Source organism: Frankia umida, from assembly GCF_023242945.1.
Classification (GTDB): Bacteria; Actinomycetota; Actinomycetes; order Frankiales; family Frankiaceae; genus Frankia; species Frankia umida.
This window is the reverse complement of record NZ_JALKFT010000012.1, coordinates 49347-94681: the sequence shown is the minus strand read 5'-3', so window position 1 is coordinate 94681 and position 45335 is coordinate 49347. Positions and strand designations below refer to the sequence as shown.

At 70.2% G+C, this 45335-nt stretch carries 40 protein-coding genes; 19 read left to right on the top strand and 21 right to left on the bottom strand.

From position 1 onward, the window contains the following. Positions 1-118: 118 nt before the first annotated feature. The 6 genes from MXD59_RS13895 to MXD59_RS13870 form a co-directional block, all read right to left on the bottom strand. Entirely contained in the window at positions 119-1483 is a 1365-nt protein-coding gene (locus MXD59_RS13895) for an MFS transporter (RefSeq protein ID WP_248825171.1), read from the bottom strand. Between the two features lie 180 nt (positions 1484-1663). Beyond that, a complete protein-coding gene (locus tag MXD59_RS13890; RefSeq protein WP_248825169.1) occupies positions 1664-1918 on the bottom strand; it encodes a Txe/YoeB family addiction module toxin in 255 nt (84 codons plus the stop codon). Continuing rightward, positions 1915-2157 carry a type II toxin-antitoxin system Phd/YefM family antitoxin gene (locus MXD59_RS13885; RefSeq protein ID WP_248816088.1) on the bottom strand — a complete coding sequence of 81 codons (243 nt, stop codon included), beginning with the start codon at positions 2155-2157 and terminating at the stop codon, positions 1915-1917. Before MXD59_RS13885 ends, MXD59_RS13890 begins: the two co-directional genes overlap by 4 nt. Before the next feature lie 322 nt (positions 2158-2479). After that, on the bottom strand, positions 2480-2938 hold the full coding sequence (locus MXD59_RS13880; RefSeq protein WP_248825167.1) for a hypothetical protein: 459 nt from the start codon (positions 2936-2938) through the stop codon (positions 2480-2482). A 10-nt stretch (positions 2939-2948) separates the two neighbouring features. Continuing rightward, entirely contained in the window at positions 2949-3584 is a 636-nt protein-coding gene (locus MXD59_RS13875) for a hypothetical protein (RefSeq protein ID WP_248825165.1), read from the bottom strand. Between the two features lie 239 nt (positions 3585-3823). Then, positions 3824-6139: a hypothetical protein gene (locus MXD59_RS13870; RefSeq protein ID WP_248825163.1), complete on the bottom strand. Its 2316-nt coding sequence runs from the start codon at positions 6137-6139 to the stop codon at positions 3824-3826. A 418-nt stretch (positions 6140-6557) separates the two neighbouring features. On the opposite strand from MXD59_RS13870, the gene MXD59_RS13865 reads away from it, so the two are divergent. Next, the gene (locus MXD59_RS13865) at positions 6558-6887 is read left to right on the top strand and encodes a hypothetical protein (protein ID WP_248825161.1); all 330 of its coding nucleotides are present in this window, start codon (positions 6558-6560) and stop codon (positions 6885-6887) included. Positions 6888-6953: 66 nt separating this feature from the next. Here MXD59_RS13865 and MXD59_RS13860 read toward each other — a convergent pair whose 3' ends face one another. From MXD59_RS13860 to MXD59_RS13820, 10 genes are all read right to left on the bottom strand, one after another. Further along, a complete protein-coding gene (locus MXD59_RS13860) occupies positions 6954-7835 on the bottom strand; it encodes a hypothetical protein (RefSeq protein WP_248825159.1) in 882 nt (293 codons plus the stop codon). A gap of 413 nt (positions 7836-8248) precedes the next feature. After that, positions 8249-8971: a helix-turn-helix domain-containing protein gene (locus MXD59_RS27775; protein WP_283096882.1), complete on the bottom strand. Its 723-nt coding sequence runs from the start codon at positions 8969-8971 to the stop codon at positions 8249-8251. Positions 8972-9235: 264 nt separating this feature from the next. Next, a complete protein-coding gene (locus MXD59_RS13850; protein WP_248825155.1) occupies positions 9236-9505 on the bottom strand; it encodes a toll/interleukin-1 receptor domain-containing protein in 270 nt (89 codons plus the stop codon). Between the two features lie 91 nt (positions 9506-9596). Beyond that, positions 9597-9839, bottom strand: coding sequence for a toxin-antitoxin system HicB family antitoxin (locus MXD59_RS13845; protein WP_248814436.1), 243 nt, complete (start codon positions 9837-9839; stop codon positions 9597-9599). 10 nt (positions 9840-9849) lie between these two features. After that, positions 9850-10179 (bottom strand): helix-turn-helix domain-containing protein, encoded by a 330-nt coding sequence (locus tag MXD59_RS27335; RefSeq protein WP_248814440.1) that lies wholly within the window; start codon positions 10177-10179, stop codon positions 9850-9852. An 81-nt stretch (positions 10180-10260) separates the two neighbouring features. Further along, complete coding sequence (locus tag MXD59_RS13840) at positions 10261-10572, bottom strand: type II toxin-antitoxin system PemK/MazF family toxin (protein ID WP_248814442.1); 312 nt, start codon at positions 10570-10572, stop codon at positions 10261-10263. Further along, on the bottom strand, positions 10569-10829 hold the full coding sequence (locus tag MXD59_RS13835; protein WP_248814444.1) for a toxin-antitoxin system HicB family antitoxin: 261 nt from the start codon (positions 10827-10829) through the stop codon (positions 10569-10571). The genes MXD59_RS13840 and MXD59_RS13835 overlap by 4 nt, the downstream gene beginning before the upstream one ends. 55 nt (positions 10830-10884) lie before the next feature. Further along, positions 10885-12069, bottom strand: a complete 1185-nt coding sequence (locus MXD59_RS13830; protein ID WP_248814446.1) for a hypothetical protein — start codon at positions 12067-12069, stop codon at positions 10885-10887. After that, positions 12069-15080, bottom strand: a complete 3012-nt coding sequence (locus MXD59_RS13825; protein WP_248825228.1) for an AAA domain-containing protein — start codon at positions 15078-15080, stop codon at positions 12069-12071. Before MXD59_RS13825 ends, MXD59_RS13830 begins: the two co-directional genes overlap by 1 nt. Positions 15081-15085: 5 nt before the next feature. Continuing rightward, a complete protein-coding gene (locus tag MXD59_RS13820) occupies positions 15086-16504 on the bottom strand; it encodes a hypothetical protein (RefSeq protein WP_248825154.1) in 1419 nt (472 codons plus the stop codon). A 404-nt stretch (positions 16505-16908) separates the two neighbouring features. On the opposite strand from MXD59_RS13820, the gene MXD59_RS13815 reads away from it, so the two are divergent. Together MXD59_RS13815 and MXD59_RS13810 are read left to right on the top strand one after the other, a co-directional pair. Beyond that, positions 16909-17649, top strand: coding sequence for a M50 family metallopeptidase (locus MXD59_RS13815; RefSeq protein WP_248825152.1), 741 nt, complete (start codon positions 16909-16911; stop codon positions 17647-17649). A 116-nt stretch (positions 17650-17765) separates the two neighbouring features. Further along, the gene (locus MXD59_RS13810; protein WP_372512072.1) at positions 17766-18641 is read left to right on the top strand and encodes an SAM-dependent methyltransferase; all 876 of its coding nucleotides are present in this window, start codon (positions 17766-17768) and stop codon (positions 18639-18641) included. Here MXD59_RS13810 and MXD59_RS13805 read toward each other — a convergent pair. Then, a complete protein-coding gene (locus tag MXD59_RS13805; protein WP_248825150.1) occupies positions 18607-19677 on the bottom strand; it encodes an alpha/beta fold hydrolase in 1071 nt (356 codons plus the stop codon). The genes MXD59_RS13810 and MXD59_RS13805 overlap by 35 nt on opposite strands. 395 nt (positions 19678-20072) lie before the next feature. Next, positions 20073-20984, bottom strand: coding sequence for a 5'/3'-nucleotidase SurE (locus MXD59_RS13800; protein ID WP_248825148.1), 912 nt, complete (start codon positions 20982-20984; stop codon positions 20073-20075). Positions 20985-21341: 357 nt separating this feature from the next. On the opposite strand from MXD59_RS13800, the gene MXD59_RS13795 reads away from it, so the two are divergent. The 3 genes from MXD59_RS13795 (at position 21342) to MXD59_RS13785 (ending at position 24153) form a co-directional block, all read left to right on the top strand. Then, entirely contained in the window at positions 21342-22238 is an 897-nt protein-coding gene (locus MXD59_RS13795) for an HpcH/HpaI aldolase/citrate lyase family protein (RefSeq protein WP_248825146.1), read from the top strand. A gap of 102 nt (positions 22239-22340) precedes the next feature. Then, positions 22341-22613, top strand: a complete 273-nt coding sequence (locus MXD59_RS13790; protein ID WP_248825144.1) for a hypothetical protein — start codon at positions 22341-22343, stop codon at positions 22611-22613. 235 nt (positions 22614-22848) lie between these two features. Next, positions 22849-24153 carry a sensor histidine kinase gene (locus MXD59_RS13785; RefSeq protein WP_248825141.1) on the top strand — a complete coding sequence of 435 codons (1305 nt, stop codon included), beginning with the start codon at positions 22849-22851 and terminating at the stop codon, positions 24151-24153. 224 nt (positions 24154-24377) lie between these two features. Here MXD59_RS13785 and MXD59_RS13780 read toward each other — a convergent pair whose 3' ends face one another. The 3 genes from MXD59_RS13780 to MXD59_RS13770 all read right to left on the bottom strand — a co-directional run bounded on the left by MXD59_RS13780 (position 24378) and on the right by MXD59_RS13770 (position 27829). Continuing rightward, on the bottom strand, positions 24378-24932 hold the full coding sequence (locus MXD59_RS13780; RefSeq protein ID WP_248825139.1) for a flavoprotein: 555 nt from the start codon (positions 24930-24932) through the stop codon (positions 24378-24380). Between the two features lie 399 nt (positions 24933-25331). After that, positions 25332-26741, bottom strand: a complete 1410-nt coding sequence (locus MXD59_RS13775) for an ATP-binding protein (protein ID WP_248825137.1) — start codon at positions 26739-26741, stop codon at positions 25332-25334. 635 nt (positions 26742-27376) lie between these two features. Beyond that, positions 27377-27829, bottom strand: coding sequence for a PaaI family thioesterase (locus tag MXD59_RS13770; protein WP_248814488.1), 453 nt, complete (start codon positions 27827-27829; stop codon positions 27377-27379). A gap of 508 nt (positions 27830-28337) precedes the next feature. Between MXD59_RS13770 and MXD59_RS13765 the strand changes: the two genes are divergently transcribed. From MXD59_RS13765 to MXD59_RS13705, 13 genes are all read left to right on the top strand, one after another. Continuing rightward, positions 28338-29303: a 4'-phosphopantetheinyl transferase family protein gene (locus tag MXD59_RS13765; RefSeq protein ID WP_248825136.1), complete on the top strand. Its 966-nt coding sequence runs from the start codon at positions 28338-28340 to the stop codon at positions 29301-29303. Beyond that, complete coding sequence (locus MXD59_RS13760) at positions 29303-31063, top strand: AMP-binding protein (protein ID WP_248825134.1); 1761 nt, start codon at positions 29303-29305, stop codon at positions 31061-31063. The genes MXD59_RS13765 and MXD59_RS13760 overlap by 1 nt, the downstream gene beginning before the upstream one ends. Before the next feature lie 79 nt (positions 31064-31142). Next, the gene (locus MXD59_RS13755; RefSeq protein ID WP_248825132.1) at positions 31143-31928 is read left to right on the top strand and encodes a ferritin-like domain-containing protein; all 786 of its coding nucleotides are present in this window, start codon (positions 31143-31145) and stop codon (positions 31926-31928) included. After that, positions 31925-32536: a PaaI family thioesterase gene (locus tag MXD59_RS13750; protein ID WP_248825129.1), complete on the top strand. Its 612-nt coding sequence runs from the start codon at positions 31925-31927 to the stop codon at positions 32534-32536. The genes MXD59_RS13755 and MXD59_RS13750 overlap by 4 nt, the downstream gene beginning before the upstream one ends. Further along, entirely contained in the window at positions 32533-32793 is a 261-nt protein-coding gene (locus MXD59_RS13745; protein WP_248814495.1) for an acyl carrier protein, read from the top strand. The genes MXD59_RS13750 and MXD59_RS13745 overlap by 4 nt, the downstream gene beginning before the upstream one ends. Next, positions 32790-33659, top strand: a complete 870-nt coding sequence (locus MXD59_RS13740; protein ID WP_248814498.1) for an SAM-dependent methyltransferase — start codon at positions 32790-32792, stop codon at positions 33657-33659. Before MXD59_RS13745 ends, MXD59_RS13740 begins: the two co-directional genes overlap by 4 nt. Next, positions 33649-34545, top strand: a complete 897-nt coding sequence (locus MXD59_RS13735) for an acyl-ACP desaturase (protein ID WP_372512070.1) — start codon at positions 33649-33651, stop codon at positions 34543-34545. The genes MXD59_RS13740 and MXD59_RS13735 overlap by 11 nt, the downstream gene beginning before the upstream one ends. A gap of 25 nt (positions 34546-34570) precedes the next feature. Next, complete coding sequence (locus MXD59_RS26980; RefSeq protein ID WP_248825128.1) at positions 34571-35845, top strand: cytochrome P450; 1275 nt, start codon at positions 34571-34573, stop codon at positions 35843-35845. Between the two features lie 157 nt (positions 35846-36002). Further along, a complete protein-coding gene (locus MXD59_RS13725) occupies positions 36003-36944 on the top strand; it encodes a LysR family transcriptional regulator (protein WP_248814502.1) in 942 nt (313 codons plus the stop codon). A 144-nt stretch (positions 36945-37088) separates the two neighbouring features. Next, on the top strand, positions 37089-38849 hold the full coding sequence (locus MXD59_RS13720) for an AMP-dependent synthetase/ligase (protein ID WP_248825125.1): 1761 nt from the start codon (positions 37089-37091) through the stop codon (positions 38847-38849). Positions 38850-39059: 210 nt separating this feature from the next. Beyond that, positions 39060-40295, top strand: coding sequence for an NAD(P)/FAD-dependent oxidoreductase (locus MXD59_RS13715; protein ID WP_248825225.1), 1236 nt, complete (start codon positions 39060-39062; stop codon positions 40293-40295). A 63-nt stretch (positions 40296-40358) separates the two neighbouring features. Then, positions 40359-40961, top strand: coding sequence for an SGNH/GDSL hydrolase family protein (locus MXD59_RS13710; protein WP_248825123.1), 603 nt, complete (start codon positions 40359-40361; stop codon positions 40959-40961). A gap of 142 nt (positions 40962-41103) precedes the next feature. Beyond that, positions 41104-45335 (top strand): type I polyketide synthase (locus tag MXD59_RS13705; RefSeq protein ID WP_248825224.1); only part of this gene is annotated, 4232 nt, incomplete at its 3' end.

Below are 45335 nucleotides of genomic sequence, written 5' to 3'. Positions count from 1 at the left end.
GGCGGGTCACCAAGCCCGTCCGCGGCCTGGGGGGGGGGGCCGGGGCCCGCGGCGCCCGGCCAAGGCCCATGCGTCCATGCGTCCATGCGTCCATGGGTCTATGGGTCTATGCGGGGCCTCACCCGGTCTGATCCCGGACGACTCCTGCACCGCCTTCGGCCCGGTCGGTGGAGGTGACCGATCCGCGCAGGCGCCGTTCGGGGGCGGTCAGGGCGCTGTAGACGAAGGCGACGGCGCCGAGCAGCGCGGCGGCGGCCGGGATGGTGGAGGCGCCGGAGAGGTCGACGGTCAGGCCGCCCAGGGCCGCGCCGACGGCGGCACCGGCGTAGATCGCCGAGCCGTTGAGACCGAGGGCGACGGCGGAGACGTCCGGGGCGACGACGAACAGCCGGTGTTGCTGCGGGGTGATGGACAGCCCCTGGAAGGCACCGACGGCGAACATCGTGACCATCGCCGCGCCGTACCAGGCCTGCGTGCCGATCAGCACGGTGAACGCGCAGGTCATCCCGCCGGCGCCGAGCAGCAGGACGGGTAGCGCACCGCGGCTGTCGACCAGCCGGCCCACCAGCCGGTTACCGACCAGGCTGCCGACGCCGAACGCCAGCAGGACCAGCACCAGACTGGTGTCGTCGCTGTCCATACCGAGGACGACCGGCAGGTAGGAGATCAGCAGGATCGGCGCGCCGACGAGGCCGACCGTGGTGAGCAGCACCAGCAGCACGGGCGGGCGTGTCAGCACGCCGAGCCGGGTGCGCATCGACGTCTGCGGCACCTGCGCCGCCGGCAGCCGCGGCACGCACAGCGCCGTGATCGCCGCCAGCCCCGTGATGATCCACAGCACGGCCCGCCAGCCGAACCACTGCCCGATCAGCACCCCGAACGGCACCCCGAGCACCGTCGACAGGGACGTCCCCGCCGTGACCGCGGCCAACGCCCGTCCGCGCCGTTCCTCCCCGGCGAGCACCCCGGCCATGATGTACGCGTTCGACTGGAACGCCGCCGCCCCGACCGCCGCGAACGCCCGCCCGACCGCCATCACCGCGTACGACGGCGCGAGCGCCTGGCCGACCATCCCGAGCAGGAACAGGATGAGCCCGCCGCCGAGCAGCACCCGCCGGTCGTAGCGCCCGGTGAGCGTCGCGACGACCGGGGACGCGACCGCGTAGGTGATCGAGAAGATCGTCGTGAGCTGCCCCGCCGTGGACACCCCGACCGACAGGTCCTTCGAGATCGACGGCAGCAGTCCGCTGAGCACGAACCCGTCCACCCCGAGTGTGAACGTCCCCGCCGCCAGCACTCCGAGCTGCCATCCCCGCAGCCCTCCCTCGCCGGTTCCCCGCGGACGGACCATCGGCGCAGCGGCGCTGGTCGGCGGATCCGCGCTGGTCGGGGGAGCGGGGCCGGTCGGGAGATCGGCGCCGAGGGCGGTCGCGGCGGACGGGGCACCGGCAGCGGTATCGTTCGATGACTGTCGAATCGTCACGGGCGTGAGGCTAAGGCTCGATTCGATGGATGTCAAAGTGTTGGAATCGTCGTGGGGTCCTTCGTAATCGCAGGGGTGGCCGCCGGCGCACCTGATCCACGCGCACGACGGCCCGGTCGACTGTGCCGCTGTCGCTGTGATCTGGAGGGCGACCGTGTCCCACGCGCCAGGCAAAAATGATCAGTAGTGATACCGGCACTGGGCGATTCGGATCTCGTCTCCGCTTGTCTTGTAGACAAGTCGATGCTCGTCGTTGATTCGACGGGACCAGTACCCTTGAAATCCATGTTTCAAGGGTTCCGGTTTGCCAATTCCATCGTTGCCGTTGCGGGCGATGTCCTGGATGAGGGCGTTGATGCGCTTGAGAATTTTACGATCCTGGGCCTGCCACCACAGGTAGTCCTCCCAGGAGTTCTCATCCCAGATGAGCTTCACTCGATCATGTCCCGAACGATGCCGTCGCCGTTTTCGAGTCTGTCGATGGACGTCACCAGCCTGCGCGCGTTTTCTGGGCTGCGGAGCAGGTAGGCGGTCTCTTTGAGGGACTGGTAGTCGTCCAGGGACACGATGACGACCGGCTCGTGACCGGCACGCGTGATGACGATCTCCTCGCGGTCATCCGCCACCGCGGACAGAACCTCCGCGTATCGCGCGCGCGACTCGGTGTAGGTCATGGTCTTCACGGCGCCCTCCATCTCGTACAGGAATCTGTACGTACAGAAAAGTGTACGCTTGATCGCGGTCCCTCGGGCGCCCGGTGGGAGCCGCACCGCTGTGACAGCCGGCTGGGTCGGCTCGTCCGCCCGCGCCTGGGCCGCCCGCGACGTCAGGGCGACCGCGCACCGGGCCGCTGTCAGCCGGCCGCCGCCGCATCAGACGCCTGAGCCGCGGCGTACTCAGCCGGCTCGGCCGTCCGGCGTCAACAGCGGACGGTTCAGGCAGTCGGTCGCGGTCGGCGGGGTGCCGCCAAGGACGAACTTGCAGGTGGAGCGGGGATCAGCCTCCAGCCTGGTGACGGGTGGCGCAGGCCAGGCGGCGTCGGGAAGCTCGTTGTCGCTGACGTCGACGCGCACCACCGCGAGTTGCCTCCCGTCGGCGGCCCGGTCGCTGCCGTAGGAGAAGGTCCCGGTCGCTCCGATCACCACCCGATCGCGAATCCCAGGCGCGTAGCTGCGCGATGTCCAGGGTGTCCGTGCCTCCGGGCCGGCAGCCGGCATTGAGATCGTCGGCTGGTTTCTCCTCGTCGGCGTACCGGTTGGCGAGTGTCAGGATGTCGGCCGTGCGGCAGACGGCGTTGAGGGTCAGTTTCGCGGCGTCGTAGGCGAGAGCGGTACGTTCGTCGACCCACTGGGTCACCGGCCGGCGCAGCACCGGTGACGCCGAGACATCCGCGTCCGCGCGCGCACCCGCGGTGCCGGTGGTGAAGGAGAACATGGCGTTCAGCCGGGTGCACATCTGCGGGAGATCAGCGGCCAGCTGAAACGGGAAACGTCCGGATTCCATGATCCTGGCGAGTTGGCCGTTCGCGCAGGACGCACCGGCGAGCATCGGCGCCGGACCCTTGGAGATGACGCGAAAGACGATGTTCCCGGACGAGGTTCGCCTGAAGATCACCATCGGACGGGTGACAGGACGCCGGCGTCCATCCGTGCGCGGAGGTCTGGAGCGGCTGTCCGTGGACGCTGATGACATCCGCCTCCGTCTGGACATCGGACACGAGGTCGTGGACGTAGTCGTCGTTGTCGGGCGCGATGTTGCTGCCGGAGCAGTCCCGGTTCGGGAAGTAGACGTCCAGCTGGGAGCGGCCGGTCCAGGCGGCGTAGCGGACGGCGATGAGTGCCTCGCGGGTGTCCTGCGGCACCAGCTGGAAATAGGAGTCGGAGAGTTCGGTGAGCTTGTCCCCGCTGAGCGTGGTGGCGATCGTGACGATTCCGGCGTCGCCGAAGGCCCGGATGGCTTCCCTGGTCGACGTGAGCGTCCGATCCAGGCCGATGATGCTCGCGACATGCTGCTCGCGGTCCTGGGCGAAGGGGATCAGCAGCCCGGCGACCTTCGCCGCGGATCGCATCTGCGATCCGCCGTTGGCCACGGTGACCCGCACGATCGGGCCGCTCTGCTCGGTGCTCTCACCCAGATAGTCACTCGAGTCCGGGGCGCTGGCGTCGGCGGGCGCCGGCCGGCAGGACGGGTCCGGCGCTGGTGACCATCCGGCCTGCTCTCGCGACGCTGTGAATCTCTTTCCGGGCGCCCGCTGACAGCCCTCCAGCTTGGCTGCTGACGCAGCCCGGAGAGTTGTTCGTCCAGAGCGGGCAGGGATCGGATCGGCGGCCATGGGGTGGCTCATCGGCTGGCTGGGATCAGGGCGTTGCCGAGGCAGTCGGTGGCCTCCGGCGGGATGCCACGAAGGACGAACTTGCAGGTCGACTGGGGGTCGTCCTCGAGCTCGGTGACCGAAGGCGGGGGCCAGCGGGCATCGGGAAGAGCCTGACGACCAAGATCGACGCGCAGGATGGCGAGCTGCTTGCCGTCGGCGGCGTGGTTGGTGGCGAAATTGACCGTGCCGGTCGTCCCGCTCTGTGGCGCGTGCTGGATCCAGTTCTGGACGGCGCGGGTGTCGATTCGGTCGGTGCCCTCGGGTTGGCAACTGGCGTTGAGGTCCATGCTGGTGCGGCAGACCGCGTTGAGGGTGAGCTTCGCCGCGTCATAGGCGAGAGCGAGGCGCTCGTCCACCCACCGCTGCGTGACCGGCCGCCTCAGCACCGGTGCGCTGGTCGATCCTGGTGCCGCCGGCTCGGCGGGAGAAGAAGCGGTGTCGGTGATGTAGGAGAACATGGCGTTCAGCCGTGTGCACATTTCGGGCAGGTCGGAGTCCAACTTGAACGGGAATTTTCCCGCAGCCATGATACCGGCCAGCTTGCCGTTGGCGCAGGACTCCCCGGCGAGCGTCGGTGCCGGCCCCTTGGAGATGAATCGGAAGATCACATGGCGGGTCCCGGACCCACCCAGCTGTGTGAAATTTCGGACGACCGCGTCGTCGCCCAGGACAAGAACGCCGTTGGAGCTCGGCCCGTCCACCGTGTCCAGGCAGCCGGCCATTCCGGTACTGAAGTCGCCGAAGTCGGCGTGCCGGCCCGCGTAGTACACAAGGTGGTCCCGCCCGCCGCCGTTGCTGCCGAGCCGGCTGCATTCAGCGGCGAAGTACCCTTGGAGATCGCCCTTGCCCTGGCAGGTGCGGGCCAGCCAGCCATGCGGCGACACCTCCAGCGGTTGGCCGCGGACATCGCTCGCTCGCGCGGCCGCCTGCGTGTCGAAGACCAGGCTCTGGATGTAGTCGTCTTTCGTCGGCGGAATGTTGCTGCCCGAACAGTCCTGGTTCGGAAAGTAGATGTCGATCTGGCGACGTTGTGTCCAGGCGGCGTAGCGGGTGACGACCTGGGCCTGGCGGGTGTTCTGTGGCACGAGCTGGAAATAGGACGGTGAGAGCGCGGTCAGGTCGTCCCCGCTCAGGGTCGTCGCGATGGTGAGGATTCGGGCCCGCCCCAGATCGCCGATCGCCTGTTTCGTCTGCGGGATCGTTCGGTCCAGACCGATGACCGCGCCGACATTTTCAACAGAGTTGCTCGCGAAGCGCACCAACAGGCGACCGACGACATCCGCCGATCGCATTTCTGACCCGCCATTGGCGACGATGACCCGCACGATCGGACCGCTCTGCTCAGTGTCTTCACCGAGATATGACGGTGAGCTCGCCTTGCTGGTGTCGGGGGGCGCTGGCCGACACGACGAGTCTGGGGGATTATGCGTGACGATGTTCTGGTGCCGCTGCCAGATCAGCAGGCCTTCGAGTTCGCTGACCTGTGCCGCAGCCCAGTTCCCGCCCTCGTTGCTCGATGAACTCAGCCCCGCGAAATAGATCAGAGTGACGAATGGTCGATTCGACTGTTGACTGTGCCGGCGGAGGGTCTCGGCGCAGGTGTTCTGCCTTCTGATCAGGTGCTGGACGGCCACCAGGTCGTCCACAGATCGGTCGGTGTGGTCATTGCCGTATTCGCCGAACACGTAGGCCCCGTCGCTGTACCCGATACATTCGCCGTCGCGCCGCTCGAGGTGCGACGCGCTGTGTTTCGGCGCGGTGCAGGACGACCCCTTCCCGTCCCGCAGGGCCAGGACGATCAGCAGGCCGCCGAACAGTGCCAGCACGAGGACCCCGGCGACCGCCGTTCTGCGCCAGCCGAGTCGGCCCCGCTCCCGGCCGCGGTTCGGTGTGGCTCCGGAACCTTCCTCCCGGGTCAACGTCTCCGTGGTGGGGGAAAGTACGCGGGGCTTGGGATACTTCTTGTTCAGGCGATGGACGATGTGATGGGCTCGATAGTCGTGCACGAGCTCGTCGAGTATCCGTCGGTATGCCTGATCATGATTCATGATGCCGGTTTCGAGCTCGTCGAAAACCAGATGCCAGAAGATCTTGATCGAGCCGGGGTCAGCCGGAAGCCTCGCGGCTGGGAAGTTGATTTCCCTCAGTGCGATCTTGGCGGTCGAGAGATCGTGCAGGCATTCGATGCATGCCGAACGAAGATCGCGAATGTCGTCCGGGTTGTCCAGGAAGGCGCTGCCGGCGATGTCGTGCTCGTCGTGGGCAGGATGAATATCAGCCACGGCCTCACCCCCCTGTCGGACCGTGCCACTTTTTCTCACCTGATGACGAAGAGCGTAGCTGTACGGATCGCCCGAGGGTGGGCCGGGCATGCCCTCATTGCGAGACAACCAAAGGTTGCCCCGTAGGGTGGCCTGGCGTCCGGGTGTTCGCCCAGCTCACCGTCCCAAACGTCCGCGCGGCTCCAGCGCCGGACGCTGGAGCCGCGAACCTGGGGTTGACCGTCACGTCGGCTTCGTCGAGCCAGCGGATCGCCGTCCCGTCACGGTGTGTCTCCCGCGCCGATGCGGGGAATCGGCAGCGGCGCGAATATGACGTACAGCGCAGATGCGCAGGACTTCTGAAGTGCAGGAGTTCTGAAGTTCCGCCGACCGCAAGCCCAGCAGCCCCGGAGGATGATCGTGTCCTACGCGCCGAGCGGTGCTTACCCGGAGCGCTCCGCTGACTCTGGCCGAGACGCTGCCACCCCAGCCGCCGAGCCCGCCGACGGTTCCGCAGAACCGTCGAACCCGAACCCGACCCGGCGGCGGGGCGGACCCAGCCGGCGAGGGCGAGACGACCGAAGCTCCTGGGGAACTGCTGCGCCCGGTCGACTGGGACGGCTCCTTCGCCCGCGCCCGCGCTTGGGCCGCCCGCGACGCGATCGCCGTGGCTGACCGTCCCGCCGATGAGTACGAGGCCGAGCCGGCGCAGCAGCAGGTGCCCCGGTCGTCACGGTGCCACCTGTCGGCGAGGCTGTATCGGGCATGAACGGTGTCGCCCTGATGAAATGCCCGCACCCCCTTCAGGCAGGCAGGGATGCCACGGTGGATGGGGTCAGCACCATTTTTTTCGGCAATGAAAACTTGGAACATGGCCAACGAAGCGATGGCTCTCGTCGCTGTTCGTATCTGAGGATCCGCCGCTGTAGGTTCCTGCTGCTGTTTCGGTGGGTTCCACATACGTGGGCTGCGGTTGCGGCTTCAGAACGACAGTGATCATGCGTCCGATTCGGATTTTCTCGCCCGCCCTGGGGAGACTGTCCACGACGGTGGCAGCGGAGTCATACGCCGCGGATGCGAGGGCCTCCCGCGATGCCCGCTCCGAAGCGAGCTCAACCGAAGGGTCGGAGGATGCTTCTGGCGGTTCCGAGGCTGGTTGCGAGTCAGATGCGCCGATCGGATGGGGTGGGGACGTTGTGGTGGGCGCACTTTCAGTCGCGTACCGGTAATCTATGAGCTCGCGGATTCCCGCAAGCTGCGGGATATTTTCTCTGGAGGTGCCGATCGGCAGATCTGGCATCTCTGGGTGCTGTCGAAACCAGGTGTACTCGTCGTTTCGTAGATAATAGAGGCGCGCACCTTCGGCGCTTGGAAGCGGAGACCCGGCAGTTGGCACCGTCGCCGCTACTGTCCAGTTGCTCGTGATCCAGACACCTCGACTGAGCGGAGAGAGATCGTGCACCGAATAGCCGTGAGGGGCGGAGGACTCTGCCTCTCTCAGGCCCATGCCGACGAGATTCGGCATGGTCGGCGAACGTGAGGCCTGCGCTCCGGAAGGCTGCGTGACCAGGCCTGCGGCTGTTGCGCTGGCCCCATCATCCTTGTCGTTCTGGCCGAAGATGACAACGGCGACGACGAGGACGGCGATGGCGGTGGACCACCGCGGGTGCCGAGATATCCACTGGAAGATCGATCGGGCCCGTGTCTGGCCGCTCATGAAAGTCGACTACATTCAATATTTTTCAAAGCTCCCCCGTAGCTTTGCACCTGTTCAAGGTGGTGCATGGTGAGCATAGCGGTCGAGATGTTCAGCCTGGAAGGCGGACTGTGTCTGGATCCGATGCTGCGGGTCGGCTCGAGGACGGGCATGGTTCACCTCTCGTGGCCCTCTCCGTCAACGTGGTGGTAGGCGACCGCTGGGCTCCGCGCCCGGTGAGGTCGTCCCCGTGCGGCTTGACCCGGATCTGCGGGCGGCGCTGGCCGCCCGCGCCGCCGCCGACCGCACCAACGTCGGCGACGTCATCCGCCAGGAACTGCATGCGTGGCTCGACGTCGCCTGAACGTCACCCCTCACCAGCCAGCCGCCAGCTCAGCCGGTATGCGGCGCACGCCCGTCTGCGCGTCGGTGCTCTACTGCGGCGAACGGGTAGCAGTGGGATCATTACCGGCAGTCCCTGTGATCTGGAGGATGACCGTGTCCCACGCGTCGAGCGGCGCTGACCCGGAGCGCGTCGCTGATTCTGGCCGAGATGCTGCCGCACCGGCCGCCGAGCCCACGGTCGGTTCCGCGGAACCATCGAACCCAGATCCGGCGACGAGGTCGGACCTGCCTGCCGAGGGTGGGACGCCCGAAGCCTCCGAGAACCGCTGCGCCCGGTCGACTGGGATGGCTCCTTCACCCACACCTGTGCCGCCCGCGACGCACAGGCGACCGCGCGCCGTCTCGCTTCCGAATACGAGGCGGAGCTGGATCAGAAGTTCGCGGACGAGCTGTCGCGGAAGTACCGCGACGAGGCGAAGGCGCGGGCGGATGCCCGGCGACGTGTCGAGCTTGACCGGCTGGTGGAGCAGGCCGTGGCTGAGAAGACACCGCCGAGTCTGTTCGATCGGTTGGGGAGCCTTGGTCGCGTCTGGGATGACGATGAGCCCGGTTCGCCCGGTAACCGCCTCGTCGACGATCGCGCGTCCGACGAGCCGAGTGCCACCCCGATCGCGGTGGTTGTCGGGCAGTGTCGGTACGGTGCCACCGGCTTCGAACCGGGCCACCGCCGACTGCGTCATGCCCGCCGCGCGGGCCAGTTCGGCCTGGCTCCAGGCTCGCTGCTGACGCAGCTCCCGCACCGACCGGCCCAGCTCGAAGGCCAGTCTGGTCGCCTGCTAGGCCTCACGTGCACCCGGCTCGCCCATTCGCCGTTCCCGCAGCCCTGTCCAGTCCGCCTGCTCAGCCATCGTTGCTGTCCTCCTCTTGCGCGCGTGTCGGGGTGGGTGGGGCCGAGGATTTCGCGGCGGGTCTCGTGGACGCGTTCGTGGCGGTCGAGAATCCGCTCCAGATGAGGGAGAGCCTCGCCTGGCGGGAACACCGGCGCCCCGCCCGCCCCTGGAAACCGCACCCGCCCGTCAGCTGTCCGGCCGATACCGCCGCTTTCGCTGCCACTGGACGTCTCGCCGGGGACGGCCGGTACCTCCCGTCCGAGCCGGGCCCGCACCGCGGTGACCAGGCCGCGCCCACTGGGCGACCGCCTTTGGCGAGGACAGATAGCCGTCGGAGACCACCGCGATCGTGCACCTGGCCTGGCTGATCACCCGGTCGAGCCAGCCCACCCGATGCGTGCCCGGGATCAGATCCCACGACTCGTTGACCACCCCGAGCCCGGCCTGTTCCAACATGTGGGACGCCCACTCCGCCCACGGTCGACCATCATCGGCATACGAGACAAAACGTATCGGTTCAGAAGACACCGATCCACGGCGTAGCGGTTCAGGGTGCCGCGTCCGGTCGAGCCCGTCGGATGACGCGGGCGCCGGCCTGGCGGATGGTCGGGGCGGAGACCGTGGCGGGGCTGGGGGCAGAGTCGGCGTCAGGGTTGGTGGCGCGATGGGAGATCTCGGCATCGATCAGCCGGATGAGCCAGGTGTTCATCGAGACGCCGTCAGTGGCCGCGTGACGCCTGGCGGAGTCGCGGATCTCCTCGGGCAGTCGGAGCGTGATGGTCCGGATCATGGCCTCGAGGTTAGCCGTGTTTGACGGTCAGCAAAAGCAGGCGGTCGCGTCCCGCTGTGGTCCGGTCGTACACGCCTCCGGTGGGCCCGACGCCGGTGCTGGGCACATCGGTACGTGAAGAAGAGTGATGGCGGACAAGCGCGCCACGCTCCAGATCGGAGACCGAAGGCTGTTTCACGTGCATGCGCTCTGCGAGTTCGACCTGGGTGAGGTCCTGCTCCTCGCGAATCTCGCGTAGTCGGTATGCGCGGACCTCGGCATCAAGCTGTGCGCGATGCCTGGCTACTTCACCCTCTCGAGGTGGTCTTCTGGCGCGAAATTCATCCCAGGTGGACACCATGGAAGTGCTTCCGGGTCGTAGTCGCCACGCAGCCATCCGTCGTCTGCTGCGTAAGGAGTAAGCCGGCCTGTCGGGTACCGATCAACGCTCTGGTGTGGCGAGAATCTTGAAGAGCACGGTGTTGACGTTGGTGAGTGTCTGCGTGTCGACCCGGCGGACGCGGGCCTCGAGGGATGCCTTCAGGACAAAGGTGACCAGGCCCATGACCGCCCACCTGCCATCGCCGAGATCGACACAGAATCCTTCGTCGGTGGCCTGCCTGACGACCAGCGCGGCCAACACTGTCGGTTCTTGGGGGATCTCGTTGTAGACCGTGGAACTGAGGACTAGAACCTCCCGGGGCGCCGCCCGGGTGCGGGTGCTCCAGATCTCGCCGCGGCGCGGTGGGCTCACGCGGCGGAGTTCGCCACGTTGGGCAGCCCGGCATCGGCGAGTGCCTGCTGGTTGGCCTCCCCGAAGGCCAGCGCCGCCTCGATGACGGCGGGATTCTCCGAGATCCAGGCGGCGTGCGCGGCACACCGGCGCCGCATGTCCTCGGTGTCGAGAAGCCTTTCGACCCAGGTGTTCATCGAGACACCGTCGGCCTGCGCGTACCGCTTGACCGCCTCGTAATCGTCATCGGAGAGCCGAAGTGTGAGCGTCCGTTGCATGCGAATCATGCTATCAAGATCTGAATTTGTTCATGGATCGGACGGTGATGGTGGGTCAGTCGGGGTCGGTGAGCAGGTCGAGGCGGCCGAGGGCCTGGGGGCCGGCGGCGTGGGCGTGGGTGCGCAGGTCGTGGTGGGTGGGCGCGGGGACCTCGAGGGTGTGGGCGAGGCGTTCGGCCTGGCGCAGCAGGTCGGTGCGGGTGATGCCGACCCGGCGGGTGAGGGCCAGGGCGCGGTCGAGGACGGCGGTGCGGCGGGTGGCGGTGTCCTCGCACCACAGCTGGGCGATGTGGTTCCTGGACAGTTCGTACGAGCCGAGCCGGTACAGGCCCAGCCGGCCCGCGCCGAAACTGGCCGGGGGCAGGACGATGCGCCACAGGCCCGCCGGGGTCTGGCGGGGCACGCCGATGCCACCTCCGTACCTGGCGAGCCAGGCCGTCCACAGGGTGTGCGGGTCGGCGGTGTCCTCGGCCTCGATGAGCTGGCGGGCATCGTCGACCTGGCGGACGACCTCGGCCAGGAACGGGTCGCGTTCATCGGCGCGGGCGGTGTAGGCGAGCACCCCGTGTTCCGCGGTCTCGATGAGATAACAGGGCAGGTAGGCCTCGCGGGTGCCCAGTTCCTGGATGGGGCCGAGGGCGGCGGGGACGTTGAACTCGGCGCGGTCGGGGCGTTCGGCGAGGGTGCGCACCGCGTCGGGGCGCAGCGGTGTGGGCGTGAACAGCTGGCGGAAACGGGTGAGGCCGGGGGCGCGATCGGAGGGCACGGCGGGTTCGGACAGGACAGCTATCTTGCCGTCGTAGTACGGGCGGGGAAACGGCCAGCCGGTGAACCGTTCGAACATCAGATGCTGGCGGCTTTCCCGGGCGACATAGCGGACGCCGGCCCGCCACGACCGCCGGCCGAGTTCGGTGAGTTCGAGGCGTCCACCGTCGTGCGCGGTGGGGGTCACGGTGACGTGGCCGATGGCGAGAAGCATTCCCAGGCAGCGGTGCAGCAGAGCGGCGGGCAGGGAGTAGAACGCGGCGATCTCGTCCACCGTGGTCAGGCGGGCCTCGGCGATGGCCCGGACCAGGAAATGGTCGAGGACCTCGAATGCCTGCGGATCGTGTACGGACGCGCTGATCTCGACCTGCCACAGCGGCCACAGCACGGGAAACAGGCGGGTGGGCCGCACCCCGGGTATGGCCGCGGCATCCTCCAGTGCCCGCCGCGCCGGATAGATCACCGGCTTCGCCATCAGTAGCCACCGTCGGCGAGCAGGCGGGCGATCTCGCGGGAGGGGCGCAGATCACCGTGGGCTCGCAGGTAGGTGACGAGTTCGCCGGCCATGGTCGCGAAACCGGTGTCGGTGGCGGCGCACAGCGTCGAGGTGTCGCCGACGAGGACGAGTTGCTGCTTCGCCCGGGTGATGGCGACGTTGAGGCGGCGTAGCTCGGAGAGGAAGCCGACGGCCCCGCGGTCGTTGCTGCGGGTGAAGCCGTAGACGATCAGGTCGCGTTCGCCGCCCTGGAACGAGTCGACGGTGCCGATGTTCTCGCTGATCCCGGCCGGATCGCCCAGCAGTCGAGCCAGTGCCGCCTCGATCCGCGCCGCCTGCGCCCGATAGGGGACGATCACCGCCCAGTCGGCGAAGTAGCGGGCGGCCCGGGCGATCTGCGCGGCGATCAGTTCGGCCTCCAGGTCGTTGACATAGCCGCGTTGCTGCCAGGCCTCGGTGGCGCGCAGTTCCTGCTCGGCCCGTTCACGGGCGGGACGATCCGAGGTGTCGATCATCCCGAACGGGCTGCGGAAGATCGGGTCGCCGCCACCGCCCTCGTGGGACGTCCGAAGTCGTCCCTGGTAGAAGGCGCCGGAGACGAACCGGGCGAGCACCTCGGGCATGCGGCGTTGCAGGGTGAGCTCGACGCGCTGCTCGTCGCCCAGACGAGGAAACAGCAGCTCGAAGCCGCTGGCACGCAGCAGTTCGCGGGTCTCGTGGGCGTCCTCGCCGGGCGGGAGGGCCTGCGCCCAGCGGCGGACGTCGTCGTCCTGGAACGGTGGCAGCTGGAAGTGGTCGCCGACGAGCACCGAACGGCGGGCTCGCACCATCGGGACCAGCATGTTCGGGGTGGAGATCTGCCCGGCCTCGTCGATGATCGCCACATCGAAGACGATGTCGGTGAGCAACCGGCTGCTGGCGGTGCCGACGCAGGTGGCGGCGACGACCTGGGCGTAGCGGACGAGTTCGTGGCGCAGCTCGTGCTCGGCATCGCCGATCCGCGACCGCCACTGCGCCAGCAGGGACGCCCGGGCCCGCACCGTCTCGATGACCTCGCTCGCCCAGGCGTGGAAGCCATCCCAACCGGCGAGGTCATCCGGTGCGGGCGGGCTGCCCGACGGGCCGGCAGAACCGGCACCGGGAGCGGCCTCGGCGGTGGCGGTGGCCGTGGCGGACAGCAGGGGGTGCACGGCGTCGAGGATGACCCGGCCGGCTTCGGCGAGGTCATAGTGCAGTTCGGCGATGGTGCTGTTCAGCGCGTCGCGGTCGGCGGTGAGGGCGGCGCAGCGTGGGTCGGCGGCGGCGAGCGCGGTGAACTGGGCCCGCAGCGCCGCCACGGCCGTCGCGGTGCGTGACCACTCGGACGCGGCGGCGGCCTCGGCGGTGGCGGCGCGCGTCAGGCGGGCGTTCAGCCGGGCCAGGCGCCAGCCGTGCCACCAGCGGGCGGGGCCGGTCGCGCCCGCGGCGGCGCGTTCGCGTACGGGAAGCTGACCACGCAGGGTGGTGAGCCGTCCGGTCAGTTCGGTGTGGTGGGTGCGGGCCCGCTCGTGGTCGACGTCGGCCTGGCGCCCGGCGGCGGCGAGCTCGGGGGAAAGCGCGCTGATGGCCTCGGCCAGACCCTGTTCGGTCGCGTGCAGCCGCGCCCCGGTCTGTTCGGTCCGGGTGCGGCGTTCGGCGAGGTGGTCGAGCCACTGGCGCAGCAGCGGTTCGGCCCGTCCGAAGGCGGCCATCAGGTCGGGCAGGCGGGTGTCGGCCAGGATGTCGCGGCGGAACGCCTCGAGCTGGCTGTCGACGGTGCGTAGTCGGGCGGCGGCCGTCATCGAACTCTCGCTGCCGATCCGGACGGCGTGCACCTGCGCGGGCAGACCCGCGAGCACGTTGTCGACGGCCCGGTTCGTGTGCGAGGTGACCAGCACCGTCTCACCGCGGGCGACGCATTCCAGGACGATCTCGGTGATGGTGCGCGTCTTGCCGGTGCCCGGCGGACCCAGGACCAGCAGCAGGTCGGGCACAGCCACCGCGCGCTGGAACGCCAGCACCTGACTGCCGTCGAGCGGTCCACGTGGACGGGCGTCGCCCGCCGGCCGATAGGGCGCGAAGGCGCCGTCGACGAGGTTCGCGAGCAGGTTCGGGTTCGCCGCCAGACCATCGGCGAGGGTCTCCAGCGTCTCGCCCTGGAGCTTGTACACCCGGTCGCTGGGCAGCACGCGCAGCTCCCCCTGGGCGGGCAGGGCCTGGAAGTCCACGGTCTGTTCGAACCGGACGACGACCTCCCGGCCGTCCACCCGGTCGACCCGTCCGCGCAGTTCCGGCTGGCCGCTGACCTGCACCTGCGCGCCCGCGGTGATCCCCTGCCCGCGGGCGAGCTGGAAGACGTACACGCCGCGGCCGGAGAAACGCTGCTCCCGGGCCGCCTCGAGGCGGGTGTACGGCACGGGTGGTGCCAGCTCCTGACGGGCGACCTCGATGTCCCGGCTCGCCTCGATGACCTTCGAGACCAGGTCAAGATAGCGCCGGTGGTGCGGCGGGAGCATCCCGCCCGGCTGGCCTGGGCGTGGGCTCGCGGCGGTCAGCTCCCGCCAGGCATCGCGCAGCCGCGCCCACTGGGACGACCACGGCTGGTCGAAGGCGCCGCGTCCGCGGGGCAGATCGGCGACCCGGTCGAAGGCCCGCCAGCCGGCCGGGCAGCTCAACATCAGCGCGGCGGTGACCAGCTGGTCCTCGTCGCGGAACGTCCGGCGGCGGGCGAAACCCAGGCTGTAACCGTCCTGGCGCCGGGTCGGGTACAGGACGGCCACGTGCCGGCTGGCGTAGACGACCAGGTGGCCGTCGCCCGGATTGTCCCGGTCCGGTTCGACTCGCGCCGGCAGCATCCCGCGGGCCGACAACGCGGTCAGCTCCTCGACGAACCGCGCCGGCTCACCACCGAGCGCGTCGATCGCCTTACGCGACGGGACGACCGCCAACGGCCCGTGCAGCGTGACAGACACGGTCGTCAACGACCCGGCCTCCTCGATCCAAGGTCAGGGCCCGAACCGGGGCTCGAGCCGGGAGTACCGAGGGACAGGGAGTGGCGGGCGTCGCGCAGAGCGGCGACCAGCTCGTCGGCGCGTGGCCGGTGGCGCGGATCGGCACTGACCGCGCGGGTGAGCAGATGGTCAAGGTCGTCCGGGCAGCCGGCTCTGGACGGGCGGCCGCCGAGGGCGTCGAGCACCAGCGTCGCGAGCTGCCGGACATCGACGGCGGCGCCCGGTTCGTGGGCCACGTCCACCTCGTTCATGCCGACCAGGCCAAGATCACGCGGTGTCGGTGTCGGTGCCGGCGTCGCTCGGGTGGCAGCGGCAGCGGCAGTGGCGGTGCTGGCAGTGGCGGGCATGACGATGGTGTCGGGGGAGAGCCGGCGGTGGGCCTGCCCGTGCCGGTGCAGCACCGCGATGGTCCGGCCCAGCGCCGCCGCGTCGGCCAGCACCCGGGCCGCGACGATCCGGTCCGGTCCGCCGGGTGTGGGCAGGCCGGATCGGACTGTGCCGTGGACCTCCCGCCAGGTCCGTCCCGCCACCGCGGACATGATCATGATCGTGTGGTCGGGCTGATGGTGCCGCGCGAGCAGCGCGGGCAGGCCGGCCGTGCCGCGCAGGGTCGCGAGCAGATCCGCCTGCGTGCGCAGCGCGCGCTGCCAGGCCAGTGCCTCCGGCGTGCCGCGGCGGACCCGGAGATGGCGCAGCCGCACCAGTCGTCCGCCGGAACCCAGCTCACGGGCCGTCGCGTCGCGCAGCACCCAGGATCCATCCGACGCGGCCTCGTGCACGACGGGATCATGCAGCAGATGGACGACCCCGCCGACGCTCAGCTCCTGCCCGCCCTGCCACGGCGCGGCCGTCGGACTCGCCGCGTCGATCACCGTGTCGTCGGCCCGAACACGCAGCACCGAGACCTGCCCGGACGCGCCGTCTGCTCCTGCCGGGGAACGGCCGTAGTAAAGCGTGCGGATGCCCGCGCATGCCGGCTGTGAAAGCAGGGTGCGTAGCCGGGTCTCATCCCACAGTCGGATGGGGATCGCGGTGCGCCGCTGCTCGTCGGCCCGCCACCGTTCGAAAGCCTGCCGCCGTGGGCCATCCATCGTCACCGGGATACAGAGCGTCCATTCATCGATCCGGTGGCCCTGCTCCGCGGCGGCCGCGCAGGCTCGATCGAAGGATTTCCGCACCTCGGTCAGCTGGCCGCTCCTCACACCGTTGATGAAGTACTTGACCTGCCAGATCCGTACGTGGCTGGTGAGATCGCCGGTGTACACGTCGATTCCCCAGTCGCCGGGCGCCGGTTCGATGCCGTACGCCGGGCCCTCCAGCAGATCGACCAGCGAGGTCACCATCTGCTCGAAGTCGTGCCGTCCGCCGGCGTCGTTGGAACGCATCCGATGAGTCTGGAAGTTGATGGGCGGTAACCCGACCGGAAGATCCACCCGTTCGCTCCGTCCCGCATCGTCCCTGTTCTCGATGATCCCACCGTGCTGCACCGTAGTCGTAACCGGTGTAACACTGTGAGAACTTGGCCACAACATGTCGCGATGGGGACCTCGCACCATGTGCGTAACCGGTCATCGATGACCGCCATCTCCGCTGGTCAACGCGGATGGGATCACTGTCCGGCGCGGTTGATGTAGGCCAGGTCGCGACCTGGACCGGCCGTCCTCGCCGCGCGTGATCGACGTCCTGGCGGGCCGCCCGTGGTGACAAAACCGGAAAAGTCCGTGGTGGTAGGGGTATCCGCGTCGCATGATCTGGGGGCGGTACGGCGTGGGCGGCGTGGCCGCGTGGGGTGACGGTCTCCGACGGTGGCCGGCGGACAGCGGACGGGGTGGCGCGGGTGTCGGGCGGGACGTACGCCGCGGTGCTGACGACGACGACCGCGCCGCGGTCGGTCGCGGTGGTGACGGGGCTGCTCGCCCTGCTGGTCGTGCTGGCCAGCAAATGGGGGGAGCGCCTCGACGCCGCCGTGCACGAGGGCGGCCACGCGCTGGCGGCCTACCTCACCGGGCGGCAGGTGCTGGCGGTGTGGGTCGAGTCCAACGGCGGCGGCGCCACCGCGACCCGCGGCCGTTCGCGCGGCGCCGGGCTGTTCCTGACGGTGGCCGCCGGCTACACCGGTCCGCCGCTGGTCGGCGTCTGCTCGGCGAAACTGCTCTCGACGGGACGGGTCACCGCCGTGCTCATCCTGGCGGCCTTCGGCCTGGTCGCCCTGTTGCTCGTCACCGTCAACCGGTTCGGTCAGGTGCTGCTGATCGGCATGCTCGCCTCCCTGATCGTGGCGGGACGGTACAGCCCCGACTGGGCGCAGCTGTGGTACGCCCATTTCCTGGCCTGGTTGATGCTGCTGTCCGGGCCACAGTCGGTGCTCATCCTGCATCGGGTCCGGCGGGGCAGCGGTGGCGGAAGCGGTTCGGATGCCGACCTGCTCGCCCTGCTCACCCGCATCCCCGGCGTGTTCTGGGTGCTCGCCTTCGCCGCGTTCAGCCTGTGGTGCGCTCTGCGCGGCGCAACCCTGCTCGTCCACGCCTGACGGCTGGTGTCGGAGTACTGCGCCTGTCCGTGGCCGGCACGGTCATAATACGAAACGTCGTATTAATACTAATAATGCCGGGGTGTGCGGGGGTGTCGGACTCGTCCGCGCCGGGCATGCGGAGGGGGCTGGCCATCGTGAGTGGCGGCGAGGCGGAAAGCCGGTTCGGCTGGGCTCGGTCGGCGCGGGCGGTGGCAGGCAGCGACCTGCGGACCGATCGACCGCACACCGCGCGGGTCTACGACTACTACCTGGGCGGCAAGGACCACTATCCGGCCGACCGGGAGGCGGCGGAGAAGACCCTCGCCGTCATGCCGAACGTGCGGACCATGGCGCGCCAGAACCGCGCGTTCATGCGCCGCGCCACCCGGTACCTGGCCGGCGAGGCGGGCATCCGCCAGTTCCTGGACATCGGAACAGGCATTCCGACCTCGCCGAACCTGCACGAGGTCGCGCAGAGCGTCGCGCCCGACTCCCGGATCGTCTACGCCGACAACGATCCGATCGTGCTGGCCTACGCGCGTGCGCTGCTGGGTGGCACCCCCGAGGGCCGCACCGCCTATCTGGACGCCGACCTGCACGATCCGGAGTCGATCCTCGGCGCGCCCGAGCTGCGCGAGACGCTCGACCTGACCGCGCCGGTCGCGCTGTCCCTTGTTGCGATCATGCACTTCGTCCAGGACAAGGACGATCCCTACGGCCTCGTCCGCCGTTATCTCGACGCCCTGCCCGCCGGCAGTTTCCTCACCCTCAGCCAGTTCTCCGACGAACTGACCCCGGAGGAGACCGTCGAGGCGATCAAGGTCTACAGCAGTCGCGGTCTGCTCGGTCAGGCGCGCACCCAGGTCGAGATCGGCCGCTTCTTCGACGGTCTCGACCTGGTCGACCCCGGTGTCACCCTGGTGCACCGCTGGCGCCCCGACGAGCCGTTGGACGAGAGCCTCACCGACGCCGCCGTCAGCATCTTCGGTGGCGTCGCGCGAAAGCCGTAGGGCTGACGGGGTCGGGGTTGTCCGCGATACGGGAGAAATGATCGTCGACGGCGGTCAGCCAGGCGAGCGGGCGGCTGGCATGCGGGCTGTGGTCGGCGCCGGCGATGACGCAGAGGCGGGCGCCGGGAATCGCATCCGCCATCGTCCGGGCGGACGCACGCAGGCTCGAGTCGTGCTCGCCGACGATGACCGTGGTCGGCACCGTGATCTCACCCAGACCGGGGACGAGGGACGGGTAGGTCCCGAGCTCCCGACCGAACGCGGACAGCGCCTCGGGATCGACCTTGCCCAGCCCGTCCGCCGCGCGCTGCTGCGGCGTCGGCCCGCTGCGCGTCATCTCGATCTCCGTGACCTCGATCCCGCCGCCACCATCCACCGCCGCCCCGACACCTCCTGTCGCGCCAGCGCCCTGCGCCGCAGCGAGATCGTCCACCGCATGAGGATCGCCTGGCGTGAGGTTGTCGTCCGCCGCCGACGGACCGTCGGGTTCGGTGTGCTGATGACCGGCGAAGGCGGACGCCATCCGCTCGAGGATCGGGGCGACGATCCGGCGGGCGAGGGGCCCGGGCACGTGGGCCGGTTCGGCGGCGGTGTCGACCAGGATGAGCGATCGCACCCGCCGCGGATGTTCCAGCGCGTACCGCAGCGCGATCACGCCACCCATCGAGTGCCCGAGCAGGTTCACCGGCGTGGGCCCCAGACTGTCGATGACGAGGGCGAGGTCGGCGAGCAGCAGATCGAACGTGTACTGCTCACGTCCCCCGGTGGCCCACCCGCTCGCGCCATGTCCCCGGTGGTCATAGGCAGCCACGTGTCGACGAGTAGCAAGATCGCCAGAGACCGTAGCCCAGTCCTGCGTGCTGCCTGCGATTCCGTGGACGAGCACCATCGGACCGCCCGCGGCGCCCGAAGTCCCGGCGATGGGGCTTACGGCGACAGCCGGGCCGTCAACGGCCACGCTGTCCGGCGTGAGCAGTTCGACGTGCAGGTCAAGACCACCATCAACCGGAACCCGCCACTGCCTCGCGTCGACCACCCACCCATTCTCCCGTGCCCAGCACCCGCTACCAGCACCATCGGCACCGCCGGCACCAGTGGCACCTGGTAGCGCACCACCGGCACCGGTACCACCAGGATCACCAGGACCACCGGCACCTGAACCTGAGCAGACAGCCGTCAGTCGCCCCCCACCCGCATCCACATCCCCGGTGATCTTCCCGTCGCATCCTCATGCCGAGGGATAATCGGATTATTCGGCCCGTATACCGGAACAGCCCTCGGCATGTACCCGCACAACCCTCGGCATGCCCGCTCGGCGCGGCCGGAGGGTATCCCGGTTCCCCCAAAAGGCGCATCGATGTATCCCGGACGACCACATCGCCAAGAAACCCCGTGGTGACGTGGTGGGTGAACGTCAGGTCGTCAGGTCGGTCAGGACGTGGGGCGGGCGGGGACGGTGGTGAGGGTGGCGAAGCCGGCGTTGAAGGCGGCGACCTCGTCCGTCGGCGTGGCGGTGGACGTGCAGGACTGGGCGGTCAGGATGGTCTGCGGGTCGGCGACCTTCGCCTCGCTGGATAGTTCGCGCAGGCCGCGGACGGCCCCGCCGGCGAAGCAGTTCGGCACGTTGAGGTTCGCGACGGTCAGCGTGCTCGACGATCCGCCGGCGGAACTGCCGGCCTGACCGCCCGCGGCCGGGGTGGCGAGCAGGGTGGTGCGATGCGCCGACAGCCAGGCCAGGACCTGGGCGACGGCGGGAGCGTAGTCGTAGGTGTCGCCGAGACCCTCGCTCACGGCGAGCGCGGGGATGCCGCGCTGGGCGGCGGCGCGGGCGGCGCCGACCGTGCCGGACAGGTCGACCACGGGGCCGAGGTTCTGGCCCTCGTTGATACCGGAGACAACCAGATCCGGCTTGAGGTCAAGGTCGTCGAGGGCGACGTTGACGGCGTCGGCCGGGTAGCCGCTGACCTCGGTGGCCTTCAGGCCACTGGTCGTGGTCGTCTCGTCGTGGCTGACCTGGCCGCCGCTGGTCTTCCCGCCGGTACCGCTCTGGTTCGCCGCCGGTGCGACGATCCGTACCGCGGTGGCGGGCAGCGCCGCGAGGGCGTGGGCGACGGCGTCGATGCCCGCGGAGCCGACTCCGTCGTCATTGGTGACGAGAACGTCGAGCGTGCCATCCGGTGTCCGCCCGGCACCCGCACCCGAAGTGGCACCCGCCGTGGTGCCCGCGGAAGCCGGCGAGGATGACCCGGACGCCGCGGAGCCACCGGAACTCGACCCGCAGGCGGCCACGGTGACAGCGACCAGGAGTGCCGCGGCGGGCAGACACATGCGAGCGGGCTTCATCGACACCGATCCTCCAGACCTACGCGAACGTTCTGATCTTCTGGGACTGCCACCTGCGGGGACTGTGATCTTCTGGGACTCCCACCCGTGGGTGGCTGACCCCACGGGTGGGGCTGTGGGTGGACCGCCCCGGCGCAGCGTGGCCACAACCTAGTGGCCGCGGCCCGCCGGCGTCCGTGGGACGTCAGGTACCGGACGTCCCACCTGCGGTGACGCTCACCCGTCCCGTCCCGAATGTGGCCTGGGTCGGCGATCAGGGCGCCGGGGATGGCCGGACAGTAGTGTGACCACGCGGGTCGCGGAGCATGACGCTGACCGGATGACGCGGGACGGATCGCACAGCGACGGAGGACAACGGTGACGGCCGAGGCGAAGCAGGCGGCGGACTTCCGGCCACGGCGCTCGGTGCTCTACATGCCGGGCGCGAACGAGCGGGCGCTGGAGAAGGCCAAGGGCATTCCGGCCGACGCGCTCATCCTTGACCTGGAGGACGCGGTCGCGCCGTCCGCCAAGGAGTCGGCGCGCGAGCGGGTCTGCGCCGCCGTCGTCGAAGGCGGCTACGGGCAGCGTGAGCTGATCATCCGGGTGAACGGGCGTGACACCGACTGGCACGCCGACGACCTGCGGGCCGCCGCGAAGGCCGGGCCGGACGCCATCCTGGTGCCGAAGGTCGGCTCGGCGGACGAGGTGCACGCCATCGAGCGTGATCTCGTCGCCGCGGGCGCGCCCGAGCACACGAAGATCTGGGCGATGGTCGAGACCCCGATCGCCATGCTGCACGCCCTCGACATCGCCAGCGCCTCCCCGCGCCTCGCGGTGCTGATCATGGGCACGAACGACCTGGCCAAGGAGCTGCGCGTCGAGCACGTCCCCGGCCGTGCGCCGCTGCTCACGGGTCTGGGCCTCAGCCTGCTCGCGGCCCGCGCCGCCGGCAAGGTGATCATCGATGGCGTCTACAACAACGTCAAGGACGCCGAAGGCTTCGCCGCCGAATGCCAGCAGGGCCGTGAGCTGGGCTTCGACGGTAAGACGCTGATCCACCCCGGTCAGGTCGAGCCGTGCAACACCGCCTTCTCCCCGACCGAGGCGCAGCTCACCGAGTCCGCCGAGATCGTCAAGGCCTGGGCGGAGGCGGAGGCGGAGGGCCGCGGTGTCGTCACCGTCAACGGTCGGATGATCGAGAACCTGCACGTCGACAACGCCCGCCGCCTGCTCGCCGTCGGCGAGGCCATCAAGGCCCGGTCCGCCAGCTAGCCGCTTCCTCGTGGGGCCCGGGAGCGTGCTCGGCGCCGGCGCCCCGCAGTGGCAAATTGGTCACGGTGTGTAATGCCGGTTGCCGGTGGCAGCCGGACGAGTATGGCGGGCGGGTCTGGGCGGGGTCGGGATAACCCGACCACGGCCGGACGGGCGTACCGGCTGGGATGGTGCCACCGGACGCGCCAGTGTGGACCATGTCCACGCCGCACCGCGACCCGAGGCATCGATGACCATGACCGTCCCACCACCGCCGGATCCCGACTCGTCGACCTCGTCGACCTCGCCGATCCCGCCTACCTCACCGATCCCAGCGACCTGGCCGTCGACCTCGCCGATCCCGTCGACCGCGACGACCGCGACAGCCGCGGGTGAGGGTGGCCGCCGGGTGGATCCCACCAACGTCGCGAACGTCGAAGTCGACGGTTTCGCGCCGGGGAGAGAACGTCGGGGAGCACATCAGACGGGGGAACAGCCGGCGGGGGACCGTCATGCTGGGGAGTGGCCGGTGGGGGACCGTCAGGCGGGGGAACGGCCGGCCGGGGGGCGTGGGTCGGTGGAACGTGGCTCTCGCACTGGCGCGTCCGGGGGGTGGTTGTACGGGCGTTTCGTGCGGGAGGTGGGGTACACGCTGGTGTGTTTTCCGCTGGCGATTGTCGGGTTTGTCTATGTGGTGGTGGCGCTGTCGACGGGTCCGGCGCTGGCGGTGACGTTCCTGGGGATTCCGCTGCTGGCGACGATGCTGGTGGGGGCACGGGGGTTCGGGACGGTGCAGCGTGCCCTGGCCGCGGAGATGCTCGGTGATCGGGTGGCTCCGCCGCGTCCGTTGCGTCCACGTAGCCGAGGGGTGATGCGCTGGGTCCGGGCGGGGCTCAGGGACGGGGCCGGCTGGCGGGCATGTGTCTATCTGCTGGTGAAGTTTCCGCTGGCGATCACGAACTTCGTGGTGACCGTCGCGTTCTGTTCGGCCGGACTGGGTGGGGTGACCTATCCGGTGTGGCAGCGGTATCTGCCCGTGCAGCATGACAGCGCGGGACGACCGCATCGCGGTGCCTCCTTCGGCACCGACTACTTCCTGGACACCTGGCCGCGGATGGCGATGGCGGTCGCGGCCGGCGCCGTGCTGCTCTACCTGGCCCGGCCACTGATTCACGGTCTGGTGGGGCTGGACCGGCTGCTCATCCGCGGCCTGCTCGGCCCGACGAACCGGCAGCTCGCCGCGGAACGGATGCACGAGCTGGAGCTCACCCGGGCGAGCGCGGTCGACGACTCGGCCGCGGCGCTACGCCGCATCGAACGGGACCTGCATGACGGCGCGCAGGCCAGGCTCGTGTCGATGGCGATGAACCTCGGCGCGGTCCGGGAACAGCTCGCCACCGCGGACGGCGACAGCCTCGACCTCGACCGGACCCGGTCGATGGTCGACGCCGCCCACCGCGACGTCAAGGAGGCCCTCGTCGAGCTGCGCGATCTTGCCCGCGGTATCCACCCGCCGATCCTCGACCATGGTCTCGAGGCGGCGCTGGAAAGCCTCGCCGCCCGAGGCACCGGCGCCAGCAGCAGCACCAGCACCACCACCAGCGGTGCTGGCGGGCAGCCGGTGGCGCTGCATGTCGACCTGCCCCAGCGGCCGTCGGCGGCGATCGAGACAATCGCCTACTTCTGCGCCGCGGAGCTGTTCACCAACGCGGTCAAACACGGCCGGGCCGACGAGATCCGGATCGGTGTCATCGGACGCGCCGGACGGCTCCGGCTCACCGTCGTCGACGACGGGACGGGCGGTGCCACCCTCGAACCCGGTGGCGGCCTGACCGGGCTCGTCGAGCGGGTCCGCACGGTGGACGGCTGGCTCGACGTCACCAGCCCACCCGGCGGACCCACCCGCATCACCATCGACCTCCCCCTGCACGCCTGACCCCTGGCGCCGACGGGTCAGTCACGGCGAAGGCGCCTGACCGCATTCCGGGACTCGAGGAACGCGGTTCTGTCCAGGGCTGCGGTCCGGGCCGCTGTCGGGCCCCGCGCCCTTCTGCTCCGCCAGCCGGCGATGGACAGGTGCGGTGTGCGGGGCGGACGGCGAGGGGCTCCCGTCCCAGGAGAGGAGAGGAGAGGAGCCCCGCGCCCGTGCTCGTGCTCCGGTCACGCGCCTCGGGAGGCCTCGAGGGCGTCGAAGGTCTTCTTCCAGGGGAACATCGCCTTCCAGGCGTCGATGTCCGGGACGTCCTCGAGGATGACGTCCTCGTAGTCGAAGATGACCTGGACACCCCAGGAACGCAGGGTGGCGATGTTGGCCAGGAACGCCGGGTGCTTGGCGTGGGTGGGGTTCGGCGGCAGGGCGATGATGATCGGGATGCCGGAGCCGATGGTCTCGTTGAGCAGGCTCAGCGCCAGGGTGTCGGAGATGCCGCCGGCGAACTTGTTCACGGTGTTGAAGGTGGCCGGGGCGACGACGACGGCGTCGGGGATCGGGCGTTCCTCCTCGTCGTCCTCGACCAGGACGTACTCGCTGCGTACGGCGTAGCCGGTGAGCTCGGCGAGCGCGCCGGTGTCGAGGAACTTCAACGAGGCCGGCGTGGCGACGATCCGGGTGTCCCACCCGGCGGCCTTCGCCTGCGAGACGAAGTCGGGCACGTCGTCGGCGGGGTAGCCGCCGCCGCAGACAACGATGTAGAGCGCGCGCGTGTCAACAGTCATGGCATGCACCTATCTCGAGGCCGTGCGCCCCTCGGAGCCCGAGGACGGCCTTGCGGACGTGAGCCTGGGAGGGCGGCCGTGGTGGGCCGCCGCCCGGTGGACGTGAACCGTGAAACACCGGTCGTGAACCGTGGGACCGGTCGTGCGATCTGGGCCGGGGTACATCGTCCGCCCGGATCCGCGAGATTTCGGCCGAATCCGCAAACGCCGCCGATGTTCTGAGCAAAGGTCCCGTCCGGACCGGTCACGATGGCCCGGCCAGCCGGGCTACGAGTCCGATGCGGCCGCCGCGGGTAAGGGCGGCCTCACCTCGCGGGCCGTCCGACCAGGGGATCCGTCCGTTCGGGTGGGGCGTTCGGGATGGGCGTCCGAGGGGGCTGGGGTCTGCTCCGGGCGGCCTCAGATACGGGTGAAGGCCTGGGCGTCGCGGCGGAAACGGTCGAGTTCGGTGAGGCTGATCGTCGGACGGGCGGCGCGGGCGGCCTCGAGGAGGTCCTCGGTGCGCAGCGGCGTGGTCGGGGTGGCCGGGGTGCCACCGTGCGGTCCGGCCGCGTCCGAGTCGGGCTTACCGGCCTCGTCCGCCCCGCTCGTGCCGGCCAGGCTCAGCGACGCCAACCCCGACCCGCTGGTGAGGGCGGCCCGGGTGCTGTCGGCCGCCCGGTGGAAGGCCGCCGCGGCGGAACGCTGCACGACCGCGGACAGGTCCGCCGGGGTGAACAGGTCGGTCGCGGCGACCACCGCGTCCAGGTCGATCTCCTCCTTGTTGGCGACCCGCTCCAACAGGCCGGCGAGCAGCACCCGCCGTCCGGTCGCGTCCGGCGGGCCGACCGGCAGCACCAGGTCGAACCGGCCGGGCCGGACGAACGCCGGGTCCAGCGCGGACACCGCGTTCGTCGCGCAGATCAGCAGCCGTCCAGCCACCCCACGGAACGCCGGGATGGCCTTGAGCAGTTCGTTGACGACCGACTGGTTCTCCGGTCGGGTCTCTCGCGACTGCGCGATCTCATCGACCTCGTCGATGAACACCACGACCCGCTCGACACCCATCAGGTCGTGGATGGCCGAACGCAGCTCCGAGGCCAGCCCGGCCGCGCCGGAAGCCAGCCGCGATGGCAGCAGCTCGACGAACGGCCATTCCAACCGGGCGGCCACCGCCCGGGCGAACGACGTCTTGCCCGTCCCGGGCGGCCCGAACAGCAGCATCGCCGTGGGAATGACCACGCCGTAGGCCTCGGCGAGTTCACGTTCACGCACCGGCAGCAGCAGCCGCTGCTCGATGAGCGCCCGCTCCTCGGTCATCCCGGCCAGGTTCGACCACTCGGATGTGCTCAGCAGCGCCCCACCCCACCGCTCGACGGTCGACACGTCCGCCGGGCGCAGCGGGATCTCCTTGTCGTAGAGCACCTGACCGGTGGCGGCGAACCCGCGGTGCAGGAACGCCTCCTCATCGGTCTGACCCGGGGTGATCAGGGTGGTGATGCGCCGGCAGCCCGCGTGCAGCAGCTGGTTCTCCACCGACTGCAACAGCCCCGAGCCGATCCCGTGATGGCGCCAGGCCGGTGCGATCGCGACGGTGAGGACGCGACCCTGACCGCCCTCCTTGCGTCCGACGGCAGCGCCCACGATGTGCTCACCGGCGACGGCCACGACCGCCGGGCTCTCCGCGTCCGGCCCCTCGTGACGCAGGGCCAGTACCGTGTCGGTCAGGTTGATCGGCGGACCGCCGGGTGTGCTGCGTACCTCCTCGAGCAGGCGGACGGTGGCAGCGTAGTCGACGGTCTCGTAGGGACGAATGTGCCATATGGGCACGCTGGCTCCTCAGGGTCGCTCACCGACGGATCGTCCCTACCGACTCTCGTCGCCCAGAGTGACTATTTAGCCGGGACCGTTGGGGCGATCTCGCGGGACCTTAGGACCGCCACCCATGGCCATTGGCGCTGTGACCGCCCACCGGTGGTCCCCCTGCCAGGGTCGCCGTCGTGTCGGCAGGGCTGTGACCTGCGGCTCTGCTGGTCGGGTACCCGCAGGCGGGCGAGTTGCCGGCGGGGCGTGTGACTCTCGTCCCCGCCACCTTCGACGCCTTGCCCGCGTCCCGCCCGTCCGGGCAGATGGTGGACAGTCCGTGATGACCTACTTTCTGTGGCCCGCTCTCCGGTCGGTGCGCTCGACCGTGGCCGGATTGCGGTCGGGGTCACGAGATGCCGAGGTCTGTGCCGGGATTTCGGCCTCGAAAATCCGAGCAACCCTCGGCATGTCGCCGAACAATCCTCGGCCTGTGGTCCGATGGTCTTCGGCATCTGATCGGATGGCTCGCGGCGCACCTGTCGGATGGCTCTCGGTGTTCTCCTGTGTACCGGGATTCTGGTCGCGCCGAGAGGTGCGGGTGCGGGTGGGGTGCGGGTTGGATGGGGATCGGGCGGGGTGGGAATCAGGCGGGGTGGGAATCAGGCGGTGGTGAGGAGACAGGTGCAGGTGCCGTGGGCGATGAGTTTGCCGTCCGCGTTGGTGACGGAGGATTCGGCGGTGGCGGTGCGGCGCCCGACGTGGATGGTTCTGGCCTCACAGGTGACCTGGTCCGCCGTCAGGCTCAGTGGACGAACGAAGTTCACTTTGAGCTCGAGGGTCGTGTAATAGCTGTCGGCTGGAATCCTGGTGTACACCGCACTTCCCATAGCGGTGTCCATCAGGGTGGCGATGACACCGCCGTGCACCGTGAGCATGGCGTTCGCCGCGGCGGGGGACGGGCGGAAGGTCCACACGCTGCGTCCGACCTCGAGGGTCGCGAGGTGGATGCCGAGGGAATGTCCGACGCCGACGTTCTCGGCGAGGCCCTGCTCGAGCAGGGTCCGCAGGTCCGCGATGCGCTGGTCGATCCCTGCGGTGCCGTTGTGGTCCACGCCTCAACCTCCAGTGGGTGGCGGCGGCGCCGCGGGGCGGGGTCCGCGCCATCTCGACGACATGCGGTCGACAGATCCGCCAAGAAGGCCGATCTGTCGAGACGATAGCCACGTTGCCGGCGGGAGTTCACACGCCAGTCGGGGGCGGGGAAACGGCGGATGAACGCCGGGAGAAGGTGGACCGTCCGTCCGGTGATGGGGCGCGTAAGAATAGATGAACGCCGGGGAATGGTGTCCAGAACAATACGCGAAAATGTGCCGAGCGATCGGCCTGTACGGCTCATTGCGGACGACGATGGATCGATAGAAGAGATAGTGCGTGCGTTGACCCGCTGGTGGCCGATTGTCAGTCTTGGTGGCGACAGCGGGAACGTCGATGTCCTTCGATGGAACGCGCTCCGCCCCTGCTCCACACCGCCCCGCCATGAATGGTTTACCCAGGCAGCATCTGTGCGTTGCCGGGTCATCCGAGCAGCTGACGATCGACCAGACGCGAGAGGGGTGTGTCGTGCCGGACGCCCGAGCCGAACATCCTCCGTGGGTCATGCCGGCGCCGATGCCAGCGCTGGTGTCGCGGGCCGGGGCGGAGCGTCGGGGGCACGGTGGCGGCCCGCGGCCCGGGTTGGAGTGCCATCTGCTTTCGCTCGCGGATCTGGCGGCACTCCGGCGCGATCCGGACGCGGTGGATGCGGTGGGGCGGGCGGGCGGTCGAAACCGGACGTTGGTGCGTCGGGTCGGGCGCCTGCTGCTGGCGACGGTCCTCGCCGACCATCATGCAGCCGCACCCGGGGTACTCAGAGTCACGGCGGATGGACGTCCGGTGGCGCCCGGCGAGCGGGCCGAGGGGGCGCGGGCGGGGATCGCGCATGACGGGGGAGTGCTGGTCGTCGGCTTTCATCCGGCGGGCTGCGCGGTGGACGTCGAGGACACGCCGGTGTCGTTGATCGCCGAGGTGGCCGGTCGGTTCTGCGGAACCGCCGAACGGCGGTCGCTGCCGGCGGGCGCGGCGGTGCGCGGGGTGTGGACGGCGAAGGAGGCCGTCGCGAAGTACACCGGCCTCGGCCTGCGGGCGGGGCTGCGCACGATCACCTTCGACGGCGACCCGCTCGCCGGCTGGGTTCGCTCGCATCACCCGGGGACGCGTCGACCGCCGCTGTGCCGGGTGGTCGCCACCGGCCGGCGTCACCTCGCCTTCGCCGTCGGCTCCAGCTCCAGCTCCGGCATCGGATCGGTGGCCGCTCCGGTCGTCGAGGTGCACCGGTGGGTCCCTGACCTCGACCTCGGCGCGGACGGTGGTGGCGGCTCGCTTCGCCTGGTCCGCGCCCGTCTGGCGCCGTCCGGGGAGCTGGCCGAGCTGGCCGATGCCGTGGGCGCGGTCGCGGCGCCGCCTCGGACGGGCACCGGCCCACCGCGGACCCGCACGTCGCTTACCAGCCCTGGAACGACGACCAGCCCTGGACGGGAGCATCCCTGATGCGTGGCCTGACGTTGCCCGGCGCCCTTGACGAGGCGGCGGCGGCACATCCGGACGCCGCTGTGACCTTCCCCAGTTCGGCGGAGCGGGTACGACTCGCCGACCTCGCCGCCGCCAGCGTCGACCTGGCCCGCGGCCTGATCGCCGATGGTGTGGGCTTCGGCGAGCGGGTCGGGGTGTACAGCCGCAACAACGCCGACTTCCTCGTCGCCGTCATGGGTGCGTCCCGCGCGGGGGCCGTCGCCTGCCCGCTGCCGATGCCGACCTCGGCGGCCGATCTGGCCGGCTACGCGAGCCGCCTGCACGCCATCACGTCCGCGGCCTCGATCCGCCGGGTGCTGGTCGGCGCCGGGGTGGACGGCATCGTCCGCCGGCTCGGCCCGGTCCTGCCGGACCTGGACTTTCTCGGCGTCACCGCGCTGACGAAAGCCGCCAACGGTGCCGCGCTGCCGACGGTGACACCGGCGGACGTGGCGATCGTGCAGTTCACGTCGGGCAGCACCGCGGTACCGAAAGGCGTGGTGCTCACACACCGTAACGTCGTGCATGGGACGGCGGCGATCGTCGACGGGATCGAGCTCGGCCAACCCGGCGACCACGGGGCGACCTGGCTGCCGCTCTACCACGACATGGGGCTGTTCGGGACGCTCGCCGCGGTGCTGATAGGTACGCCGATGACGGTGTGGTCGCCGTCCACGTTCATCAAGAATCCGGCCGGCTGGCTGCGCGCGTTCGCCGACATGGGCTGCACCGTCGCGCCGTCGCCGAACTTCGGGTACGACGCGCTGCTCGCCGCCGTCGGGCCCGACGAGCTGACCGACCTCGATCTGCGGCGCTGGCGGATCGCGTTCAACGGCGCCGAACCGGTGAACCCGATCACCGTCGAACGGTTCGCGGCGCGGTTCGGCCCGGCCGGGTTCGCGCCCGAGACGATGTTCCCCGTCTACGGCATGGCCGAGGCGACCCTCGCCGTCACGTTCCCGCGGCTGGGCCGTCGGCCGACGACGACCTGGGTCGACCGCGAACGCCTGGCCCGGGACGGCCTGGCACTGCCGGCCGCGGCGGGCGCACCCGGCTCCCGTGGACTGGTCGGCCTTGGCCGGCCCGTGCGGGGGATGCGGGTGCGCATCGTGGACGAGCACGGTCACGCGCTACCCGACGGCACCGTCGGCGAGATCGAGATCGCCGGGGACGCCGTCACCGCCGGCTACCTCACCGCCGATGCCGATGCCGATGCCGTTGGCGGCGGTGGCGGCCTGGGTGGCGGTGGCGCTCTGGCGCCGGGGCTCGCGCCGGGACTGTCGGCGGCACCGGATCCGGCGGCGGCGCTGGTGTCGCGGCCGACATCGGCCACCGGCGGCTGGCTGGCCACCGGAGACCTTGGCTTCCTGGTCGGCGAGGAGCTGTACATCAGCGGCCGACGCAAGGAAATGATCATTATTCGGGGGGTCAACTACTACCCCGAGGACGCGGAGGCGCTCGTCCGGGACGCACCGGGCATCCATCGCCGCCGCTGCGTCGCGGTGACCGACACCGACGACACCGGCGCCGAGGCGCTCACCGTGATCGCCGAGACCACGCTCGAGTCGGCCGCCGACCGGATCGCGCTGGCCACACGGCTACGTGCGGCGATCGGTGCGGCGCTCGGGCTCGCCGAGGTGTCCGTGCGCCTGGTCGCCCCGGACGTGCTGCCCCGCACGTCCAGTGGCAAGTTCCGCCGCGTCGAGGCCCGTGACCTGGCCCGAGCCCAACCCCGATGAGTCCGGTGCCCCTGATGAACCCGGTGCCCCTGACGAACCCGGTGACCCGTCCGGCCCCCGACGGAGGTTGATCCATCCGATGCACGGCTATGACGTCTTTCGCCATTACGAACGCAAACGTTGGACGATCGAGGATCTCCCCTTCGACGAGATCGACCCCGACCAGGTGCGGCCCGAGTACGTCACGATGGTCAAGAGCTCGGTGATGGGCGAGGCGAACTCGATCGCCGCCCAGCACGGCTTCCTCAACGAGTTCGACGACTACGACTTCTCGGCGTTCGTCGCCGTCTGGGGTTACGAGGAGCTCCAGCACCACTTCGCCTTCCGGACCTGGCTGGACGCCGTCGGGGTGAGCATGCCCAGTGGCCCGGTCGAGGCGATGCGTGCCCCGTACGGGCCAGGTACCACCCCGTGCGCCACCCTCGCCACGAACATCATCTCCGAGCTGACCGTCAACCACGTCTACCGTTCGGTCGCCGCGTGGGTGCAGGAGCCGGTGCTGCGCGGACTGATGCTGCGGGCCAGCCGGGACGAGGCCGGGCACGCCCGCGAGTTCGTGCACTACGCCCGCCAGCGCCTCCAGCGGCATCCCGACGAGCTGTCCTCGGTGCTCGAGACGCTGTACGTGTACACCTCCGAGCAGCGCATCAAGCATCCCGTCGGGGTGTTCAAGAGCGGGCTCGCCGAGGTCGAGAACCACGAGACCATCGACACCGCCTTCGACATGTTCCTCGCCGGCATCGCCACCGAGGGCGAACTCGACCGGCTCCAGGACAACATCCGCCGCGCCTTCTCGGCCCTGACCGGCCTGGACGTCAGCACCAACTCCCGCGTCCGCCGTCGACTCGCCGAGGCCCTGGCATGACCACCACCGAACCCGCACCCACCGCGGACGAGGCGGACGGTGGGGCGGGTCCGCGGATGCCGTGGTCGGTGCTCGAGGACTATCGCTGCTTCGGCTGCTCACCCCACAACCCGCATGGGATCGCGCTGCAGTTCACCGAGCATCCCGAGGGGCTCTCGACCACGTTCCGGCTCGGCCGCAGCTACGAGTCCTACCCGGGGGTGGTGCACGGCGGGCTGCTGGGCGTCGTCGTCGACGAGACGATGGGCAACCTCATCGTCGTGCGCACCGGGCAGATCGCGTTCACCGTCAGCATGCGGCTGCGCTATCTCGCCCCGGTCAACGTCGGCGCCGAATACCTCTGTGTGGCCCGGTTGGGCCAGGGTGCGGACGGCCCGCTGACCAGCACGTCCGCGGAGATCCTCGACGTGCACGGCGCCACCGTCGTGACCGCCACCGCGAGCTATCGCAACGTCTCGTTCGGCGTCGCCCAGGACCGCATCACCCTGAGCGCCCCGGAAGCCACCCGCCTCGGCCAGGCCCTGACCACCGCCGAAGCCCAGCACCAGCCCGTCCCACAGCACCAGCCTGCCCCGCAGCACCAGTCGACCACGAAGGAGCCGCAGTGAGCATTGACGTCGACGGCGTCGTCCGTCAGATCACCGAGATCGTGGCCACCGAACTCGGCGTGGCCGTGGACATCCTCACCCCCGACACCGACCTGCGCGCCATCGAGGGCGCCGACTCGGTGCGGCTGCTGCGTGTGGTCGCCAAGGTCGAGCAGACCTGGGACGTCGAACTCGAGGACGACGAGGTCTTCGGCGTCGCCTCGATCGCGGACCTGGCCAAGGTCGTCACCGCCGCACTGCGGGTGCAGGCCGCATGAGCACCATCGCCGAGGCCAGCCCCGCCGCCGAACGGACACAGCCGGGGCAGACCAACCAGCACTACGACCTCGACCCGGAGATCTTCGGGCTTTTCCTCGACCCGCTGCGCAAGTACTCCTCCGGGCTCTACCGCACCGAGCCGATCACGCTCGCCCAGGCGCAGGTCGCGAAGCTGCACTTCGTCGCCGACCTGCTGCGGCTCACCCCCGGGTCGCGGCTGCTCGACGTCGGTTGCGGCTGGGGTTCGCTCATCCTGTTCATGGCCCGCGAGTACGACGCGCGGGTGACGGGGATCAGCCCCGCCGGGCGTCAGCACGAGTACATCGCCACCCGGGCCGCCCAGCTCGGCGTGATCGACCGGGTCACCACCACCGTCGGCCGGTTCGAGGACGCCACCCTGCCCGAGCGTTCGTTCGACGCCGTCACCATGCTCGGCTCGATCGTGCACATGCCGGACGTCGACCTCGCCGTGCGCCGAGCGCGTGCGATGCTGCGCCGCGGCGGCCGGTACTACGTCTCCGAGACGTGCTTTCGCAACGCCGCCGCCCGCGACGAGTTCGACCGCCGGGCCGGCACCGAGTTCGTCCGCAACTCCATCTTCGGCTGGGGTGACATGCGTCCGCTGTCCGAACTGGTCCGCGCGGTCGAGGACGCCGGTTTCTCCGTGGACGGCGTCGAGGACCTCACCGAGGACTACCGCCGCACCATCGAGGACTGGCTGCTGCGCGTCGAGGAGTCCGCGGCCGCGATCGACGAGCTGCGCCCCGGGATGGCGGCGGCCCTCACCCGCTACCTCGAGGTGGCGAACGCCGGATGGGGTTTCACCACCAAGCACTACGCGCTGGTCTGCCGCAATGGTCGCTGAGGTGCGTGGGCTGCCGACGTCGGCTCGGGCGATGCCGGTGCGGTCGATCGGGCTGCCAGCGGACGACCTGGACCGGTCGGTCACCGCGTTCATGGCCGCCACGCCGGTGACGCGGCGCTGGGACGTCGAACGGGACTTCGACTGGGGCGCCGCCGACGCGAACCGGCTCACCGACGGTCAGCGTTCCGCCGTCCGGTTCATCACGTTCATCGAGGATCATCTGCCCGGTTACTTCGCCCTGTACAGCAGCCGGTTCCCGCTGGACGCCGACACCGACGTCGAGACGTTCCTGCTCAACCGGGAGATCTACCACTTCACCGTGCGCTGGGCGCAGGAGGAGGACAGCCACGCCCGCGCGCTGTTCCGCTACCAGGTCGAATCGGGTATCTCGGCGGCCGAACCGCTGCGCCGGGAGCTGGCCGAGGAAGGCCGCAAGCAGTTCAGCCTGCCGCACGAGCATCCCGCGGCGCTGTTCGCCTACACCCTGGTCCAGGAGAAGGCGACGCAGATCTACTACCAGAACCTCAAGGCCGTCGTCGGTGACCCGGTCCTCGCCGAGGTGCTCAACCGGCTGAGCCGGGACGAGGCGCGCCACTTCACCTTCATGGCCGACATGGTCGAGAACTACCTGCACCACTATGGCGATTCCGTCGTCGAACCGATCCGCGAGGCGATCGCCCAGTTCCGGATGCCGCTGGCCGACACCCTGCGCGGCTACTGGCGCTGGGCGCTGCGCATCGCCGACACCGCCCACTACGACCACACCGAGGCCTACGAGCACCTGGTGCGGGTGGTCCGCCGCGCGGTCGACGCGCCCTCCGACCGGGTCGACGAGCTCGACCGCTTCGTCCGCGCCTGCCGCGCCCTGCCCGCCGACTCCCGCTGATGACGCTGCTATGAGGAGGTCCGCCGTGGACACCTTCACGGTCCCCGCCCCCGCGACGTCCGGGATCACGCCGGAGCAGGCGGCGGTGAACATCTTCGATCCGGCCTGGCATCACGACACGTTCCCCAACTATCGGGTGCTGCGGGAGGCGGGGCCGTTCGTCCCGGCGCCGCTGGGGGGAATGCGGCTGGTCACCCGCTACCGGGAGATCGACAGCATTCTGCAGGACCCGGCGTGGAGCCATGCCGAGGAACGCGACCTGATGCATCCCGACAGCGATGGTTCGGACCTGCCGACGTCGTTTCTGTGGATGGAACCGCCGGACCACACCCGCATCCGGCGGCTGGTCAGCACGGCGTTCAGCGCCCGGCGGATCGAGGCGATGCGGGCACGGGCCCGCGAGCTGGTCACCGAACTGGTGGACGCGGCGATCGTCGCCGGCGAGGTGGACCTGGTCGAGGCGATCGCCTACCCGTTGCCGTTGACGATGGTCGCCGAGCTGATGGGCGTGCCGGCCGCCGATCATGCGCGGGTGCGGTCCTGGTCGCATGGGCTGGCCCGCGGCCTGGACCCGGACATCCTGCTGACCCCTGCCGAGGTCGACAATCGGCAGCGCTCGGCCCGGGCGATCCGCGACTACTTCACCGAGCTGACCGCACGACGCCGGGCCGAACCCGCGGACGACCTGGTCAGCGCGCTGGCGCTCGCCGAGGCCGAAGGCGACCGGCTGACCAGCGACGAGATGCTCGCGACCCTGGTCGTCCTGCTGGTGGCGGGGCACGAGACGACGGTCAGCCTGATCTCGAGCACCTTCGACAACCTGATCCGCCACCCCGACCAGTACGCGGCGTTGCGGGCCGATCCGGAGCTGGCCGGACCCGCCGTCGACGAGCTGATGCGGTACAGCACGCCGTCGCATCTGACCACCCGTCGGGCGGTGCGCGACACCGAGGTCTCCGGTGAGCGGTTCGCCGAAGGCGACGGTGTGATCATCCTGCTGGCCGGGGCGAACCGGGACGCCACCGTCTACGAGGACCCCGAGCGGCTCGACTTCACCCGGTACGCGGGTGGGACGGCCGGTGGGACGCGGGCGCCGCGCCATCTCGGCTTCGGTCGGGGGCACCACTACTGCGTCGGCGCGCCGATGGTGCGCCTCGAGGTGGAGCTGCTGCTGCGTGAACTCGCCCGCCGGTCGCCGCGTATGACCGGGCTGGCCGACCCGCCGCCCTACCGGCCGAACCTCATCGTGCGCGGCATCCAGGAGCTGAGCGTACGCCTCGAGACACCGTCCTCGTTGTGAACAAGTAGTGAATCAGTAGCGTGCTGTATGGATGTGGCGAGTGACACGCTGCCAAGCAGACGTTCGCCACTGGGGGGACCCGTGATGGGAAGGTGCGGTTCACCGGGGGTTAGTCGGCACCGTTAGGCTGAAGCTCGATGCCCCTGTGGAGGTGGCCATGGAGTTGCGGCATCTGGTGTCCTTTCTGGCAATCGCGGAGGAGCTGCATTTCGGTCGCGCGGCTGCTCGCCTACACCTGTCCCAACCGTCGTTGAGTCAACAGCTACAGCGGCTCGAACGTAATCTCGGCGTCGAACTCGTCGCCCGGACATCGCACGACGTGCGGCTCACCGCGGCCGGCCGGGCTTTCGAGACCGAGGCCCGGTCCATCATCTCCCAGATGAACAAGGCCACCCACACCGCCCGGGAGGTCGCCGCGGGGCGCACCGGTGTCGTGCGGGTCGGCTACAACTTTCCCGGTGGCCAGCATGTCGTCCCGGTGGCGATGACGAAGATGGCCGCGGACTATCCGGACGTCAGCGTGAACCTGGTCGAGCAGCGCACCGGTCCTCAGCTCGCGGCGCTCGTGTCCGGGGACCTCGACGTCGCGATCGTGTATGGCCGTCCGTCGTCGCCGGAGATCGCCTCCAAGCGGTTGTTCCGGGTACCGCTGGTCGCGGTGGTCGGTAACGGTCACATGTGGGCGGGGCGCGGTGGCATCCCGTTCGGGGAGCTCGCGCGCCAGCAGTGTGTGCTGTTCGCCCGGGAGAAGAGCCCGGCGATGTACGACGCGATCCACGCGGCCGCCGAGGCCAGCGGCATCACCCTCACGGTCGCCCACGAGGTCGATGATCCGAGCGCGACGGCGATCGTCGTGTCGGTGAAACCCCTGGTCGGGTTCGCGTCGGTGTCGCGTGGGCTGCACATCGGCTCGGTGGTCGGTGGGCCGCGGCCCACCCCCGTCCAGCTGTACGACCCGGTGCCCACCCTCGATCTCTACGTCGCCTGGCGGGCCGCGAACGAAGCGCCGCTGGTCGATCTCTTCCTCGAGTACGTCGAGGCTTCACGGCCGTTCCAGATTCCAACCTACCGAGCCCCCGAAACTCGAGTGCGGCGATAGGAAGAAACGACTGTTCGTATCAATCGAATAAATCGCCTTGCTGGGGCATGGGCGGAATTCCACACTTGCTGGTGGAATCCTCGCCGCGTTTCACCCTGGAATGTGGTGTCACGGTTTCCGTGCTACGCAGGAAGGTGATGGAAAGTGCGGCAGTCCAGCACTGACGGCGGGGTCGTCCTCCCCGATGACCAGGGAATCTGGTCCGCGCTCGAACAGAGCCTGCGGGCACATCCCGAACGCGTGGTGTTCGTCCGGGTGGACGTACCCGACACCGCGGAGTCGGAGATCAACGGTGGCCAGCTGGCCGAGCAGGCGCGCACGGTCGCCGCGCACCTGATCGCCGCGGGGGTCGAACCGGGTGACCGGCTCGCGATCATGGGTCGGACCAGTTACCCGTGGGCGCTGCTGAGCCTGGCCGCCCTCGGCCTCGGCGCGGTGATCGTTCCGGTGTATCCCACCGCGTCCGCGACGCAGGTGCGCCACGTTCTCGCCGACTCGGGCGCGACCTGGGCGTTCGCCGAGTCCGACGAGCAGCTGAGCCTCGTCGCCGAGGCGGCCGGCGCGGGCCTGCGGCATCCGGTGTGGCCGTTGGAGCAGGTGGACGGCTGGGCCACCGGCGGGCCGTCGGCGTTCCCACGGGGATCCGAGGTGGCCGCCGGCTCCGAACGGTTCGGGGACGAGTTCGCCCAGCGCGGCGGCAAGGTCCGCGCCGACGACATCGCCATGATCATCTACACGTCCGGGACGACCGGGCTGCCCAAGGGCTGCATGCTCACCCACCGCAATCTCTGGGCGTCCTCGGGCGGCACGGTCGAGCAGGTCGGTGACCTGTTCCGGGTCGACTCCACCGGCGCCCAGGCCACCACCGCGCTCGGCCTGCCGCTGGCGCACGTGTTCGGCCAGACGGTGCTGTTCGCCTGCCTGTACGCCGGCACCCGCACGGTGCTGCTGCCCGGCATCCCCGAACTCGTCGGCGCGCTGACCCGGCTGCGTCCGACGATGTTGTGCCTGGTGCCGTACGCGCTGGAGAAGATCCGCAAGCGGGTGCGTGACCTGGCACACGACGAGGTCGCGGGGGCCCTGGGCGGGCGGCTCACCCATGTCATCTCCGGCGGCGCGTCGTTGGACGACACCACCGCGGCGTTCTACGCCAGCGCCGGCGTCACCATCCTCAACTGCTACGGGCTGACCGAGGCCGCCACCGCGGTGACGGTGAACGCGCCGGCGACGAACCGCCGCCGCACCGTCGGTCGACCCATCCCCGGCGTCACCGTCGCCATCGCCGAGGACGGCGAGGTGCTGGTCGCCGGGCCCAACGTCTCACCCGGCTACTGGTCGGACCAGCGGCGCGCCCTCGGCCGCGACGCCACCGGCCCCGTCGAGACGCGCTGGCTGCACACCGGCGACGTCGGACGCCTCGACGACGACGGCTATCTGGTCATCACCGGGCGCCGCAAGGAGATCCTGGTGACCGCCAGCGGCAAGAACGTCGCGCCCACCCCGCTGGAGGACCGCGTCCGCCTGCACCCGCTGGTGAGCAACTGCGTCGTCATCGGCGAGGGACGCTCGTTCGTCGCGGCCCTGATCACCCTGGACCCGGCCCCGTTCGCCGCCTGGGCGCAGGCCGCCGGCATCGACCTGGCCGCCGGCATCGACCTGGCCACCGGCGCCGGCGCGGACGACGAGCGCCCCGAGCCACTCGAACACCCGCGGCTGCTCGCCGAACTCCAGGTGGCCGTCGACGACGCCAACAGCCTGGTGTCGCGGGCCGAGTCGATCCGCGCGTTCCGCGTGGTCGAGCCGGACTTCACCGTGGCCGCAGGGCAGCTCACCCCGTCGTTGAAGCTGCGTCGCGCGACGATCGAGCGGGATTTCACCGCAGCGATCGAAACTATTTACCAGTGACCTCGACCACTCGATTGCCCGGTCTTATCGGCCGATGAGACCTCCACCGGGCCGGTGGATTTATCTCCGCCCGATCAGCACGATGACAACCGAGGTCGAAAATAACGTCCCCGCACCCGCGTCGGATCTGTGACAGATCAGGATCCGTACGCACCCGAGGTGAACACCGTACAGCCGGCCGCCGCCGGGCGACGACGGGAGGACCCGCAGATGTACGACGTTATCGTGGTGGGCGCACGCTGCGCCGGATCGCCGCTGGCGATGCTGCTCGCACGGCAGGGGCACAAGGTGCTCGTGGTCGACCGGGCCACTTTTCCCAGTGACACCGTCTCCACCCACTACATTCACCAGGCAGGTCTTTCCCGGCTGAAGGACTGGGGAATTCTGGATCGGCTCGTCGCGACTGGTGTCCCGCCGATGCGGCACCTGACCTTCTCCTACACGGATATCTTCCTCGAGGGCTTCGCCGACCCGATCGACGGGATCACCGAGGTGTACTCGCCGCGGCGGACCGTCCTGGACGAGATCCTCGTCGACGAGGCCCGCAAGGCCGGCGCCGAAGTGCTCGAGGGATTCACCGTCACCGAGATCGTCTTCGATGACGGCCGGGCCGCCGGTGTGCGCGGCCGGGTGGGCGACGGCGTCGAGCAGGTTTTCCGGGCGCCGTTCGTGGTCGGCGCCGACGGTCGTAACTCCACCGTCGCGACGCTGGTCGGAGCCGAGATCTACCGCTCCATCCCAGCCGCCTGCTTCGTGTACTACTCCTACTTCAGCGGTCTGGACTGGCCCTTCCAGCACCGCACCGGTTTCGGTGAGCAGCAGTTCGGTGCCTGGCCCACCCACGACGGCAACCACCTGCTCGCCGTCATGCGCCGCCGCGACCGGATGCGGGAGTTCCGCGCCGACATCGACGGCAGCTTCCAGGAGATCTTCGACCAGATCGTGCCGGAACTCGGCGCCGACCTGCGGGCCAACGGAAAGCGCCAGGAGAACTTCCGGGCGATGTCCTACCCGGACAACTTCTACCGCCGCTCCGCCGGCCCCGGCTGGGCGCTGGTCGGTGACGCCGGCTACCACAAGGACCCCTTCACCGGCTGGGGCATCACCGACGCCCTGAAGTACACCGAGGTGCTCGCCGAGAAACTGCACGAAGGCCTTTCCGGGGCCCGTCCGGTCGACGAGGCCGTCGCCGAGTACGTGAAGATCCGCGACGCCGAGAGCAATGGCACGTTCGAGCTCACGTGCAGCATCGCGGAACTGAGCCTGACCCCTTACTACGACTCGGTCTTCCGGGCCACCAGTCTGAGCCCGGAATACACCACGAAGTTCTTCGGTCTGATCGCCGGCGGTATTTCCGGTGAGGAGTTCTTCGCCCCGTCGAACCTTGAGAAGCTCTACGAGGAGGTCGACTTCCCGGTCGACCTCCGGATCACGACCCGTCCCTGAACAACGTCCACATCTCGGTTTCACAGCGCGTCGCACCGCGGCCTTCGAAAGGGGAGACGAACAATGCCCGCAGCACGGTTCACCGCTCTCGGTGACAGCTTCGTCGAGGGCCGCGGCGACGTCGCCGCCGATGGCTCGTACATCGGCTGGGCCCGCCGGTTCGCCCGGCGGATGGGAGTCGCCGCCCAGGAGACCCGCAACCTCGGTGCCTACCAGGCGACCACCCAGGTCGTCGTCGACACCCAGCTGCACCAGGCCCTGGTGCGCAAGTCGCCGCTGATCGGCGTGATCGTCGGCGTCAACGACCTCGTCCAGGACTACGCACCTGACCGGTTCGCCGTGAACCTGCGGACCATCTTCGGTTCGCTCGCGGGCCTGGACACCACGGTCTTCACCGCCAGCTACCCGGACATCCCGGCGAACCTGCCGTTGCCGGCGGAGTTCCGTGACCTGCTGCGCGCGCGGTTCGCCTACGCCAACGACGTGCTGCGCGAGGTGTGCTCGGAGACCCACACGCTGCACCTGGACATCGCCGCCGACACCGACTGGTCCGGCCGCGAACTGTGGAGCGCCGACGGCCTGCACCCCAACACCGACGGTCACGACCGGTTCGCCGAGGACATGGCGGACCTCGTCGAGCGCGCTTCCTGGCTCACCGCCGCCTGAGAGCTGACGGCACCCCCGCCAGCCCTGGCCCCGGCCCCGCACTCCCTGGCCCCGCCGCCGGACGGCGCCGGCCCGGCCCCCACCGCCTGTCTTCCCTGCGTCCGGACATCCCCCCGCTGCCCGGCCCCGAGAAGGGACCCACGTGACCAAGCCCGCGCGCGCGACCGCGCCCGTCGATCTGGACTCCCGGCGGCTCGCCCGCAACCCGATCGCGATCGTCGGCATGTCGGGCCTGTTCCCGATGGCCCGCAACCACCGCGAGTACTGGCAGAACGTCGTCGACGGCACCGACTGCACCACCGAGGTCCCCGCCTCCCGCTGGAACCTCGACGACTACTACGACGCCGACCCCGCCGCCCCGGACCGCACCTACTCACGCCGCGGCGCGTTCATCCCGGACGTCGAGTTCAGTCCGTTGGAGTTCGGCCTGCCGCCGAACCAGCTCGAGGTCACCAGCACCATGCAGACGCTGAGCCTCGGCGTCGCCCGGGACCTGCTGCGCGACGCCGGCGCCCGCGACATCGCCGGCCGCGACGCCGACTGGTACGACTCCGGCCGCACCGGTGTGGTGCTCGGTACGACCGGGCCCGTCCCGCTCATGCACCCGCTGGCCGCGCGGCTGTCCACGCCGGTGCTGCGCGAGGCCGCCCGCAGCACCGGGCTGACCGACGCCGACGCCGACGAGCTCATCCGCCGCTTCACCGCCGCGTACGCGCCATGGGAGGAGAACTCCTTCCCCGGCCTGCTCGCGAACGTCGTCGCCGGCCGGGTCGCCAACCGCCTCGACCTCGGCGGTCTGAACACCACGGTGGACGCGGCGTGCGCGGCGTCGCTGTCCGCGGTGCGCCTGGCGATCGCCGAACTGCTCGACGGCCGCGCCGACACGATGATCACCGGCGGCGTCGACACCGAGAACACGATCTTCATCTACATGTGTTTCTCGAAGGTGCAGGCGCTGTCGAAGTCCGGCACGATCAGCCCGTTCTCCGACGACGCGGACGGCACCCTGCTCGGCGAGGGTATCGGCATGCTGGCGCTGCGCCGCCTCGCCGACGCCGAACGCGACGGCAACCGGATCTACGCCGTCATCCGTGGTCTCGGCTCGTCCTCCGACGGCCGGCACAAGAGCATCTACGCGCCGAGGGCCGAGGGCCAGCGGGTCGCGCTCGACCGCGCCTACGTCGACGCCGAGTGCAGCCCGGACTCGGTGGAACTGTTCGAGGCGCATGCCACCGGCACCGCCGTCGGGGACCGCACCGAACTCACCGCGCTCGGTGACCTGCTGCGCGACGCGGGTAAGGAGAGGCAGTTCGCCGCGCTCGGCAGCGTCAAGTCGCAGATCGGCCACACCAAGGGCGCCGCCGGCACCGCCAGCCTGATGAAGCTCGCCCTCGGCCTGTTCCACAAGGTGCTGCCGCCGACGATCAACGTGGACCGGCCGAACAGCGCCGTCGACTTCGGCGACGCCCCCTTCTACATCAACATCGCCAACCGGCCGTGGATTCGCGACCCGCACCGTCCGGTGCGCCGCGCCGCAGCCTCGGCGATGGGTTTCGGCGGCACGAACTTCCACGTCGTGCTCGAGGAGTACACCGGCGACCGTAGCGACCTGCGTGTCCTGCACCGCACCGCGACCGCCCACCTGTGGCACGCCCCCGACACCGCCGCCCTGCTCGAGCTGCTGCGCACCGGGGCGCCCGGCACCGCCGCGGACGCCGACGAGCCGATCCCGGCCACCCACGCCCGGCTCGGCTTCGCCGCCCGCGACGAGGAGAGCGCCGCGGACCTGCGTGCACTCGCGATCACCCAGCTCGAACGCGCACCCGAGGCGACCGAGTGGTCGCACCCGCGCGGCGTCCACTTCCGCGCCTCGGCGCAGCCGAACCTCGCCGTGGCGGCGCTGTTCGCCGGCCAGGGCAGCCAGTACCTGGACATGGGGCTCGAGGCCGCGGTGAACGTGCCTCCGGTCGGTACCGCCTTCGACGAGGCCAACGCCGCCTTCGACGGGGCCGAGCGCCGTCTGGGCGCCATCGTCTTCCCGCCGCCGGTGTTCGACGCCGCCGAGCGCCAGCGCCAGGAGGTGGAGCTGCGGGCCACCGAACACGCCCAGCCGGCGATCGGTGCGCTGTCCGTCGGGCAGCTGCGCTACCTGCGTGAACTCGGCCTGGAGCCGGCCGGCTACCTCGGCCACAGCTTCGGTGAGCTCACCGCCCTGCACGCCGCCGGCGCCGTCGACGCGGCCGGCTACTTCCGTCTCGCCCGCGAACGTGGCCGGGCCATGGCCCCGCCCGCCCCGGACGCCGCTGGCGACCGGCCCGTCGAGACGGGCAGCATGGCCGCGGTGCCGGCCGGACGTGAGCGGGTCACCGCCCTGCTCGCCGACCATCCCGACGTCGTCATCTGTAACCACAACGCCCCCGAGCAGGTCGTCGTCGGCGGGCCAGGTGACGCGGTGGCGGCGTTCATCCGCCGCTGCGCCGAGGACGGCCTGGACGTCCGTCCCCTGCCGGTGTCAGCGGCCTTCCACACCCGTTACGTCGCGCACGCGGTCGACCGGTTCGCCGCCGCCCTCGCGACGACCCCTGTCACGGAGCCGAAGGCCCCCGTCCACCCGAACACCGACGGTGCCAGCTACGGGCCCGACCCGGCCGCGAACGCCGAGGTCCTCGCCCGCCAGCTGCTCGAACCGGTCGAGTTCGTCGGCGCGGTGCGCGCCGCGCACGCCGCCGGTGCCACCGTCTTCGTCGAGTTCGGACCGAAGCAGGTGCTCACCCGGCTGGTCCGCCAGATCCTGCCCGAGGCGGGCGTCGTCGCCATCCCCACCGACGCCGGCCCCCTCGGTGACAGCGACGTCGCGCTCAAGGCGGCCGCCGTTCAGCTCGCCGTCCTCGGCGCCCCGCTGACCAGGCTCAACCGCTACCAGGCGGATGTCCCCGAGGTCGCGGTGACCAAGGGTCCGACGATCACTCTCTCCGCACCCGAGTACACCCCGGCGGCCCGCCGCGACGCCTACGCCGCCGCCCTCGCAGACGACTACACCATCATCGGCGCCGCTGCCCGGACATCCTCCGATGCCGTCCTGGCCGCCGTCGGCGCCAGCACGAACGGTGCCGCGGTCAACGGTGCCGCGGTGAACGGTGCCGTGATCAATGCCGCCGCGGTGAACGGTGCCGCGGTGAACGGTGCCGCGGTGAACGGCTCGACGGTCAACGGCACCGGGGCGGTGGCGGCCACGCCGAACGGCGCCGGCCACGACGGCGTCCCGGCCGGCCACACGACAGGTAACGGAGGCTCGGTGAACGGTGCAGGTCCGCTCCAGACCGCAACTCCTGGTGGCGCCGCGGGTGCCGCGGTGACGGCCGTCCCGGCCGGTGGCGGTGGGGCCGACCAGGTGGGTGCACCGGATGTGCTGGCGCAACAGGTGAACCTGCACTCGGTGTACCTGTCCGGGCAGCTCGACGTCGCCAGCCGGCTCGTCGACGCCCTGCACGCCTATCAGAGCACCGGCCGCGACGACCCGCGGTTCACCGACGCGATCACCTCGGTCGCCCACCAGAGCGTCGTCATCGGCCAGGCGCACGCCCAGGCCAACGACGTGCTCGCGCAGCTGGCCGAACTGGAACTGGCCGCGGGCGGCCTGACCGTGGGGGAGCGCGGCCAGCGCCTTCCCTTCACCCCGACGGCGCTGATCGGTTACGGTCCCGCGGCGCCGCGTGCGCTGCCAGCCGCGCCAACCGCCTTCGTCGCGGCGCCCGCTCCCGCCGCACCGGTCGCCGTCGCCCTCCCCGTCGCCTCCGCGCCGGTTCCGGTCACGTCTGCCGCGGCGCCGCCCGCACCGGCTGTCTCGTCGGTCGCCCCGGCGGCCCCGGCGATCAGCGTCCCCGCGCAGCCGGCGGCCCCGGACACGGCGCCACAGCCCACTGGCCTCACCGCGGACGCGGTGCGGTCCACGCTGATCGAGGTGGTGGCGGAGAAGACCGGTTACGCCGCTGACATGATCGATACTGGGATGGATCTCGAGGCTGACCTGGGTGTCGACTCGATCAAGCGGGTGCAGGTGCTGGGTGCGTTGCGGGAGCGGTTCCCGCAGGCGCCGACGGTGGGTCCCGAGCAGCTCGCCGAGTTGCGCACGCTTGACCAGATCACCGAGTTCGTCACCGCCTCCCTGCCGGCTGCCACGCCGCCCGGTGTGACCAGCGCTGGCACCGCGAACGCTGCCATCCCGGCCGGCTCGACGTTCACCGCGGACGCGGTGCGGTCCACGCTGATCGAGGTGGTGGCGGAGAAGACCGGTTATGCCGCTGACATGATCGATACTGGGATGGATCTCGAGGCTGACCTGGGTGTCGACTCGATCAAGCGGGTGCAGGTGCT

Excerpts from the sequence above, each read along its gene's own strand:
- MXD59_RS13885 (WP_248816088.1), bottom strand. The coding sequence starts at position 2,157 with ATGACCTACACCGAGTCGCGCGCGCGATACGCGGAGGTTCTGTCCGCG.
- MXD59_RS13880 (WP_248825167.1), bottom strand. The coding sequence starts at position 2,938 with ATGTGCACCCGGCTGAACGCCATGTTCTCCTTCACCACCGGCACCGCG.
- MXD59_RS13860 (WP_248825159.1), bottom strand. The coding sequence starts at position 7,835 with ATGAGCGGCCAGACACGGGCCCGATCGATCTTCCAGTGGATATCTCGG.
- MXD59_RS13850 (WP_248825155.1), bottom strand. The coding sequence starts at position 9,505 with ATGTTGGAACAGGCCGGGCTCGGGGTGGTCAACGAGTCGTGGGATCTG.
- MXD59_RS13845 (WP_248814436.1), bottom strand. The coding sequence starts at position 9,839 with ATGATCCGGACCATCACGCTCCGACTGCCCGAGGAGATCCGCGACTCC.
- MXD59_RS27335 (WP_248814440.1), bottom strand. The coding sequence starts at position 10,179 with ATGGTGTCCACCTGGGATGAATTTCGCGCCAGAAGACCACCTCGAGAG.
- MXD59_RS13835 (WP_248814444.1), bottom strand. The coding sequence starts at position 10,829 with ATGCAACGGACGCTCACACTTCGGCTCTCCGATGACGATTACGAGGCG.
- MXD59_RS13830 (WP_248814446.1), bottom strand. The coding sequence starts at position 12,069 with ATGGCGAAGCCGGTGATCTATCCGGCGCGGCGGGCACTGGAGGATGCC.
- MXD59_RS13820 (WP_248825154.1), bottom strand. The coding sequence starts at position 16,504 with ATGCGTTCCAACGACGCCGGCGGACGGCACGACTTCGAGCAGATGGTG.
- MXD59_RS13810 (WP_372512072.1), top strand. The coding sequence starts at position 17,766 with ATGCGGAGGGGGCTGGCCATCGTGAGTGGCGGCGAGGCGGAAAGCCGG.
- MXD59_RS13800 (WP_248825148.1), bottom strand. The coding sequence starts at position 20,984 with ATGAAGCCCGCTCGCATGTGTCTGCCCGCCGCGGCACTCCTGGTCGCT.
- MXD59_RS13790 (WP_248825144.1), top strand. The coding sequence starts at position 22,341 with ATGGCGGGCGGGTCTGGGCGGGGTCGGGATAACCCGACCACGGCCGGA.
- MXD59_RS13780 (WP_248825139.1), bottom strand. The coding sequence starts at position 24,932 with ATGACTGTTGACACGCGCGCGCTCTACATCGTTGTCTGCGGCGGCGGC.
- MXD59_RS13760 (WP_248825134.1), top strand. The coding sequence starts at position 29,303 with ATGCGTGGCCTGACGTTGCCCGGCGCCCTTGACGAGGCGGCGGCGGCA.
- MXD59_RS13755 (WP_248825132.1), top strand. The coding sequence starts at position 31,143 with ATGCACGGCTATGACGTCTTTCGCCATTACGAACGCAAACGTTGGACG.
- MXD59_RS13750 (WP_248825129.1), top strand. The coding sequence starts at position 31,925 with ATGACCACCACCGAACCCGCACCCACCGCGGACGAGGCGGACGGTGGG.
- MXD59_RS13740 (WP_248814498.1), top strand. The coding sequence starts at position 32,790 with ATGAGCACCATCGCCGAGGCCAGCCCCGCCGCCGAACGGACACAGCCG.
- MXD59_RS13735 (WP_372512070.1), top strand. The coding sequence starts at position 33,649 with ATGGTCGCTGAGGTGCGTGGGCTGCCGACGTCGGCTCGGGCGATGCCG.
- MXD59_RS13725 (WP_248814502.1), top strand. The coding sequence starts at position 36,003 with ATGGAGTTGCGGCATCTGGTGTCCTTTCTGGCAATCGCGGAGGAGCTG.
- MXD59_RS13715 (WP_248825225.1), top strand. The coding sequence starts at position 39,060 with ATGTACGACGTTATCGTGGTGGGCGCACGCTGCGCCGGATCGCCGCTG.
- MXD59_RS13710 (WP_248825123.1), top strand. The coding sequence starts at position 40,359 with ATGCCCGCAGCACGGTTCACCGCTCTCGGTGACAGCTTCGTCGAGGGC.